Below are 57671 nucleotides of genomic sequence, written 5' to 3'. Positions count from 1 at the left end.
ACGCCGGGGCGCGCCCTCGGCATCGACTCGATGCCTGGAGGAGGCGAAGCTAAACGATCTAAGGATCGTCAGATAAATAACGAAATGGAATCAGCTTAGGCGGGGTGCTGGAGGATTACAGACACCATCCGCTTCCATCCCAGGGAAGACCACGGCCTGGAACCAGGCCGCGGAAGGCGGCAATCAGCCTTTGCGCTGATTGAGGAAGCGGAAGCAGCCGGCCAGCAGATCGTCAAAGCGCCAGGGCTTGGGGAGATAGTAGATATCCGGGGCGCGCTCGGGCTGGAGTTCTTCGAAATAACCCGAAGAGACGATGATGGGCAGACCCGGCAGCTGCTGCTTGACGCGGCGCGCCAGCTCCAGGCCGTCGATAGCGCCCGGCATGCGGACGTCGGTGATCAGCAGATCCGGCGTCGGACGCGCATTCGACAGGTATTCCCAGGCTTGGTCCGCGGTACCGAAGGTATGCACCTGAAAGCCTTCGCCTTCGAGCACCTCTTCCATCAGCCCGAGCAACATGTTCTCGTCTTCGACAACCACTACCACTGGCTTCATAAATCCGTCTCGATCTCCGCAGGTCCGCCATCTGACTGGACGTATCTCGTTGGGGCGCGAATTCTACTCCTATCCTGCGTTCGCTGCGCAGTCTCCTCTGAGCTTAGACGCGAGGTGCGACATCCTGCCCCACTGATCGACCGAAAAGTCTGCCGTGAGTCAGAAGAGTTTTTCTTCAGGGGTGGTATTAAAGAGCAACGCGTTTTGTCAAACCCTCGGGGAACCGTGGCGGAGCACCTCAGTCGGAAAACAGGTATCTCGAAAGGCTTCCCGCGATTCCGACGCGTCAGCTTTTCAGGATCCCGGGGAGCCGTCTGCCTGAGGAAATGCGCATGACGGCCATCGACTGGACAGGTTGGCTCAACGCCCCCTGGATCACCACGCTGATCGCGGCAGGGGTCGCCCTGCTGATCAGCACCATCCTCCTGATGCTGGCGTTCGCGGCCATTCGCCGGCTGGCCAACCCCTTCCTGTTGGCGCGCAACCTGGTGAAATACGCCGAGAAGCCGGCGCGGCTGGCGGTACCCCTGGTGGTGCTGCAAGGTGTCTGGAATTCCGCACCCGATGCCCTGCCGCTGTTGCGCGCGGTACAGCACATCACCGGTCTGCTGAGTATCGCTGCCTTCACCTGGCTGGGTCTCAGGGCGGTCAAGGCCGTTGGAGCGACCATCGCCCTGCGCAATCCCGTGGATGTGGTGGACAACCTGCGAGCGCGGCGTATCCAGACGCAGAATCGGGTACTGGTACGCAGCCTCAGCTTCATCGTGCTGCTGGTAGGTATCGCCCTGATGCTGATGACCTTCCCCGCGGTTCGCCAGGTGGGTGCCAGTCTACTCGCCTCCGCCGGTGTCGCCGGCCTGGTTGCGGGTATCGCCGCGCGCCCGGTACTCGGCAATCTCATCGCCGGTCTGCAAATCGCCGTGACGCAGCCGATCCGACTGGACGACGTGGTCATCGTCGAGGGGGAATGGGGCCGAGTGGAAGAGATCACCGGCACCTACGTGGTGGTACGCATCTGGGACGACCGTCGCCTGGTCGTTCCTCTGCAATACTTCATCGAGACACCCTTCCAGAACTGGACGCGCTCTTCCTCCAGCCTGATCGGATCGGTTTTCATATGGGTTGACTATTCCCTGCCCCTGGCACCGATCCGCACCGAATTGGAACGCGCCTGTGCCGAGGTGCCCCATTTGTGGGACGAGCGTGTCTGCGTGCTGCAGGTGACCGATGCCGCCCACGATTCCATCCAGATCAGGGTGCTGGTGAGCTCGGGCGATTCATCCAGGAACTGGGACCTGCGCTGCTTCGTGCGGGAACGGCTGATCACCTACATCAATCGTGAATTTCCCCTTTGCCTGCCCAAGCTGCGAACCGAACTGGGACGTCGCGATGCGCTTCCCACACCACGATCCGACGAAAGGCACGAGCCGGCGGTACGCCAGCCAGAAGTCTGATTTATCGGCCAATTGCCTCGATCTGGCGGCCATTAAGCGGTTCACCAGCGGTCTAGTCCTTAGCATACCAAGCATGAGCGCCCGCTTTCGGGCATGCATCTGGCAATACGAAGCAGGACCGCAACATTCGAGCGGGAAACTTGTGACGTTGTCCGAGAGTCAGTGCGAGAGCAATCTGGAAATCCGCGAAGCAGTTCTCGCCTAGATCCAGACATCTCAGAAGAGGTGACCGGCAAAAAGGCTGTAGCAGCTCGGCTGTAGGCGTTTTTGAACCAGGAGCACCGAGCTTCAGGAAGAAGCAATCAGGTAAACCTCAGTCTCGAACTTGCTGCATTGGGAGCGCACCATGGCAAATGCCGTCGTGGGGAAATTTGGGGCTCTGGAGCCCGTTGAAACTGCCACTCGTTCCACCAGATCCAGCTCTCCTCGCAAGCGCACGGATGAGCCTCAGCTGACGCTGAGCTCCGTTGTCGAAAGCCGCAAACGCATTCTTTTCGTGACCCCGGAAATTTCCGACTTCGTCAAGGCCGGTGGCCTGGGCGAGGTTTCCGGCGCGCTGCCCCGCGCACTCGCCGCCTCCCATGACGTCCGGGTGCTGATCCCCGGCTATCGTCAGGTGATGGCCGCCATCAAGGACCGCGTCCAGATGGTCGGCCGCATCGCCGCCCGTGCTGCGATGCCGGCCTGCGAGATCGGCCGCGTCAACCTGGAAGATGGCCTGGTCGTCTATGTGCTGATCTGCCCCGAGCTCTATGAGCGTCCGGGCAATCCCTACGGCGACCTGAACGGCGCCGATTGGACCGACAACCATATCCGCTTCGGTCGTCTGGCCAGTGCGGCCGCCGATTTCGCCCTGGGCGACGCCTCCATTCGCTGGGTTCCGGACCTGCTGCACCTCAACGACTGGCAAACCGGCCTCGCCGCCGGCTACCTACGCTGGAAGGGTGCTAGCACCCCTTGCCTGACCACCATCCACAACCTGGCCTACCAGGGTCTGTTCCCTGCCTCGGTCATGGCCGATCTGGACATTCCCGCCCACGCCTTCCAGATGGAAGGCCTCGAGTTCTGGGGCAAGGTCTCCTTTCTCAAGGCGGGCCTGGTCTATGCCGACCATATCACCACGGTCAGCCACACCTATGCGCACGAGATCACCACGCCCGAGTTCGGGTGCGGCCTGGAAGGGTTGTTGCAGGTCAAGGCACGGGCAGGCAAGCTGACCGGCCTTCTCAACGGCATCGACGATGGCTGGAGCGCCTGCAGTGATCCGCACCTGTGCCAGCAGTTCACCGAATCCGACTGGGACGGCAAGGCGGTCAACGCTACGCGCATTCGCGAGGAATTCGGCCTGGAACCATCCAATGGTCCGCTGTTCGCGGTGGTCTCGCGCCTGGTTCAGCAGAAAGGCATCGACTTGACCATCCAGGCCGCCGATCACATCGTTGCCCGCGGCGGTCAGCTGATGATCATCGGCTGTGGCGAGCCGCACATCGAGCGTCAGGTGCGGGCCCTGGCCTTGCGCTACCCCGGTCGCGTCAGCGCCCACATCGGCTTCTGCGAAACCGAAGCGCGGCGCATGTACGCCGGTAGCGATTTCCTGCTGATGCCTTCGCGCTTCGAGCCTTGCGGCCTGAGCCAGATGTACGCCCAGCGTTTCGCCTCCCTGCCGATCGCCACCCGCACCGGGGGTCTGGCCGACAGCATCGAGGACGGCACCACCGGCTTCCTGTTCGCCCCGCTGTCGCTGGAAAACTACCTTGGCGCCATCGACCGCGCCCTGGGTGTGTTCGAACGTCAGGACCTGCTGCTGGCCATGCGTCACCGGGCCATGCAGGGCCCGTTCTTCTGGTCCGAATGTGCCAAGCCCTATGCCTCGCTGTACCTCGATCTGCTTCAGGCCACCGCTCACCAGGAGCGTCAGGTCGGCGCCTGAGGCGCAACCTGACTACCAAGCGCTTTTCCTTCGCCAAAAGGCCGACGAAAAGCGCTTTCCCCGCCTAACTTTGAGTAACTCTCACCGGTCATAACAGCAACTGCGGCCAACTGGGCCGCAGCGTCTATTCTGCCGTCCGGTTTCGGGAGTTCTCTATCCATGACTGATATTTCGCGCGAAGCAGCCGCGGTAACCGGGGGCTATGCATGGCAGACCCGTGCCGGTGCCACCCTGGTGAGCAAGGAACGCACCCTCTTCCACTTCTGGGCGCCCAGCGCCGACGCCGTGTCGGTCGTCCTGGAAGGTGGCATGACCATCCCCATGGAAGCCGAGCAAGACGGCTGGTTCGCGGTGGAGGCCCAATGCGGTCCCGGCACCCGTTATCGCTACCAGATCAAGGACCTGCTGGTCCCCGACCCGGCCTCCCGCGCCCAGGCCGGCGATGTGCACGAGCCGAGCATCGTCATCGACCCGACCACCTACCACTGGCAGACCGTCGAGTGGCAGGGCCGTCCCTGGCACGAGAGCGTCATCTACGAATTGCACGTCGGCACCCTGGGTGGCTTCGCAGGCGTCGAGAAGCTGGTGCCGCGGCTAGCGGCGCTGGGCATCACCGCCATCGAGCTGATGCCGCTGTCGGAATTTCCCGGCGACCGCAACTGGGGTTATGACGGCGTCCTGCCCTACGCGGTAGAGGCCTCCTATGGCACCCCGGACGACCTCAAGTCGCTGATCGACACCGCCCACAGCCATGGCGTCATGGTCTACCTGGACGTGGTCTACAACCACTTCGGGCCGGACGGCAACTACCTGCACGCCTATGCCGAGCGCTTCTTCCGCGAAGACATCCATACCCCCTGGGGCGCCGCCATCGATTTCCGCCAGGACGCCGTGCGCCGCTACTTCATCGACAACGCCTTGATGTGGTTGATGGAGTACCGCTTCGATGGCCTGAGATTCGATGCCGTCCACGCCATCAACGACAAGGGCTTCCTCGAAGAGATGGCGGAGGAGATTCGCAGCACCGTCGAGCCGGGTCGCCACATCCACCTGATGCTGGAGAACGAAGACAACACGGCCACGCTGCTGGGTGGCAAGCACTACAACGCGCAGTGGGCGGACGATTGGCACAACGTCATCCACCCCATGCTGACCGATGAAAACGAAGGCTACTATCAGGACTTCACCGAGGACGCCACAGCCAAGCTGGTGCGCTGCCTGGGCGAAGGCTTCATCTACCAGGGCGAGCAGACCCGCCATGGCAAGGCCCGTGGTGAACCGAGCAAGGACCTGCCGGCCTCGGCGTTCGTCATCTTCCTGCAGAACCACGATCAGGTCGGCAACCGTGCCTTCGGTGAGCGTCTGACCCGTCTCGCACCCGCGCCGGCGCTGAAGGCCGCCACCGCCCTGCTGCTGCTCAGCCCGATGATTCCGTTACTGTTCATCGGCGAGGAATGGGGCAGCCGCCAACCCTTCCTGTTCTTCACCAGCCACAACGACGAGCTGGCCGAACTGGTCCGCGACGGCCGTCGCAACGAATTCAAGGACTTCGATTTCTTCACCAGCGAAGAGCATCGCCAGCAGATCCCCGATCCGAACGCCGTCAAGACCTTCGAAGACTCCAAGCCCAATTTCGGCGAAGCCGATCAGCCCGACCACGCTGCTTGGCTGGGGCTGTACCGCGAGCTGCTGGAGATCCGCCGTCGCGAACTCTTCCCACGCCTGGAAGGCGCTCGTCCCGCAGGCGCCGAAGCCCTGGCCGATCGCGCCGTACGAGCGCGCTGGACTCTCGCCGACGGCAGCCGCCTGACCATCGAACTCAACCTGAGCGACAAGGCCGTGCCGGTGGACGAGGCCCCGCGGGGCGAGTTGCTCCACAGCAGCGATGCCACCGCGACGCCTAGCCGCCGGGACGGCACGCTGGCCGCTCATTCGGCACTGGTCTGGCTGGAGAAGAAGGCATGAGTGGGGATCGTCTGGAACAACTGGCGAAGGCCGCTGGCATCGCCATCGAATGGACCGCCTACGACGGCAAGCGCCAACGGGTGAGCCCCGAGGCCTTGCGCAATCTGCTCAAGGCCATCGAGTTGCCGGCGGACAGTGACGCCGAGATCGACACCAGCCTGCGCAAGCTAGCCGAGGTGGGCGACAAGCACCATCTGCCGCCGCTCCTCACCGCGGTGGTCGACCAGCCGGTTGGTGCGCCGGACCAGTTCAAGCGCGGCGTCCGTTACCAGGTACAGCTGGAAGGCGGCAAGCGTCTGGAGGGTCAGGTCGACGACCAGGGACAGCTGGCGCCAATCAGCGCAGCCGGTTATCACCAGGCCGAGGTCGATGGCGAAGCCCTGACCCTGGCCGTCGCGCCGGAACGCTGCTTCACCATCGCCGACGCCACGGGCGACGAGAAGGCCCGCCTCTGGGGTCTGGCCGTGCAGCTCTACAGCCTCAGACGTGAAGGGGGCAGCGGCGCCGGTGATCTGCAGAGCCTGGTGCACTTCGCCAAGGCCGCAGGCAGCAAGGGTGCCGACGCCCTGGCCATCAGCCCGCTGCACGCCATGTTCAGCGCCGACGGCACTCGCTACAGCCCCTACTCCCCGTCGAGTCGGGTGTTCTTCAACGTACTCTATGCGGCGCCGGAGCTGGTCCTGGGCGCCGAGCCCGTCCGCCGGGCCATGCAGCGCGCGGGCCTGCAGGCGGAAGCCGAGCGCCTGGAGCAGCTGGAGCTGATCGATTGGCCCGCCTTGGCCAGGCTGCGCCTGCGCCTGCTGCGCACCCTGCACCTGGACTTCCGCACCGCCGGCGGTGAGCTGCGCGAGCGTTTCGAGGCCTTCCGCCGCGACGGTGGCGACGCGCTGGAAAACCATTGCCGCTTCGAAGCCCTGCATGCCTCCTTCACCCAGGGCGATGCCTCGCCCAGTTGGCAACATTGGCCCCAGCAATACCGCGATCCCAAGAATGCGGCCGTGGCCGAATTCGCCGAACGCCATGCCCAGGACGTGGAGTTCTACGCCTTCACCCAGTGGCTGGCCAGCGAAGGGCTGTCCGCGGCCCAGGCGCAGTGCCGCGAAGCGGGCATGAAGATCGGCCTGATCGCCGACATCGCCGTGGGTGCCGATGGCGGCGGTAGCCAGGCCTGGAGTCGCCAGGAAGAGCTGCTGGCCTCGGTCACCGTGGGCTGCCCGCCGGATCTGCTGAATCAGAAAGGCCAGGGCTGGGGCATTTCCGCCTTTTCGCCTACCGGCATGGTCAAGCATGGCTTCCGCGCCTTCATCGAGATGCTCCGGGCCAATTTCGCCCATGCCGGTGGCGTGCGTATCGACCACGTGATGGGGCTGCAACGCCTCTGGCTGGTGCCCGAGGGCGCTTCGCCGGCCGACGGTGCCTATCTCTCCTACCCCATCGACGACCTGCTGCGACTGGTGGCGCTGGAATCCTGGCGTCATCGCTGCGTGGTCATGGGTGAAGACCTGGGCACCGTACCCGAGGGCTTTCGCGAGCGGCTGGCCGAGCGCGCCATCATGGGCATGCAGGTGCTGTTGTTCGAGCGCGACGGCGAGGCCTTCAAGCCTGCCGCGCAGTGGTCGGACACGGCCATGGGCATGCCCACCACCCACGACCTGCCGACCCTCACCGGCTGGTGGCAGGGCCGCGATGCCTACTGGCAGGAAGAACTCGGGCTGCTGCCCGACGGCACCTCACGCCAGGACCGTCTCGACGAGCGTGCCAAGGATCGTCAGCAGCTGGCCAAGGTGCTCAAGCTGGACGACACCCGGGAAAGCAATGTCGAGGCCGCCGTCGAGGCTGCCATCGCCTTCATCGGCCGCACCCCGGCGCCGCTGATCATCCTGCCGGTGGAAGACGCCCTGGGCCAGCTGGAGCAGGCCAACCTGCCCGGCACCACCAAGGAACACCCCAATTGGCTGCGCCGCTGGGACGACCCGGCAGAACGCCTGCTGAACGCTGCTACCCCTGAACGACGCCTACGCGTGCTGAGCACTGCTCGTAGCAATCCGGAGAACACTCGATGAGTCGCTTGCGCGCTACCGTACGCCTGCAGTTCCACAAGGACTTCACCTTCGACGATGCCCTGCCCCTGGTTGAGTACTACGCCAAGCTGGGCATCAGCCATGTCTATGCATCCCCCATCACCACCGCCCGCGCCGGCTCCGTGCACGGCTACGACGTGGTCGACCCGACCCGGGTCAACCCGGAGCTGGGCGGTGAAGAGGCGCTGCGGCGCCTGGTCGCCCGTTTGCGCGAACACGGCATGGGCCTGATCGCCGACTTCGTGCCCAACCACACCAACGTGGGCGGTTCGGAGAATGCCTGGTGGTTGGATATCCTCGAGTGGGGTCGCCAGAGCCGCTACGCCGGCTTCTACGACATCAACTGGTACGGACCGGACCCGGACCTGCAGGGCCAGGTGCTGCTGCCCTTCCTCGGTGACGCCTATGGCAACGTGCTGCAGGCCGGCGAACTCAAGCTGGTGTTCGACACCGAGCAAGGCGCTTTCCGCGTGGAGTACTACGCCCACCACTTCCCCATCAATCCCGGCACCTACGGTCAGATCCTGCGCGAAAGCGATCTGCCCCAGCTGAGCCTTTTCGCCGATGCCTTCTCGGCGCGTGCCAAGGACCTGGAAGAAGCCCGCGGCGCCCAGCGTCAGCTGGCGGATGCCGCCAGGGATCCGGCCGTGGCGGCCGCGATCGAGAAGGCGGTGGCCGCCTTCGACGGTAGCCAGGCTGCCAACCAGGAACGCCTGCACGCCCTGCTGGAGAGCCAGCACTATCGGCTGGCCAGCTGGCGTACCGCCTCGGACGACATCAACTGGCGGCGCTTCTTCGACATCACCGAGCTAGGCGGCCTGCGCATGGAACGCCACGAGGTGTTCGAGGAAACCCATTCGCTGATCTTCCGCCTGATCGGCGAAGGCCTGCTCGACGGCCTGCGCCTGGATCACATCGACGGACTGGCCAATCCGCGCGCCTATTGCCGCAAGCTGCGCCGCCGCGTGGACGACCTCTGCGCCAGCCGTGCCGGCGGTGCACCGGAAGATGGCTTCCCCATCTACATCGAGAAGATCCTGGCCGAGGGCGAGCAGCTGCGCGAAGGCTGGGGCATCGATGGCACCACCGGCTACGAGTTCATGAACGAGGTCTCGGCGGTGCAGCATGCCGCCAGCGGTGAAGCGCCGCTGCGCCAGTTCTGGGCCGAGCAGACCGGTCGCACCGAGGACTTCCTGGAAGAGGTACGGGAAGCCCGGCGCCTGGTGCTCACCGGCGCGCTGTCCAGTGAATTCGAATCGGCCGTGCACACGCTACACCTGCTCGCCCAGCAGGACTGGCGAACCCGCGACACCAGCCAGGGTGCCATCCGCCGGGTGCTCCTTGAGCTGATCGTGCAGTTCAAGGTCTATCGTACCTATGCCGGCGCGGCTGGTTTCGCCGGTGCCGATGCCCAATGGTTCGATACCGCGCTGGAAGCGGCCCGCCCCCACGTCACGGAGGCGGAGCAGCCGCTGCTCGAACAACTACGCGCCTGGCTGGGCGGTGACGCCCCGCGTCACAAGCCGGTAGGTAGCGTGGCTCGCCGGGAACAGCGGCGCGCCATCACCAAGTTCCAGCAGCTCACCTCGCCGATCGCCGCCAAGGCGGTGGAAGACACGGCCTGCTACCGCTCCGCGCCGCTGCTATCGCGCAACGACGTGGGCTTCGATCCGCAGCATTTCGCCCAGCCGGTGAGTGCCTTCCACCAGGCGAGCGGTTGGCGTGCCGAACACTTCCCGCGCAACATGCTGACCACCGCGACCCACGACCACAAGCGTGGCGAAGACACCCGGGCGCGCCTGGCGGTGGTCTCGGAACGTCCCGACGCCTACATCGCCCAGGTCAGCCGCTGGATGGAACAGGCCGCCCCCCTGCGCGGCCAGTGGAACGATGCCCCGGCGCCGACGCCGGGCGATGAACTGATGCTCTACCAGACCCTTCTCGCCAGCTGGCCGCTGCATCTACAAGCCGATGACCAGCAGGGCCTGCAGGCCTATCTGGAGCGGCTGCTGCAGTGGCAGGAAAAGGCCCTGCGCGAAGAAAAACTGGAGTCCGACTGGTGGGCGCCGAATGGCGACTACGAGGCGACCTGCAAGGCCTTCCTGGAAGGTCTGCTCACCGACGATAAATACCGGGCGCTGCGCGGCGAGATCGTCACCGCGGTCCGCGAGCTGGCCCCGGCCGGTGCGCTGAACGGCCTGGTGCAGATGCTGCTGCGCAACACCGCGCCCGGCGTGCCCGACCTCTACCAGGGCGGTGAATTCTGGGACTTCAGCCTGGTGGAGCCGGACAACCGTCGCGCCGTGGACTACGTCCCGCGGCAGCAGGCCCTGGCCAAGCACGCCTCTGCCGATGCTGCCTTGGATGCCTGGCAGAACGGTGAGATCAAGCAACAGGTATTGGCTGCCGTACTGCAATTGCGCAAGCAGCAGCCGCAACTGTTCACCGGAGGTCGCTACCTACCTCTGACCGTAGTGGGCGCCCAGGCCGATCGGGTGCTGGCCTTCGCCCGTACCTGGGAGCAACAGGCGGTGATCGTCATCGTGCCGGTGCACGCCGCCGAACTGTTGGAGAACAGCGGAAAGCTGCGCTTTTCTGCAGAGGCTTGGCAGGACACCCGGATAAAACTCCCCGAAACCTTGTCCATGTACCGTTTTGGGGAAACTTTTGCCCCGACATCTGTCCATGACCAGAAGAAAGAGCTTTCTGTCGGCGAGGTTCTGGCACGTTTTCCGCTTGGATTGCTCAGCACACAAGACATCACTCAAGGAGCCGCACCGCAATGACCCAAAAAGACGAACGCATCCAGCAGCTCGCCTATCAGATCTGGGAGTCCGAAGGACGGCCGGCCCACGAACACGATCGCCACTGGGAGATGGCGACTCGACTGTACGAAGCCGAACAGGAAGGCGTGGCCAAGAAGACCGCGGCCAAGAAGCCTCGTGCGACCAAGGATGCTGCAGCGATCGCGGACAAGCCCGTCGTCAGCAAGACCCGCACCACCGGCAAGACCAAGAGTGGCAGCGAGAAGGCCGCTACCGAAGCCTCAGCTGCCGGCGAGTCCGTGACCGAGAAGGTGGAATCGGCTGCCAAGAAGGTCGCCTCCAAGGTCAAGCAGGCGGTCAAGCCCAGTGCAGGCAAGACCGGCGCGAGCGAGGCCAAGGCTGACGCCACCGTCGAGGCTACCGGCGTAGGTGTGGCACCGGCCACGCCCAAGAAGCCGCGCGCTTCCCGTGCCAAGGCGGCCACGGCCAAGCCTGCCGCCACCGAGTGATGTGATGTTCCGGCCTGGCCGTTCGGCCAGGCCTTCCCCTGCCGCCTCGTTGCGGTGTTCGCGTTACCGCTGTTTTCCTGATTTTTCCAGAAAAAACAACGCTTTGTCGGTTCGCCATCAGGGCCCGGAACTGCGCTGCGTCGGGCCTTTCATATACAGGTAGCCGGATCTGTATAGATTCAGCCACCGGCAGGTATTGAGAGCCGAGTCAGAGCTACTTCCTTCCTAGCTATCCCCGAGAGCGTCGAAATGACATCAACCGATTCCAACAAGCCCTTAACCGAAGCGACCGCGTTCATCAGCAAGTCCAAGTCTCGTGTTCGTGAAGGCCTGCCCTATCCCCTGGGCGCTACCTGGGACGGCTCCGGCGTGAACTTCGCCATCTTTTCCGCCAACGCCACGAAGGTAGAACTCTGTCTCTTCGACGACGAAGGCAAGGAAGAAATCGAACGCATCGAACTGCCGGAATTCACCAACGAGATCTGGCACGGCTACCTGCCCGATGCCCGTCCCGGCACCCTCTACGGTTACCGGGTACACGGCCCCTATGAGCCGCAGAATGGCCATCGCTTCAACCACAACAAGCTGCTGATCGATCCCTACGCCAAGCAGATCGTCGGCGAGCTGGAGTGGAACGACGCCCTGTTCGGCTACACCATCGGCCACGCCGACGGCGACCTGTCCTTCGACGAACGTGACAGCGCCCCCTTCATGCCGCGCTGCCGGGTCATCGACCCCGCCTTCACCTGGGGTAACACCACCCATCCGCGTGTCCCACGTGACCGCACCGTGTTCTACGAGACCCATGTACGCGGTTACACCATGCAGCACCCGGCAGTGCCCGAGAACGCCCGGGGCACCTTCTCCGGTCTGCAGGAAAGCGAAGTCATCGATTACATCAAGTCGCTCGGCGTAACGTCCGTCGAGCTGATGCCGATCCACTACTTCCTCGATGACAACCATTTGCTGGAAAAGGGCCTGAGAAACTTCTGGGGCTACAACACCCTGGCCTTCTTCGCCCCACACTCGCGCTACATGGCCAGCCAGTCCATCGGCGAATTCAAGGTGATGGTCGCGCGCATGCACAATGCCGGCCTCGAGGTCATCCTCGACGTGGTCTACAACCACACCGCCGAAGGCAATGAGATGGGCCCGACCCTCTCGCTGAAGGGCATCGACAACGCCAACTACTACCGCCTGATGCCCGATGATGCGCGTTACTACATCAACGACACCGGTACCGGCAACACCCTGAACATGAGCCACCCCTGCGTGCTGCAGATGGTCACCGACTCGCTGCGCTACTGGGCGACCGAGATGGGCGTGGACGGCTTCCGCTTCGACCTGGCCACCATCCTGGGTCGCGAGCCGGACGGCTTCGACGAAGGTGGCGGCTTCCTGCATGCCTGCCGTCAGGATCCGATCCTGGCCGAGACCAAGCTCATCGCCGAACCCTGGGACTGCGGCCCCGGCGGCTATCAGGTCGGCAACTTCCCACCCGGCTGGATGGAGTGGAACGACACCTTCCGCGACACCGCGCGTGCCTTCTGGAAGGGTGACGAAGACAAGATCGGCGATTTCGCGAAGATCCTGCTGGGCTCCGGCGACAAGTTCAACCGCCGCGGTCGCAAGCCCTACTCGTCGGTGAACTTCGTGACCGCCCACGATGGCTTCACCCTGGCCGATACCGTGTCGTACAACGACAAGCACAACGAGGCCAATGGCGAAGGCAACAACGACGGCCACTCCCATAACCTGTCGTGGAACTGCGGTGTCGAAGGCGAGACCGATGATCCGGAGATCATCGAACTGCGCTATCGGCAGATGCGCAACCTGCTGGCTACCCTCTTCCTTTCCCAGGGCACGCCTATGCTGCTGGCCGGGGACGAGTTCGCGCGTACCCAGGGCGGCAACAACAACGGCTACTGCCAGGACAGCGAGATCGGCTGGGTCAACTGGGAAATCAGCGAAAAGAGCGCCGAGCTGCAGGAGTACGTGCGCAACCTGATCGACCTGCGTCGGCGCTATCCGCTGCTGCGTCGTAGCCGCTTCTTCACCGGCGCCTACAACGAGGAACTGGGCGTCAAGGACGTCACCTGGCTGCAGCCCGGCGGCACCGAGATGGGCGACGAGCAGTGGCAGGACGGCAGCAACAAGTGCATGGGCATCCTGCTCGATGGCCGTGCCCAGCCGACCGGCATCCGTCGCAAGGGCGCGGATACCTCGCTGCTGATTCTGGTCAATGCTCATTATGACGTGGTGGATTTCACCCTGCCGGAAGTCCCCATGGGCGAGCACTGGTCCCTGCAGCTGGATACCAATCAGCCTGACCTGGATGCCGGCGACGTCTTCAATTTCGGGGATACCTATCAGGTCACCGGACGCTCGGTATTGCTGTTCGAGCTGACCCAGACCAAGCGGAGGAAGCGCCAGGCATGACGAACGCGCAACAGGGTTTTTCGTTCAAGGTCCTGACCATCAACACGCACAAGGGCTTCACGTCCTTCAACCGCAAGTTCATCTTGCCGGAATTGCGCGAGGCGGTGCGGACGGTGTCAGCGGACATTGTCTTCTTACAGGAGGTATTGGGTACCCACGAAAAGCACCCGTTGCGCTTCGAGAACTGGCCGGCAGCGCCGCAGTACGAGTTCCTGGCCGATTCGATGTGGACCGACTTCGCCTACGGGCGCAATGCGGTCTACCCGGACGGCCATCACGGTAATGCGGTGCTGTCGAAGTTTCCCATCGTCAGTTACGACAACTTCGACATTTCCATCGCCGGTCCGGAAAAGCGCGGGATGCTGCATTGCGTCCTGCGTATCCCGGATCAGGCCGTGGATCTGCACGTCATCTGCGTGCATCTGGGCCTGCGCGAGAAACATCGGCAGATGCAGATGCAGCTGATCTGCGAGCACATCAACTCCCTGCCCAGCGACGCCCCCGTCGTGGTGGCAGGGGACTTCAACGACTGGCGCCAGAAGGCCAATGACATCCTTGGCCAGGGCGCGGGACTCGAAGAGGTGTTCATGAAGACCGCGGGGCGCCTGCCCAAGACCTTCCCGGCCAAGCGACCGCTGCTCTGCCTGGATCGCATCTACACGCGCAACGTCAGCGTCGGGCGCCCACAGGTGCTGGGCAATCAGCCGTGGTCGCACCTGTCCGACCATGCTCCCCTGGCTGCGGACTTCCACCTATGAATTTCGAATGGCGGGACGGAAACCGCATCGCCTTGCTGGAAAACGGCGAGGACTTCTTTCCACGGGTCTTCGAGGCCATCCGCGCCGCCGAGCGCGAGGTCATCATCGAGACCTTCATCCTCTTCTACGACAAGGTCGGCAAGGCATTGCAGGAAGAACTGGTCGCGGCGGCCAAGCGGGGTGTCCAGGTGGACATCACCGTGGACGCCTACGGCTCACCCGATCTGCCACGCGACTTCATCGATGAAATGGTGCATGCCGGCGTGCGCTTTCGCTATTACGATCCGCGCCCCCTGGTCATGGGCATGCGGACCAATCTCTTCCGCCGCCTGCATCGCAAGATCGTGGTGGTGGACGCCCGCCTGGGCTTCATCGGCGGCATCAACTATTCCGCCGAGCACCTGGGCGACTTCGGGCCCGAAGCCAAGCAGGACTACGCCGTCGAGGTCGAAGGCCCCATCGTCGACGACATCCACCGCTTCGCCCGCGACGCCATCAACTCCCCGGAGGAAACCCACCGCTGGTGGGGCAAGCGTTCGCAGAAGCCGGCCGACAACCGCAATCCCGGCAATGCCCAGGCGCTGCTGGTATTCCGCGACAACGACGAGCATCGCGCCGACATCGAAAAGCACTACCTGGAGATGCTGCGTAACGCCAAGCGCGAGGTGGTGATCGCCAACGCCTACTTCTTCCCCGGCTATCGGCTGCTCAGGGAGATGCGCAACGCGGCGCAACGCGGCGTGCGCGTGGTGCTGATCGTGCAAGGCGAGCCGGACATGGCCATCGTCAAGGTGGGCGCCCAGATGCTCTACAACTACCTGGTCAAGGCCGGGGTAGAGATCTACGAATATTGCCTGCGGCCCCTGCACGGCAAGGTGGCGACCATGGACGAGCACTGGTCCACCGTGGGTTCGAGCAATCTCGACCCCTTGAGTCTCTCGCTGAACCTCGAATGCAACCTGATCTTCCATGACCACGCCTTCAACCGTGAATTGCGCGGCCGCCTGGAAACCCTGATCCAGAATCACTGCGAGCACGTCGACAGCAGCAAGGTACCCAAGCGCACCTACTGGCACCTGGCCAAGACGATGCTGGTCTTTCACTTCCTGCGCCACTTTCCCGCCTGGGTCGGCTGGCTGCCCGGTCATACCCCCAAGATCGAATTGGTGAGTCCGCCAGTGCAGCCCGAACTCGAAACCCAGGATCGGGTCGATTCCTCGATTTCAAGGTATCCCCAACGATGAGTAGCCACAGCGACGCCCTGGATCACGCCCACGACGAGGACGACCAGCAGGCCGCCGACAAACCGCAGAACGGTCGCTGGGTGCTGGCGAAGAAGCTCCTCACCTGGGTCTTTCTGATCGCGGTGGTGGTGCTGCTGGTGATCTATGCCCGCAAGGTCGACTGGGGCGAGGTCTGGAAGGTCTTCACCGGCTACAGGTGGACGACGCTGGCCATGGCCGGCGGCCTGGTGGTGCTGTCGTACATCATGTACGGCTGCTATGACCTTATCGGGCGTGCCTATTGCGGGCACAAGCTGGTCAAGCGCCAGGTGTTCCTGGTGTCCTTCATCTGCTACGCCTTCACCCTGACCCTGAGCACCTGGGTCGGCGGTATCGGCATGAGATACCGTCTCTATTCACGACTGGGACTTTCCAGCGGCACCATCACCCGGATCTTTTCCCTGAGCATCGCCACCAACTGGCTGGGGTACGTGCTGCTCGCGGGCGGCATCTTCGTCAGCGGCGTAGTGGACATGCCGCCCAACTGGTTCGTCGGCGACACCACGCTGCGACTGATCGGCTTCGGGCTGCTGGCCTTCATCGTCTTCTACCTGGGCGTCTGTACCTTCGCCAAGCAGCGCGAATGGACGGTACGCAAGCAGCGTCTCGCCCTGCCCTCGCTGCGCATGGCCTGCCTGCAGCTGCTGGTGTCCTCGATCAACTGGATGGCCATGGCGGCCATCGTCTACCTGTTCCTCGGCCGCCAGGTGGACTATCTGCACGTGCTGGGCGTGTTGCTGCTCTCCAGCATCGCCATGGTCATCGTGCATATCCCGGCTGGGGTCGGGGTGCTGGAGACGGTGTTCATCGCCCTGCTGGCCAATGACGGCCTCTCCCAGGGCAAGATCATCGCCGCCCTGCTCGGCTACCGGACGCTGTATTTCATCCTGCCACTGCTGATCGCGGCCGTGCTCTACTTCGCTCTGGAAAGCCGGGCCAAGAAGCTCAAGGTCAGCAACGACCGGCGCGAAGAGCGCAAGCAGCAGGAAAAGCACGCGACCTGAAGCGGCCTCAACGGTTGCTGGGCTGGTGCATGGAAATCAGCCGGTAGAACAGCACACGCCCGCCTTCGGTGGCGGGCCCTTCGCCATCGCGCAAGCGGGCACCGGCCTTGAAATACAGGTGATGGCTGCTCCAGGCGCTGTCGAGTTGCAGACCCAGGTCACCGTTACGCGAACCGGCGCCATGGGCGCGTACGGTCAGCACGCCACTGCGGGCCAGCTTGATGTCATAGCTGAAGCGGCTGTTGAGAGGCAGGCGCTCCAGCAGGATGACGTCCTTGGGGCTATCGGCGGGACTTTCCCGCAACCGGGCGACGAGTTGCCCCTGCTCCACCTGTCCCTTGCCACTGGCTACGCTTTCCACCCGATACACCAGCTGCAACAGCGCCTGGGGCGCTACCGGCACGGCTGTCTGGTCTTCGATCTGGCTGATGATGACCTCGGGCCGCGAGGGCACCTGCTGCACAACGGCTTCAGCTTGCAGCAGGGCATCCCCTTCGCGGTACTTCCAGGCATAGGCACTGCCGTCCGGGCGCGTTTCGCGCAGCTCGGTGGCGGGATAGGCGTTGAAGGGTTGCGGGGTGCCGGTCACCGGGACCCAGAACACCAGCGATCCCCCCTCACCGCGCGCGAGATAGGGGCTGCGAAAGGCGCTGCTGTTGAGTTCGGCGGTCTGTACCTGGGCCACGGGCATAGGTACGGGAACCGTCAGATTCCATTCGGCGAGATCGATCATGGTGCTCTCGGTTGCCAGATGCCTGACAAGCATCGCCCAGAACGGGGATGCCTGTCAGCGGAACGCGCCCCGTATGGGGCGCTCCCGGATCAGCCCTGCGGCTTGAACACCAGCAAACCGAGGGGGGGCAACTGCAGATTCAGCGAAGCCGGCTGACCATGGGCGCCGATCTCTTCGGCCGTTACCCCGCCGCCGTTGCCCAGGTTGGAACCACCATAGCGCTCGGCATCGCTGTTGAAGATCTCCTGCCAATGGCCCAGCGAAGGCACGCCCACCCGGTAGTCGTGCCGCGGTACCGGCGTGAAGTTGCCGATCACCAGCAATGGTTGCTGCTGGGCATCCTTGCGCAACCAGGCGAAGACGCTGTTGCCATTGTCGTCCCCGACCACCCAGTCGAAACCTTCGGGCAGGTGATCGCGTTCGTGCAGTGCCGGTTCCTGGCGATAGAGCCGGTTGAGGTCGGCCAGCAACTGCTGCACACCGCGATGGGTGCCGTGTTCCAACAGGAACCAGTCCAGTTCGCGGTCATGACTCCATTCGCGCCACTGGCCGAACTCGCAGCCCATGAACAGCAGCTTCTTGCCTGGATGGGTCCACATGAAGCTCAGGTAGGTGCGCAGGTTGGCGAACTTCTGCCAGACGTCACCCGGCATCTTCTCGATCATCGAGCCCTTGCCATGCACCACTTCGTCGTGGGAGATCGGCAGCATGAAGCGCTCGGACCAGGCATACACCAGGCCGAAGGTCATCTGGTGGTGATGGTACTGGCGATAGACCGGGTCCTCTTCCACGTAATGGAGGGTGTCGTTCATCCAGCCCATGTTCCACTTGAAGTCGAAACCCAGGCCGCCCTCGCTGACCGGCGCACTGACGCCCGGCCAGGAGGTGGATTCCTCGGCGATCACCAGGGCACCCGGTGCCTCCTCGTGGACCACCTCGTTGAGATGGCGCAGGAAGGCGATGGTTTCTAGGTTCTCGCGGCCACCATGGATGTTGGGGATCCACTCACCGTGCTTGCGCGAATAGTCGCGGTAGAGCATGGAGGCCACGGCATCCACCCGCAGGCCGTCGATGTGGAAGTGCTTGAGCCAGTGCATGGCCGAGGCCAGCATGAAGCCGTGCACTTCGTGACGCCCCAGGTTGTAGATGTAGGTGTTCCAGTCCTGGTGGAAGCCTTCGAAGGGATGCTCGTATTCGTACAGCGCGGTGCCGTCGAAGCGGGCCAGGCCGTGTTCGTCGGTGGGGAAATGCGCCGGCACCCAGTCGAGAATGACGCCGATATCGGCCTGGTGGCAGGCGTCGACGAAGGCGGCGAAATCCGCCGGCGTGCCGAAACGCGAGGTGGGCGCGAATTGGCCCAGGGGCTGGTAGCCCCAGGATCCGCTGAAGGGATGCTCCATGATGGGCAGCAGCTCGATATGGGTGAAGCCCATCTCGCGGACGTAGGGAATCAGGCGCTCGGCCAACTCGCGCCAGTTGTACTGGCGCCCCTCGTCACCGCCTTCGCGGCGCCAGGACCCGGCGTGCAGTTCGTACACCGCGATGGGTGCTTCCACGCCCTGCAGCTCGCGGCGGCGGGTCATCCAATCCTGGTCGTGCCAGGTGAAGGGCTTGTTGTCGGCCACCACCGAAGCGGTGCGCGGCGGCAATTCCGCGGCCAGGGCGATGGGATCGGCCTTGAGCGGCAGCACGCCGTGCTGGCCGAGGATCTCGTACTTGTAGGAGGTGCCGACCGGCAGGCGCGGGACGAACAGCTCCCAGACCCCGCTGTTGGCCCGCAGACGCATGGGCAGACGGCGACCGTCCCAGCTGTTGAAGTCGCCGACCACCGAAACGCGGCGGGCATTGGGAGCCCAGACCGCGAAGCGCACGCCTTCCACGCCGTCGACCTGGCAGCGCTGGGCGCCAAAGGTCTCGCCGAGGTTACGGTGGCGGCCTTCGTTGAACAGATAGAGGTCGGTTTCCCCCAGCAGCAGGCCGAAGGAATAGGGATCCTCGGTCTCCTGCACGCCGCTGGGCCAGCGGATGACCAGCTTGTAGGGCGCGGCGTAATCGAGCCGCGCGACGAATAGCCCAGGCACCCGCCCGGGCTGCATCTGGGCCAGCGGCCGACCGCTGACGCGATCGACCAGCGCCACGCCCAGGGCGTTGGGCAGGAAGGCGCGAACGATCACGCCTTCGCCATCGGGATGGGGGCCGAGCACGGCGAAGGGGTTGCCGTGCTCGCCACGGGCCAGGGACTCGGCTTCGGCAGCCGAGAGCCGGGCGTCGTCCAGCGGAGCGACAGGAGCGGTATTGTGATCGGTCATGCGCGGGCTCCGGACAAGAGGGTCTCAACGATGGCGGCGACGCCACGTAGCGGGATATTGATCCAAGTGGGTCGGTTGGCAGCCTCGTAGCCTATCTCATAGACCGCCTTCTCCAGGCTGTAGAGATCCAGCGCCGCCTGCTCACCGCGCTCGCTCCACTGGTGGCCGACGCCGGCCGCCGCAGTGCGGTAGCCTTCCAGGAAGGCCGCGTAGGAGGCATTGCGATAGGTCTCCGCCGCCTTGGCACGCAGTTGCAGGTGCTCTTCCGAGGTATCCGCGCCGGCGTTGCTCGACTGGGTGACCATGGCCGCCGCGTAGTCGAAGGAGCGCAGCACCCCGGCGACGTCCTTGTGCGGACCGTACTTGCCGCGTCGCTCTTCCAGCGACCGCGCCGGCTCGCCTTCGAAGTCGATGAGGATGGCATCGTCCTGGGCTACCAGCACCTGACCCAGGTGCAGGTCGCCGTGGACGCGGATGCGCAGACCACCTTCGACATCGGCCGCCAGGGCCTCGATGCGCTTGGCCAGGGCTTTGCGCTTGCCGATCAGGCCCTGCAGCAGCTCCTTGCCAGCGGCGTCGAGCTGATCGCCCATCCCCTGCAGGGTATCCAGGGCGTTGTCCACCTGGAGGCGAACGCGATGCGCCAGGTCCTTGGCCGCCTGGGCGTCCACGGTCTCGGGGGCGAAGGCCGCGTCCTCGGTGGGCTGTGCCAGCACGAGATGCATCTCGCCCAAACGTTTGCCCAGCACACCCGCGAAGGCAGTCAGATCGCCCATGGCGGTGAACTCGTTCTCCACGTCGGAGATGCCGCCGCTGAGCAGATCGCGGGTGACGCGATCCAGTCCGTCCAGGCTCCAGGTCCAGGCATCGCCCTGGTTATGAATGTGCTGCTGGACCAACATCAACACGTGCGGCGTACCATCCGCCGCGATGCGCTGGGCCACGGCATGGGTCGCGGCGATGTTGGCGAAGCCGGCCTGGGCCAGATAGCGCCCCATCTCCACTTCCGGATGGATGCCCGGCGCCACCTTGCGGATCAGCTTGAGCATCAGGTGGTCACCGACGATCAGCGAGCTGTTGGACTGCTCGACGCCCAGGTGCTTGATCTCGATGTCCGGATCCAGCGCGAAGTCCTCGGGCTGATCGTAGACCTCGAAGCTCAACTCGCCGGAAGGCGAAGCAATCCTGGCGCCCTTGCGGAAGGCATCGAACACGCCATGCACGAAGCTGGTCAGGGCGAAGGCATCGGTCACCAGGCCCACGCGCCGCACGTGGCGGATGCGCGAAAGGGCCAGCTGGGTCGCCAGCGGGCTGCAATGCTGGTCCTCTTCGGCGAGGAAGCCCAGGGGCAGTGCATAGCGCTCTTCGCCCTTGGCATTGGTCACCACCACTTCGCTGAACATCACCGGCAGCTTGGGCGTGTTGATCTGGGCCGCATAGTCCAGGCGCACGCTGGTGATGGCTTCGTCCTTGGAGCCGAACCAGCGACGCTTGGGCAGATAGACCGGCAACACCTCTTCGAAGATGCGGCGCGGCTCGCCGTCCAGCAACTCCTGCAGATTGCGCTTGATGACCACCGTCTGGTAGTCGGGCATCGGCGCCGGCGGCTCGGTGTGCCAGGCAGGCATCTGCTCGTTGCCGGCCAGGTAGAACCAGTAGAAGCCATAGGGCGGCAGGGTCAGCATATAGGGGAGCTGGCCGATGGGCGGGAAGGCGCTGCCACCGATCATTTCCACCGGTACCTGACCGGCGAAGCTGGACAGATCCAGTTCCACCGCCTGGGCGGCACGGGAGACGTTCGCCACGCAGAGAATGGTCTCGTGCTCGCCCTGGGCATTGGTGAAGTCGCGCAAGTAGGCCAGGATGCGTCTGTTGGTGGGCGACAGCATCTTCAGGGTGCCGCGACCGAAGGCCTTCTGCTGCTTGCGCACGGCCAGCATGCGCCGCGTCCAGTTGAGCAGCGAATGGGGATCGCGGGACTGGGCCTCGACGTTGATCGCCTGGTAGCCGTAGAGCGGATCCATGATCGACGGCAGCACCAGGCTGGCTGGGTCGGCGCGGGAGAAGCCACCGTTGCGGTCGACCGACCACTGCATCGGGGTGCGCACGCCATCGCGGTCGCCCAGGTGGATGTTGTCACCCATGCCGATTTCGTCGCCGTAATACATCGTCGGCGTACCGGGCATCGACAGCAGCAGGCTGTTGAGCAGCTCGATACGACGGCGGTCGCGCTCCAGCAGGGGCGCCAGGCGGCGACGGATGCCGAGGTTGATGCGCGCGCGGCGATCCGAGGCATAGTAGTTCCAGAGATAGTCCCGCTCGCGGTCGGTCACCATCTCCAGGGTCAGTTCGTCGTGGTTGCGCAGGAAGATCGACCACTGGCAATTGGCCGGGATCTCCGGGGTCTGGCGCAGGATGTCGGTGATGGGGAAGCGGTCTTCCTGGGCGATGGCCATATACATGCGCGGCATCAGCGGGAAGTGGAAGGCCATGTGGCATTCGTCGCCATCGCCGAAGTACAGCTGGGTGTCTTCCGGCCACTGGTTGGCCTCGGCCAGCAGCATGCGGTCGGGATAGTTGGCGTCGATCTCGGCACGGATCTGCTTGAGGACCACGTGGGTCTCGGGCAGGTTCTCGTTGTTGGTGCCGTCGCGCTCCACCAAGTAGGGAATGGCATCCAGGCGCAGGCCGTCGACGCCCATGTCCAGCCAGTACCTCATGATGGAGATGACCGCCTTCATCACCTGCGGATTGTCGAAGTTCAGATCCGGCTGGTGAGAGTAGAAGCGGTGCCAGAAATACTGACCGGCGACCGGGTCCCAGGTCCAGTTGGACTTCTCGGTGTCGAGGAAGATGATGCGGGTGCCATCGTACTTCTGGTCGTCATCGGACCAGACATAGAAGTTGCGCGCCGCCGACCCCTTCTTGGCGCGCCGGGCGCGCTGGAACCAGGGATGCTGGTCGGAGGTGTGGTTGATGACCAGTTCGGTGATCACCCGCAGGCCACGGGCGTGCGCCTCGGCGATGAAGCGCTTGGCATCGGCCATGGTGCCGTAGTCGGGGTGGATACCGCGGTATTCGGCGATGTCGTAGCCGTCGTCGCGCCGCGGCGAGGGATAGAACGGCAGCAGCCAGATGGTGTTGACGCCCAGGCTGGCGATGTAGTCGAGCTTCTCGATCAGGCCGGGGAAGTCGCCGATGCCATCGTTGTTAGAGTCGAAGAACGACTTCACATGCACCTGATAGATGACCGCATCCTTGTACCAGAGCGGATCGTCGATGAAGGCAGCGGGTTTGCGGGAACGAGCTTTATTGGGTTTTGCCATGTCGTCAGGTCCTTAACAGGGCGTCTGAATCGAATGCGTGTACCGGTCGTCCTTGCCGCCCGGCAGTGATGACGGCCGGGTCAGGTCAGTGCGGATCTGTCCGAACTGCCTGGCCCACACCGCCCGAGGTATCGCTAGTGGCCCGCCTGGATGCGCCAGATGCCGAAGGGCATCGACGGCTCCAGGCGCGTCCACTGGGTCTTGCCGTGCCAGGCCCAGCGGTGCCCGGTCATGAGGTCCTCGCCGTAGGTGGTGGCGTGATCGTCGAGACCCAGCTCCCACAGCGGCAATTCGAAATGGCCTTCCTGGGCGTTGAAGGGATCCAGGTTGATCGCGATCAGGATGAAGTTGCCCAGGTCGTCGGTGCGCTTGCCGAAATAGAGGATCTGGTCGTTCCAGCAGGTGTAGATCTTCAGTCCCAGGTGGGTCTGCAGCGCCGGGTTCTGCCGGCGGATGCGGTTGAGCTGGGCGATCTCACCCATGATGTTGCCGGGCGCATAGAAGTCGCGCGGCCGCAGCTCGTATTTCTCCGAATCCAGGTACTCCTCCTTGCCCGGCGTGAGTGGCGCGCCCTCGCAGAGTTCGAAGCCGGCGTACATGCCCCATAGACCCGAGCCCATGGTGGCCAGGGCCGCGCGGATCAGGAAGCCGGGCCGGCCGCTGGTCTGCAGGAAGCCCGGGTTGATGTCCGGCGTGTTGACGAAGAAGTTCGGCCGGTAGCAGTCACGCAGCGGGGCTTCGTTGAGCTGGGTGAAGTATTCGGTCAACTCGGCCTTGGTGTTGCGCCAGGTGAAGTAGGTGTAGCTCTGGCTGTACCCGACCTTGCCCAGGCGCGCCATCATGGCCGGCTTGGTGAAGGCTTCGGCGAGGAACATGACATCGGCGTCGCGACCGCGGATGTCCGCGATCAGCCACTCCCAGAACGGCAGCGGCTTGGTATGGGGGTTGTCGACGCGGAAGATCTTCACGCCCTGCTCCACCCAGTGCCAGACCACGTCTCGCAGCGCCAGCCACAGATCCGGCACGGCATCCTTGGCATAGAAATCGACGTTGACGATGTCCTGGTACTTCTTCGGCGGATTCTCCGCGTAGCGCATCGAGCCATCCGGCCGCCAGGAGAACCAGCCCGGGTGCTCCTTGAGCCACGGATGGTCAGGCGAGCACTGGATGGCGAAGTCCAGGGCGATCTCCAGGCCGTGATCGGCGGCGGCGGCCACCAGGGCGCGAAAATCTTCCAGGGTACCCAGCTCGGGATGCACGGCATCGTGGCCGCCATCGGGGCCGCCGATGGCATAGGGACTGCCCGGCTGATCCACGCCTGCCCCCAGGGTGTTGTTCTTGCCCTTGCGGTGGGCCAGGCCGATCGGATGGATCGGCGGGAAGTACAGGACATCGAAGCCCATGTCACGGACGCGCGGCAATTCGCCGATCACGTTGCGGAAGGTCCCATGGCGCTGGGGATCGTCGGTGATGGAACGCGGAAAGAGTTCGTACCAGCTGGCGAATTCGGCACGCAGGCGCTCGATGTCCAGCGGGTATTCGACGCTGTGGGTCAGATGCACATAGGCATCCACCGGCGCCATGGCCTGGCTCGCGTCGCCCGATAGCAGCGCGGCGACCTTGTCGCCTTCGCTGTCGGCCTGGTCCAGACGCTGCAGCAGCGCCTCCAGCGGACCACGCTGCTCGCCCTCAGCACGAGACAGCGCCTGCTCGAGATGGATACGGCCTTCCTGCAATTCCAAGTCCAGCCCGACACCCGCGGCGTACTTCTTCTCGATTTCGTAGCGATAGGTGCCCCAGACATCCCACCAGGCCTGGACCACGAATTCATAGCGGCCCACAGCAGGCGGCGTGAAGTGCCCACGCCAGAGGTCGTTGGTTTCGAGCGTCAGCGGAGCCTGTTGCCAGCTCTCTTCGCCCTCCTGCCGCCAGAGCACGCTGGCAGCCAGCTTGTCGTGCCCATCGGCGAAGATCTTGGCGGTCACCTCGACGACCCGCCCGGCGATGCCCTTGGCGGCGAACTGGCCATTGTCCACGGCCGGCGTGACCGACTCTATGGCGATGCGGGGGGTCTGGGCAGCGGTAGCGGGATCGAGGGACAGCGTGGAAAAAGAACCGGGGAGATCGGTGTTCGACATCGAGCCTGACTCCATCTAGGGACGCGTGAAAGGTCGCAAAGCGCCGGCGCTGCGACCTTGGTCATGAACCCGCTACTGCTTGGCTTGCCGCCAAAGAGGCCCGGCTGGCCGAACCCTTGAAGGGATTCGGTAACCCGCAGCGACACCCATGAGGACGCCACTCCAGACAGCCGTGGCTCTACTGCAACCGGAAGCACTCACACGGGTGTGTCTGAAAGAGTCTGAACGCTGGCGACGCGCAAAAGTTCAGCCAAACCGCAATGAGTGACAGACACAGTAAAAAGGATAAAATCCTTATATATCATTCAGTTAAGAGATATACATAAGGCGATTTATGACTTGGCAAACAACGCCTCGGTGTTCGTTGAACACCACCGAGGCGCACTTCGGAATGGCGATCACCTCAAGCTGACATCGAGAACTTGCTTGATGAAAAACCTATAACCTCATGATTTTAAAGGAAAGGCGTATAGGGGAGATCACGCTTGTGGGCGCTGCGCCGGTAGGTATTGAGAATGATCTCCAGGGTTGCCGGGCTTACCGCCTTGCCTTCCAGGAAATCGTCGATCTCGGCATAGGTGATGCCAAAGGCATCTTCATCGGCCTTGCCGGGCGACAGGGATTCCAGATCGGCGGTCGGTACCTTGTGTACTAGGTCATCCGGTGCGCCCAGCCACTCGGCTACCGCCCGTACCCGTCGCTTGTTGAGACCATGCAGGGGTGTGAGGTCACAGGCGCCGTCGCCGAACTTGGTATAGAAGCCCATCAGGGCTTCCGCCGCATGATCGGTGCCTATCACCAGCCCCCGGCGTGCGCCGGCTACCGCGTACTGGGCGATCATGCGCTGGCGCGCCTTGATGTTGCCCAGCGTGAAGTCCTCATGCAGTTCGTCATCGAAGGCCACCCGGGCTTCGCGGACCGAGGCGAGCATGGCATCGCTGGCTGGCTTGATGTTGACGGTATGGGTCTCGTCGGGCTGGATGAATTGCAGGGCGCGCTGGGCATCCGCTTCGTCACGCTGGACGCCATAGGGCAGGCGCATGGCGATGAACCTCAGGCGGGCATTGCCGCTCTCCTCGCGCGCCCGCTCCACCGCCAGTTGGGCGAGTCGGCCAGCGGTGGAGGAATCCACGCCGCCACTGATGCCCAGCACGTAGCTTTCCTGCCGGCTGTCGAGCAGGTAGTCCTTGAGGAATTGGATACGACGCTCCGCTTCCGTGGCCGGATCGAAATGCTCGGGGACTTGCAGGGCCTGGATGATGTCGCGCTGAAGGGCTTCGGTCATCGGGCGTTCTCCTCTGATTCGCGTTCGAGACGTTGATGATAGGGCACCACGGCGCCGAGACTGTGCCGGGCCGCCGCAAGTTGGACGGCTTCGCGATCGCCGGGGAAGTGCTGGGTTTCAGAATAGAGCACGATGTCGTCACCGACCCGGTAGCCCCAGGCGAAACAGACGGTCCCTTGCGGAATGCCATCCGCCCCGCCTGGCCCGGCCAGCCCGGTATTGGCGATGGCCACCTGGGCCGGACTGTCACGCAAGGCGCCGGCGGCCATCTCCCGCGCCACCTCCTCACTAGTGAGGTTGTGCCGCTCGATGGTTTCCGGCTTGACGCCCAGCAGGCGTTGCTTGGCCTCGGGCGAATAGACGACGTAACCGGATTCGATGCAGCTGCCGCTGCCGGGTACCTCCGACAGCAACCCCACCACCTTGCCGGCCGTGCAGGATTCGGCCGTGGTGAGCTGCAGCTCGCGCGTCTTGAGATAGTCCAGCATGGACTCGATGGTGTTCATGAATGCGTGTCCCCAAAAGCGGTTCTCCTCCGTTGGAAGGACGGCCAAACGGGGAAGTTCTTGGGCCATTTGCCGGGTATCTTCCAAGTCGGCAGGGGTGTCGATGTCGCGATGGATACCGGCATCCGCGATCTCCCGCTCTAGCACCGAACCCTCGCGCAGCAGCCGTTTCGCTCCCTCGTCACCTTCGAGTTCGCCTAGCGCAGCGGCAAAATTCCGACCAAAGAGCACGGGATGGCCACGCCTGCCCTGGTAGGTTGGGACGACGATACGCTCGGGGTGATGCAGGTCCAGCAGTTGGCGGGCCGTGGCGTGCTGCACGAAGGGCATGTCGCCCAGGGCTACCAACCAGCCGGACGCACCGGGTGTCGCACGCACCGCGGCGGCGAGGCTGTCGCCCATGCCGGTAGTGGGCAGGCTCAGCACCACCAGGCCTTCCTGATGCGCCAGCTCGGCACGCCAGGGGGCACTGTCCGAGACCACGGCCAGGCACGGCAGACCCGAGCCTCGCCAAAGCCGAAAGGTCGCCTGCAATACCGTCAGCTCGGACGGTCCGGGCAGGGTGGCCTGCAGCTTGTCGCCTCCGCCTGCGGCGCGGAAACGGTTTCCGGCACCCGCCGCGAGAATCAGCACCTGAATGCCTGGCATCCCTAGGCGACCTGCTCCACCGCCACCAGGGCGCGCTTCTTCTGGGTCAGGGCGATGCCGTTCTTGACAGCGACCACCTCCGCCAACAGCGATAGGGCGATTTCCGGCGGCGTATGACTGCCGATGTGCAGGCCGATGGGGCCGTGCAGGCGATTGATCGCCGCCAGCGGCACGTCCAGTTGCAGCAGCCGCTCCCGCCGTCGGTCGTTGTTGCGCAGCGAACCCAGGGCGCCGACATAGAAGGCGTCGGATTGCAGCGCCGTCAGCAGCGCCAGGTCATCCAGCCGGGGGTCGTGGGTCAGGGCCACCACCGCCGTGCGCTCGTCCGGGCGGATCGCCAGCACGGCATCATCCGGCATGCCGGCGATGAAACGCGCCTGGCGTGTCTCCCAGCCCTGGCGGAATTCCTCGCGTGGATCGCAGACCAGCACCTCGAAGTCGAGCATGGCGGCCATGTCGGCGACATAGAGCGACAGCTGGCCGGCCCCGATCAGCAGCAGCCGCCAGCGCGGTCCGTGCACCAGGCGCAGGCAATTCGCGTCCAGGGCGACCGGCTCATCGCGGGTGGCGTTGGAGATCCGTACCTCGCCACTGGCCAGGTCCAGTTCGCGCAGGGCCAGTTCGTGGCCGTCGCAGCGCTGCAGCAGCTGCTCCACCCAGTGCCAGTCGACAACCCGCTCCTGGACCAGGCGCAGGGTGCCACCGCAGGGCAGTCCGAAGCGCGCGGCTTCGTCACCGGAGACGCCGTAGGTGATGATCTCCGGGCGCTCGCCGGCGAACTGGCCGGCGTGCAGCCGGGCGATCAGGTCGTCCTCGATGCAGCCGCCGGATACGGAGCCGCAGACCTGGCCGTCGTCGCGCAAGGCCAGCATGGCACCCGGCGGCCGCGGTGAGCTGCCCCAGGTCTGGACCACGGTGAACAGGCTGACGCCCTGGCCTGCCCGTCGCCAGGCCAGGGTCATGCGCAACACTTCTTGATCGACACTGTCCACGCCTTGCCACCTCTCTACCTTGCACCTGCGACGGCAAAATCGCCGTTCCGGTGGTAGAACCCAACAGCGGAGCGGGGTTCCCCGGGGCGGAACCCGGTGGATCGCCGGCCTATCCATAGGGGATACCCCAAAAGGAGAACGCCCATGCCCCGCTCGATCTGGAAAGGCGCCGTCAGCTTCGGCCTGGTGCACATCCCCGTTTCGGTCGTCTCGGCGACCCGGCAATCGGGCATCGACTTCGACTGGCTGGACGAGCGCAGCCTCGATCCGGTGGGCTACAAGCGCATCAACAAGACCACCGGCAAGGAGGTGCCCAGTGAACACATCGTCAAGGGCATCGAGCACGGCAAGGGCAAGTACGTGGTGCTCAGCGAAGACGAGATCCACAACGCCCTGCCCGAGGCCACCCGCACCATCGACATCCTCACCTTCGTCGAGGCGCGGGAGATCTCCATCCTGCACTTCGAAAAGCCCTACTACCTGGCGCCGGACAAGAACGGCGAAAAGGTCTATGCCCTGCTCCGCGACACCCTGAGCGCCGCCGGCAAGGTGGGCGTGGCCAACCTGGTGATGCACTCCAAGCAGCACCTGGCGGTGATCATGCCGCTGGGCGACGCTCTGGTGCTGAACACCCTGCGCTGGGCCGACGAGGTGCGGTCCGCGGAAGACGTCGGGCTCGAAGGTCTGGACGCCAAGGTCAGCAAGAAGGAAGTGGACATGGCCCAGCGCCTGGTGGACGACATGACCGAGCAATGGGACCCGGAGCAGTACCACGACACCTTCAAGGACAACGTCATGGCGCTGGTGGAACGCAAGCTCAAGGACGGCAAGCTCGAAGCCGTCGCCGAGGAGCCCGACACCGAGGACAGCGGCGCCGACGTCATCGACCTCACCGAATTGTTGCGCCGCAGCCTCGGTGGTAAGAAGGACAAGGAGGCGCCCAAACCCAAGGGTTCCGGCCGGGCGACCAGTCGACGTAGCCCTGCCGCCAGCCGCACCCGCAAGGCCAAGTGAGGAGCGCCGCCATGGCCAGCTCGACCAGCGAATACAACCGCAAGCGCAACTTCGATATCACCGCCGAGCCGCGTGACGAGGGCAGCTCCCGCCGGCGCAAGGCCAAGGACGCCCTGAGTTTCGTCATCCAGAAGCACGACGCGCGCCGCCTGCATTATGACTTCCGTCTGGAGCTGGATGGCACCTTGAAGAGCTGGGCGGTGCCCAAGGGCCCCAGCCTCGATCCCGGCGAAAAGCGCCTGGCGGTGCAGGTGGAGGATCACCCCCTCGCCTACGGCGGCTTCGAGGGCAGCATTCCCGAAGGCCAGTACGGCGCGGGCGATGTCATCGTCTGGGATCGCGGCGAATGGCAGGCCGATGGCGATGCGGCCGAGGGCTATGCCGCCGGCAAGCTCAAGTTCGAACTGAGGGGCGAGAAGCTGCGCGGCCACTGGACCCTGGTACGCACCCGGCTGCAGGGCCACAGCGACAAGCCCCAGTGGTTGCTGATCAAGGAACGCGACGACCAGGCGCGCGACACCGCCGACTACGAGGTGACGGTCGCCGAGCCCGACAGCGTGCTGAGCGACAAGACCCTGCCTCGGTTGGCGCAGTCCAAGGCCAAAACCCCCGCCAAACCCGAGGCAACCCAGCCGCCGGCACACCAGGCCACCGCCAGGGCGCGCGAGGCCGAGCTGCCCGAGACCCTGGAAGCCCAGTTGGCGACCCTGGTCGACAGTCCACCGGCCGGCGACTGGCTGTACGAGGTGAAATACGACGGCTATCGGCTGCTCGCCCATATCGAGGGCGGTGTGGTGCGCCTCTTCACTCGCAGTGGCAACGACTGGACCGAGCGCCTGCCGGAGCAGGCCAAGGCCCTGGCCGCGCTCGGCCTGGAGAGCGCCTGGCTGGACGGCGAGATCGTGGTCAATGATGCCCAGGGCGTCTCCAGCTTCCAGGCGCTGCAGAATGCCTTCGAGACCGGCAAGGACACCCGCATCGTCTATTACCTGTTCGATCTGCCCTATCTCAATGGCGCGGACCTGCGCGAGGTGCCGGTCGAGCAGCGCCGCGAGTTGCTCGGCAAGCTGCTGGAGGAAAGCAACGACAGCGAGCTGCTGCGCTTCTCCGCCGCCTTCGAGGTACCGGCCGAGCGCATTCTGGCCAGTGCCTGCGAACTCGGTCTCGAAGGGGTGATCGGCAAGCGCCTGGGCAGTCCCTACCGCTCGCGGCGCAACAAGGATTGGATCAAGCTCAAGTGTGCCCACCGCCAGGAATTCATCATCGTCGGCTATACCCCGCCCAAGGGCGGTCGCCGGCACCTCGGTGCGCTGCTGGTGGCGCTGCACGATGACCAGGGCCGGCTGCACTATGCCGGCAAGGTCGGTACCGGCTTCACCGCGGCCCTGCTCAAGCAGCTGCACGCCAGATTCCAGCCGCTGATCGTCGATCAGCCGCCGGTGGTGGATCCACCCACGGGCACCGCCTATCGCGAGGTGACCTGGCTGCGGCCCGAGCAGCTATGCGAGATCGCGTACGCCGAGCTGACCCAGGACCGCATCGTCCGCCAGGGCGTCTTCCATGGCCTGCGTGACGACAAGCCGGCCGAGGGCATCGGCCTCGAACAGGCCGCACCGGCGCGCGAGGCCGAGGCGCCGCGCTCTTCCGCCTCGCGTCGCCCAGCTCCGGGCAGGCAGCGGGACGCCACCGTGGCCGGGGTACGCATCAGCCATCCCGAGCGGGTCATCGACGAGGCCAGCAGCGCACGCAAGCTCGACATCGCGGGCTATTATGCGGCCGTCGCCGACTGGATCCTGCCGCACCTGGCCGACCGACCCGTGGCCCTGGTCCGCACGCCCGCAGGCATCGCTGGCGAGCAGATCTTCCAGAAGCACAAGCAGACCCTGGCGATCCCCCACATCCGCGAACTCGACCCGGCGCTGGATCCCGGCCACGCACCGCTGATGGTCATCGATAGCCGCGAGGCCCTCATCGGCGCAGCGCAGATGGGTACGGTGGAGCTCCATACCTGGAATGCCACCGCTGCCCGCATCGACCGCCCCGACCGCTTCATCCTCGATCTCGACCCCGATCCCGCCCTGCCCTGGTCGCGCATGGTGGAAGCGACGGAGCTGGTGCTGACTCTGCTCGATGAGCTGGAACTGCAGGCCTTCGTCAAGACCAGTGGTGGCCGCGGCCTGCACCTGGTGGTGCCGCTGGATCGGCGTCAGGACTGGGATACCGTCAAGGCCTTCGCCCAGGCGGCGGCCCAGCACCTGGCCAATACCCTGCCCAAGCTCTTCGCTGCCAAGATGGGCGCGCGGAATCGCCAGGGGCGGATCTTCGTCGACTACCTGCGCAATCGCCATGGCGCCACCACGGTCAGTGCCTTTTCCCTGCGCGCCCGTCCCCACCTCGGCGTTTCGGTGCCCATCGCCCGCGAGGAGCTGTCGACCCTGGAGGCCAGCGACCAATGGCGCTTCGACTCCCTGCTGCAACGCCTCGAAGCGCTCAAGGACGATCCTTGGGCCGGGTATGCCAAGGTGCGCCAGGGCCTCACGGCGGCGCGGCGCAAACGGCTGGGCGTTGAGTAGCGACGCGCCTGCCGTCGGCCAACGTACCGCCTAAGCGAAACCCCTCAGCGCTGCCCGTGGTCTGCACTAACGAGTGCTGTCGTGGACAGCGCCGTCGCCAGCCACGGGATGGAGCCGATGTCGATCGATCTGGATAACCTTCAGGACACCCTGGACGAGTGGGCCTATGACGAGGTCACTCCCGCACTGCTGCAACACCGACTCCAGATGCTCAACCAGCGCGGCCTTGATCGCCTGCCGCTGCCAGGCCAGGGGCAGACCCTGGAGCGCTGGCGCGCCCTGGCCAAGGTAGCCAATCACGACCTGGGCCTGGTCAAGCTGTACGAAGGCCACACCGATGCCCTCGCCATCCTCAGCGAACTGGATGGTTTCGTGCCGCCGCCCGCGAGCCTCTGGGGTGTCTGGGCCGCCGAGCCGCCGGATGCCCGTCTGCTGGTGCGCTATGGCGCCGACAGCATGGTCACCCTGCACGGCCGCAAGTCGTGGTGCTCCGGTGCCGCCCTGGTCAGTCACGCCCTGGTCACCGCCTGGATGGACGACCATCCGATGCTGGTGGCGGTGGAAATGAATCAACCCGGCGTCGAGGTCACCCAGGACGGCTGGCGGGCCATCGGCATGCAGCATACGGGCAGCGTCGACGTGCTGTTCGATGGTGCCGCCGGCGTACTGGTCGGAGCCCCTGGGCGTTATCTGCACCGCCCCGGCTTCTGGCACGGTGGCGGAGGCATCGCCGCCTGCTGGTATGGGTCGGCCACCGCCCTGGCCGACACCCTGCGCGCCTACTGCAAACGCCATCGCGAACCCCATGCCCTGGCTCACCTGGGCCACGTGGATGCCGCGTTGCTCGGCGCCGCGACCGCGCTGCGTCAGGCGGCACATTGGATAGACCAGGAGCCTGCAGCGGACGCCCGCTATCCGATCTGCCAGCTAAGGGCCCTGGTCGAACAGTGCGCCGAAATCGTCGTCCGCCATACCGGCCGGGCCTTCGGTGCCGCGCCGCTATGCCGCGACGCCTATTGCGCCCGCCATATGGCGGACCTGCCCGTCTACCTGCGCCAGAGTCATGCCGAGCGTGATCTGGCGGTGCTGGGTGACCTCAATCTGCTGGAGGGTACCCCTTGGCAACTGTAGGCGATCGTCAGATAAAAGGGGCCGGCACCACGCCCGAAGCCTGGCTGCAGTGGTCCGGCTTTGGCGAGATGCCGGCCATCGAGGCCGCGCAACTGGTCCCGCCCGGGCATCGCGCGGTAATCGTGGCGCCTCATCCGGACGACGAGATCCTCGGCTGCGGCGGCCTGCTCTGCCAGCTGGGCGAACTGGGTCGCCGCCTGGCACTGGTCGCTGTCACCGATGGCGATGGTAGTCACCCGCAATCCACACTCTGGCCAGTCAGCCGCCTGCGTAATACTCGCCCGCTGGAAACCCGCGAAGCCCTGCGTCGGCTGCGCCTGGAGCGCGCCACCGTGACCCGCCTGGCGATCCCGGATGGTCAGGTCAGCGAGCAGGAAGGCACTCTGCAACAGCGGCTGGTGGAGTTCATCACCCCCGAAGACGTGGTCTTCGCCACCTGGCGACTGGATGGCCATCCCGATCACGAAGCGACCGGCCGCGCGGCGGTGGAAGCCTGCCGGCTGCGCGGGGCTCGCTGCATCGAGGTACCGGTCTGGACCTGGCACTGGGCCGCCCCCGGTGATCCGCGCGTGCCCTGGGAACGGGCGCGCCGCCTGGATCTGGAGGAAGACGTCCTGGCGCTGAAAAAACGTGCGGTCAGCGCTTTTGGCAGTCAACTGACCGAGGACGCCAGCACGGGACAGGGGCCGATCCTGCCGCCTGCGGTGGTCGCCCGTCTCACCCGTGCCTGGGAGGTCTATCTGACGTGACCGTCTCCATGAGCTATTTCGACTCGCTCTACGCCAATAGCGAAGATCCCTGGGACTACCGCCATCGCTGGTACGAGGCGCGTAAGCGCGATCTTACCTTGGCCGTGCTGCCGCACCGCCGTTATACCCAGGGCTATGAGCCAGGCTGCTCCACCGGTGAACTGTCCCGTCGCCTGGCCGAACGCTGCGAACGCCTGTTGGTCAGCGACGGCAATGCCTCGGCGGTCGCCACCGCCAGGGAGCGCCTGGCCGATCAGCCCCATGTCGAGGTCCGCCACCTGCTGTTGCCGGACGCCTGGCCCGCGGCCGCCTTCGATCTCATCGTCATCAGCGAGATCGGCTATTACCTTGGTGAGCGCGGCCTGGATGCCCTGCTGGATCGCGCCCACAGCGCCCTGTTGCCCGGCGGGGTGCTGCTCGGGTGCCACTGGCGCCACCCCATCGACGGCTGCGCCCTGACCGGCGACCAGGTCCACGCACGCATGGCCGCTCTGCCCGGCCTGCATCGCCTGAGCCATCTCGAAGAAGCCGATTTCGTCCTCACCCTCTGGTCTTCCGACCCCACCTCCGTCGCCCGCCGGGAGCAGCTTCTATGATAGGTGCCGTGATACCCGCTCATAACGAAGAGCAACACGTCGAACGCTGTCTGCAATCCGTCCTGCGCGCCGCGCGGCATCCGGCGTTACTGGGTGAAGCCGTCGAGATCGTCATCGTGCTGGACAGTTGCACCGACGGCACCGCCGACATCGTTAGCCGTCTGCCGGTGACCGCGCTGGAGGTCTGGGCCTGCAACGTCGGCCTGACCCGCGCGACCGGCGCGGCCCACCTGATCCAACGGGGCGCACGCTGGCTGGCCTGCACCGATGCCGACTCGGAAGTGGCGCCGGACTGGTTCGCCGCCCAGCTCGCCTACGGCGCCGATGCCGTCTGTGGTGTGGTCGAGGTGGACGACTGGGCCCCGCATTCCCCCGGCCTGAGGGCGCGCTATGAAGCGGCCTATCATGATCGTGAAGGCCATCAGCACATCCACGGTGCCAACTTCGGCATCTCGGCGGCCGCCTATCTGCGCGCTGGCGGCTTTCCGCCCATGACCGCGGACGAGGACGTCACCCTGGTCACCGCGCTCAAGACCCAGGGCGCGCGCATCGCCTGGAGCAACAGCGTGCGGGTGCGCACCAGCTCGCGCCTGGACTGCCGGGCCCGCGGCGGTTTTGGCGACTACCTGAGCCTGCTCGGCGCCACGGCCTGAAGGCTAGCGCGGTGTTTCAGAAGTTATCTGCACAATCGTGGCGGCGCTTTTTGCTTCCGGACGGCGTTGCCCCTCCTCGCCAGAGTCCTGCTATGACTCGTCGCGGCGCCTGGCCTGGAATCAAAAATCACTCGCCAACTCTTGTACGAACCCCTGAAACACCACACTAGACGCCCAGGGCGAAAGCCCCGGGCGTCGTGCCGAATTGGCGGCGAAAGGCCGCGATGAAGGCCGACGGCGAGTTGTAGCCGCAATCCAGCGCCACCTCGGTCACCGCGGTGCCCTGCTCCAGGCGCTCGAGGGCACTGATCAGCCGCAACCGCTGGCGCCAGGTCCTGAAGGTCAGTTCGGTATCCCGCAAGAAGGCCCGGCTCAGGGTCTTTTCCGAAGCCCCCAGCACGCCCGACCACTGCGCCAGGGTACGGTCGTCCGACGGATTGGCCGCCAGGGCCTCGCACAGCAGTCGCAGGCGGCCATCCTGGGGCGCCGGCAACGATAGTCCCACCTCGGGCGCCGCCTGCAACTGATCGAGCATCACCGACACCAGCCTTCCCTCGGCCCCGTCCTCCTCATATTCCCGGACGAAGCCACTGAAGGTCTTGATCAGCTCACGGATCAAGGGACTCACCGCTACCACGCGACAGCGCTCGCCTACATAGGGCGCTGCCTCGGCGCTCACATAGAGACTGCGCATCTCCGCCTGCGGCGAGGACCGAACCTGATGCTCGACATCGGCGGCGATCCATACCGCCCGCTGCGGTGGCGCGACGTAGCTGCCCTCGGCGGTGGTCACCGTGAGCACCCCCTTGATGGCATAGGACAGCTGCCCCCAAGGATGCCGGTGCCAGGGCGTCCAGGCCGGTTGCGCCAGGGACTCGACGCGAGCATAGAGCCGCCGTGGCAGGTGGGCGAGCATGGGAACGGGACGTTCGATTGCAGACTGTCCGTTTGACGACATCATTGGGGCTTTTCGCGTTAGTCGGCTAGGTCAGGAGACGATAGCCTTGGGGCCATCCACAGACAACCCGAGAGAGACCATGGCTCGTCCCCGCCTGATGCCCGACAACTTCACCCTGCTGCTGGTCGCCACGGTGATCCTGGCCAGCGTGCTGCCCTGCCAGGGCCTCGCCGCCCAGATCGCCAACGTGGTGACCAACATCGCCATCGGCGTGCTGTTCTTCCTGCACGGCGCCAAGCTGTCGCGCCAGGCGCTGGTGGCCGGCATCACCCACTGGCGACTGCACCTGCTGGTGTTCGCCTTCACCTTCATCAGCTTTCCGCTACTCGGCTGGGCGCTGCAGCCACTGCTGGCGCCCCTGGTGACACCGGAGCTCTATCTCGGCGTGCTGTTCATGTGCGCCCTGCCCGCCACGGTGCAGTCGTCCATCGCCTTCGTCTCCATGGCCCGCGGCAACGTCTCGGCCGCGGTCTGCAGTGCGTCGCTGTCCAGTCTGCTCGGCATCTTCCTCACCCCGCTGCTGGTGCGGCTGCTGCTCGACGCCCACGGCGGCTCGGACGGCCAGAGTACGCTCGATGCCATCGTCAAGATCTGCGTCCAGCTGTTGCTGCCCTTCGTCGCGGGCCAGCTGCTGCGCCCGGTGATTGGCCACTGGGTCGATCGCCACAAGGGCAAGCTCAAGTTCGTCGACCAGGGGTCCATCCTGCTGGTGGTCTACACCGCCTTCAGCGCCGCGGTGATCGAAGGCCTGTGGCGCGAGACGCCGATCCTGTCGCTGGTGGGCCTGGTGTTCATCTGCGCCACCCTGCTGACCCTGGTGCTGCTGGCCACGCGCTACAGCGCGCGGCTGCTGGGCATGAGCAAGGAGGACGAGATCACTGTGGTCTTCTGCGGCTCCAAGAAGAGCCTGGCCACGGGAGTGCCCATGGCCAAGGTGCTGTTCGCCGGCAGCACCATGGGGCCGGTGCTGCTGCCGATCATGCTGTTCCACCAGATCCAGCTGATGGTCTGCGCAGTGCTGGCCCAGCGCTACGCCAAGCGTGAAGCGGTAGCGCCGACCACGCCCGCGGTGGCGCCGCTGCCCAAGTGATGCGCGCGGTGGCGAGGCGCCCGATCAGCGCGCCTCGTCCTCGCGAACCGGCTTGCGCATGGTGACCCACTCTTCCGCGGCAGTGGGATGAATGCCCAGGGTGTCGTCGAAGCAGGCCTTGGTCGCTCCCGCCTTGAGGGCAATGGCCAGGCATTGGATCTGCTCGCCGGCATCCGGTCCCACCATGTGGCAGCCCAGCACCTGGTCGCTGTCGGCATCCACCACCAGCTTCATCAGGGTGCGTTCCTGGACATCGGTCAGGCTGAGCTTGGTCGGCCGGAAGCTGCTCTGGAAGATCTTCAGCCGATGGCCACGCGCGCGCGCCTCTTCCTCGCTCAGGCCGATGCTGGCCAGGTTGGGCAGGCTGAAGACCGCACTGGCGATCAGGTCGTAGTTCAACGGGCGATAGCTGTCCGGACTGAACAGGTGCCGCGCCAGGGTCATGCCCTCGGCCAGCGCCACCGGGGTCAATTGCACGCGGCCGATGACGTCGCCGATGGCGTAGATCGACGGCTCGGCGGTCTGGAAGGTCTCGCCGACTTCGATGAAGCCCCGCGCATCCAGGGCGACCCCGGTGTTTTCCAGGCCCAGCTCATCCAGCATCGGCCGGCGGCCGGTGGCATAGAAGACGCAATCGACTTCCAGCACCCGGTCATCCTTGAGCGTCACCTGCAGGCTGCCATCGGCGGCCTTGTCGATCCGCGCCACGTCCGCATTGAATTGCAGGTCATGGCCACGCTTGAGCATTTCGTCGCGCAGGTGCTCGCGCACGCCCTGGTCGAAGCCGCGCAGGAACAGCTCGCGGCGATACAGCAGGGTGGTGCGGGCACCCAGGCCCTGGAAGATCGAGGCGAATTCCACGGCGATGTAGCCGCCACCCACGACCACCACCCGCTTGGGCAGCTCCGGCAGGTAGAAGGCCTCGTTGGAGGTGATGGCATGCTCGCGCCCGGGGAAGTCCGGCACGTCCGGCCAGCCACCGGTGGCGATGAGGATGCGTTCGCAGCGATAGCGCTGGCCTTCCACCTCGACGGTATGGGGATCGAGGATACGGGCGTGGGCTTCCAGCAGGGTCACCCCGCTGTTGACCAGCAAGGCCCGGTAGATGCCGTTCAGCCGGCGGATCTCGTGGTCCTTGCTGGCGACCAGGGTATTCCAGTCGAAGGCCGGGACCTCGGCGTCCCAGCCATAGCCCCGGGCCTGGCGGAATTCGTCACGAAAGGAGGCGCCGTAGATGAAGTATTTCTTGGGCATGCAGCCCACGTTGACGCAGGTGCCGCCGAGGTAGCGGCTTTCCGCGACCGCCACCCGGGCCCCGAAGTCGGCGGCGAAACGCGCCGCGCGCACTCCGCCCGAACCGGCGCCTATCACGAAGAGGTCGAAATCATAGGTCGTCATGGAGCTCTCTCTCTGCAGCTGCTGGCGCCAGCATAACGCAAGGCCACCCCGGGCAGCGGCGCGGACGGCCAACCGCCAGAAACGACAAGGCCACCCGCAGGTGGCCTGGTCCAGTGCACAGGGCGTCTTACAGCGCCTTGTACAGGTTCTCGAAGCAGAAGTTGGTGGCTTCGACGAAGCCTTCCGCGCTGCCGCAGTCGAAACGCTGACCCTTGAATTTGTAGGCCAGTACGCAACCGTCCTGGGCCTGCTTCATCAGGGCGTCGGTGATCTGGATCTCGCCACCCTTGCCCGGCTCGGTCTGCTCGATCAGGTCGAAGATGTCCGGGGTCAGGATGTAGCGGCCGATGATCGCCAGGTTGGAAGGGGCATCTTCCGGCTTGGGCTTCTCGACCATGTTGTTCACGCGGTAGATGTCGTCACGGATCATCTCGCCGGCGATCACACCGTACTTGTTGGTCTCGTTGGCCGGGACTTCCTGGATGGCCACGATCGAGCAGCGGAACTGGTTGTACAGCTTGACCATCTGCTTGAGGACGCTGTCGCCGTCCAGGTTCAGGCAGAGGTCGTCCGCCAGTACCACGGCGAAGGGCTCGTCACCGATCAGCGGGCGGCCGGTCAGGATGGCGTGGCCCAGGCCCTTCATTTCCACCTGGCGGGTGTAGGAGAAGGTGCAGTTGTCGATCAGCTTGCGAATGCCGACCAGGTACTTTTCCTTGTCGGTGTTCTTGATCTGGCTTTCCAGCTCGTAGCTGATGTCGAAATGGTCTTCCAGCGAACGCTTGCCACGGCCGGTGACGATCCCGATCTGATGCAGGCCCGCCTCCAGAGCTTCCTCCACGGCGTACTGCACCAGAGGCTTGTTCACGATGGGCAGCATTTCCTTGGGCATGGCCTTGGTCGCGGGGAGAAAACGAGTGCCATAGCCGGCTGCCGGAAACAGACATTTGGTGATCATGGGAGTCCTTTGATCTGTACGTGAAGGCAAAACGAACGGCGGTCTATCCAGCCGCTTGTCGCATACAATGCCCGAAGCGCGCGATGCTGGAAATAGCCAGGCATGGGCGCTCAGTGGACGTGCGGATACGACTCCAGGATTGGCTTCCGGTTCTGCGCAAAGCCGCAAAGAACTGCTATCGTCCAAAGTTTGCAACCAGCGTCACGACTCCGCGGATAGATCTCGACATGAAGAAATGGATGCTCCCGTTGCTGTGTGTTTCCCTTGCCGGCTGCTCCCTGGGCGGTCACCACGAGGCAGCGGAAACGCGGCCGCTCAGCGCGGAACAGACCACCCTGCTACGCCAGAACGACCTGTTGCAGGCCAAACTCCTGGTATTGGGTGGCAGCGAGGAACAGCTCAAGCTCGCCGACGCCCTGCTCCTGCGTAACGGCGGGACCAGTGCCGATGGCGAGGTGGAATTCTATCGCGCGGTGATCGCCATCAAGCAGGGCCCGCAGACCGACGATGTTCTGGACTTGTTGAACGCCGCTGCCGACCGTCACTATCCGCTGGCCTATGCCCTGCTCTATCGCCTGTACACCGACCCCTTCCTGGTTCCGGAAGCGGATCCGATCCAGGCGCAGACCTACAAGAGCGCCTATGGCGAGCTGGCCGTGGCCAGGAGTGGCTATCCGTCCTTCGACAAGGCCGTGGAAGTCACCCGTCAGCTGGCGCCCTGAATCCACCCCTCTAGCCGGCCGCTTTTGCGGCCGTTCACAGTCTGGCACTGGCGAATGAGCAGCCGTTGACCTTTCCTTCATGCGAATGATGTCAGTTGGCCGCACGACGGTAGCATCGAGCCCCTACCGTCCGCCGCCCAGAGCCATTCCCATGACCTCGCTTGGCAAGCTGTCACCCGATATCGTTGCCGTCCGCACCGTGACGCAGCGGCTCGTCCTGCTGCTGATCGGGTTCTTCGCGCTGGCCATCCTGGTGACGCGGTTGCCGACCTTCATCAACGCCGCCAGTGGCGAGACCTGGCAGATCCGCGGTGGCCAGATTCCGCTGATGCAGTATCCCGCCATGCCGGAGCGCAGCCTGGTCGCCAACCGCCAACTGATCGTCATGCTCGAGCCGGGTGATCGCATCCTGGTCCTGGACAGCGCCCCCTTTCGCCCCTGGAAGAAGGTCATGCTGATCGGCGAAGACGGCCGCATCGGCTGGATTCGCGTCACCCCGGCCCTGGGCGCGATCCGCCTGGAATGACGCCAGCCCCGGACCGCGACGACAGCAGCCGCAGGACCCGGGTGTCATGCCAGCGATACCAGCGTTCATGGCCCAGCCGTTGCGCCTCGCGATGCTCCGGATGGGCGCCCCAGGCCGTCACGGACGCCTGGTCGACCCAGTAGGACAGCGTGATGCCCAGGCCATCGGCGCCGCGTACCGACTCAACCCCCAGAAAGCCCGGTTGTGCCTGCGCCAGCTCCAGCATGCGTACGGCCATCCGCTCGTAATCGGGATCCTCGTCCGCGCGCTGCGAGATGAAGGCGATCACCACGCAATCGGGCGGCAGGTCCGGCCGGCTCATGGACGCTGGCTCCGCGCGGCGACCACGGCCTCCAGCCAGGCCCGTACCGCGGTGGGAACCTGCCCGGTCAGAGCCTCGCGTTCCGGCTGGTAGAGGGTACCGAAATGACAGGGTTGGGTTTCCAGCTCGAAGGCCACGGGCAACCCTTCTTCGTCCCAGGCCAGTACTCGCCAGCCGGCGGCGAGCAAGTCCGGCAGGTACTCGGGATTCACGCCGAAGCGACAGTGATAGGCGGCTTGCGCCCGCAGGCTGTCCTCTCCCCTTACCAGGCGAGAACCGGGCTCCAGACGGAGCTCATTGTGATACTCGATGCGGGCACAGCTCAGGGGCGCCAGCAGCGCCCGCGACGTCAGCGGATCTTCCTCGGCGTGGGCCGCGTCCGTCCATCCCAGCACGGCATGAGCGTACTCCAGCAGGGCGTACTGCAGACCACCACAGGTACCGAGAAAGGGGATCCGCTGTTCGCGGGCTGTGCGAATGCTCGCCAGCACTCCCTCTCGATTGCGATAGGGACTCCCGGGCACGCACCAGAGGCCGTCGCAGTCGACAAGGCCGCTATCGGCCGCCACGGTCGACAGCCAGCGTGATCGCAACCTGACGCCCAGGGCCCGGGCTGTGAGTGCCAGGGCCCGGGGTATGGCCTGGTGGGCAACGATGGAAGCATCCTGGTCACCTAGGAGTACGATTTCGTATGCCGTCATGACGGACACCTGCAGGCGTGGAAGGCCCGACCGACTCTAAGCCCTCGCGGCCAAGGTTTTAATAGGCGTCGCGGACAGCAGGCCGTGCAGCCCTGCCCTGTTGGTCACAGCCCCCTTTTGCCAGGCGCAAAAAAAGCGCCCGGTACAGCCGCTGTACCGGGCGCCGGATACCAGATGATCAGGGCGCCGGATTGGGCTGGTCGACGTGGATGGCTTCGATGGCGGCCAGGGTTTCCTGGTCCAGCACCAGTTCGCTGCTCGCCAGGTTGCTTTCCAGCTGTGCAAGCGAGGTGGCGCCGATGATGTTGCTGGTCACGAACGGCCGACTGGTGACGAAGGCCAGGGCCATCTGTGCCGGATCCAGGCCGCGCTCCCGGGCCAGTTCGACATAGGCCTGGGCGGCCCGCTGCGTCTGCGGATTGCTGTAGCGCTGGAAACGTTCGAACAGCGTCAGCCGCGCGCCCTCCGGACGAGCACCGTGCAGGTACTTGCCCGCCAGCATGCCGAAGGCCAGCGGCGAGTAGGCCAGCAAGCCCACCCGCTCGCGGATGGCCTGCTCGGCCAGACCTACCTCGAAGCTGCGATTGAGCAGGTTGTAGGGATTCTGGATCGAGACCACCCGCGGCCAGCCACGGGTCTCGCTGAGGTGCAGGAATTGCTGCACGCCCCAGGGCGTTTCGTTGGACAGCCCTACATGGCGGACCTTGCCCGCACGGACCAGGCCGTCGAGCGCCTCGAGGGTCTCTTCCAGCGGCGTGAAGGCTGCCTCGCTGTGCACGTAGCCCAGCTGACCGAAGTAATTGGTGCGGCGATCCGGCCAGTGCAGTTGGTAGAGATCCAGGTAGTCGGTGTCGAGCCGCTTGAGACTGGCCTCCAGCGCCGCGGTGAGATTGGCCCTGGTAAAGGCCAGCCCGCCATTGCGGATATAGTCCATGTCGCGCCCCGGACCGGCCGCCTTGCTGGCCAGTACCCAGTCGGCGCGATCGCCATGCTGGCGGAAGTAGTTGCCGATGATGGTCTCGGTACGGGTGTAGGTCTCGGCGCGCGGCGGCACCGGATACATCTCCGCCGTGTCGATGAAGTTGACCCCGGCGGCCTTGGCGGCGCGCAGCTGCTCGAAGGCCTCGGCCTCGGTGTTCTGCTCACCCCAGGTCATGGTGCCCAGCGCGATGGCGCTAACCTTGAGATCGGTACGACCCAGCGATCGAAAGTGCATCAGGAAGCTCTCTGTCGGTGCGGAAGTCGTACAAGTTAGCAGGAGGCTGCCCGGTCTGCCCATCGGTCCGATGAGGCTGTCGATCCAGTCCCGACCGCCGCCCCCTCGCCAGACGCCCCGCGTATCCGTAGAATGTCGCCCCGCCTCAGCGCCCTGGGTTCCCTCACCCCAGGTAACCAAAAAAGGACTGTCCATGTCTGCGTTGCTTGCCACCCCGCAGCGTGCCCTCGTGGCCGCGCTCGTCGCTTTCCACATCCTCATCATCATCGCCAGCAACTACCTGGTGCAGTTGCCGCTGCAGCTGTTCGGCTGGCACACCACCTGGGGCGCCTTCAGCTTCCCCTTCATCTTCCTGGCCACCGATCTCACCGTGCGGGTGATGGGCAAGGCGGCGGCGCGTCAGGTCATCGCCCGGGTGATGCTTCCGGCCCTGGTGGTCTCCTATGGGGTTTCCGTGCTCTTCCAGGACGGCAGCTTCCAGGGCTGGACGGCGCTGGCCGCCCTCAATGTCTTCGTCCTGCGCATCTCCCTGGCGAGCTTCTGCGCCTATGTGCTCGGTCAACTGCTCGACATCCAGGTGTTCGACCGCCTGCGGCGCTCGCGCCACTGGTGGCTGGCGCCCACGGTCTCGACCCTGTTCGGCAACGCCCTGGATACCCTGGCGTTCTTTTCCATCGCCTTCTGGCGCAGCGACAATCCCTTCATGGCCAGCCACTGGCCGGAGATCGCCTTGGTCGACTACGGCGTCAAGCTGACGGTCAGCCTAGTACTCTTCGTCCCGCTATACGGCGTGCTGCTGCGCTCCCTGGTACCCCAGGCCTGGGCGCGGCGCCCGGACCTCGCCTGAGCGCAGGATTGCTGCCAGGCGCGGCTTGGCCCTAGAGTGAGGCTCCCTTCACTGCCCCGGGTTCCGCCATGCTCGCCACCGCCCTCGCCCGCTTTCCGCGCCTGACGCTGCAATCCTCGGCGACCCCGCTGGAGGCCCTGTCGCGGCTGTCGGCAGAACTGGGCCGACCGGTCCACTGCAAGCGCGACGACACCACCAGCCTGGCCCTGGGCGGCAACAAGGTGCGCAAGCTGGAGTACCTGGTCGCCGCCGCGCTGGCCGCCGGCGCCGACACCCTGGTGACCGCCGGCGCCATCCAGTCCAATCACGTCCGCCAGACCGCCGCTGTCGCTGCGCAACAGGGGTTGGCCTGCGTCGCCCTGCTGGAAAATCCCATCGCCACCACGGCTCCCGGCTATCTGCACGGCGGCAATCGTCTCCTGCTCGAACTCTTCGGCGCCGAGATCAGAGCCGTCGCGGCGCTCGATGATCCAGTCAGCCAGCTGGAAGCCGAAGCCGAGCGGCTGCGCCAGCAAGGGCGCAAACCCTGGGTGATCCCCATCGGCGGCTCCAGCGCCCTCGGCGCCCTCGGCTATGTCCGCGCCGGCCTGGAGCTCGACGCTCAGCTGCACGAACTGGAGCTCGAGCCTGCTGCCGTCATCCTCGCGTCCGGCAGTGCCGGTACCCAGACGGGTCTGGACCTGGCCTTCCACCATCTGCGGCCAGAGTTGCCGGTGATCGGCGTCACCGTCTCCCGCACCCAGGCCGAACAGCAGCCCAAGGTCGCCCTGCTGCGGCAACAGCTGGCCGAGTTGTTGGGCGTTGCCCTACCTCAGCATCCACCGCACCTGCGTGACGGCTATTTCGGCCCCCGCTATGGCGAACCCAATCCCGGCACCCTGGCGGCCATCCGCCGGCTGGGCCGGTTGGAAGGTCTGGTGCTCGACCCGGTCTACACCGGCAAAGCCATGGCCGGCCTGCTGGATCTGGTGGCCAACGGGGCCCTCCCGCCTGGTCCCCTGGTATTCCTGCACACCGGCGGAGCCCCAGGCACCTTCGCCTATGGCGATTGGCTAGCTGAAGACGCTGGTCAATTCGTGTGACGATGGCATAACGTCAGCAGTTTTCAGACTAGGGATGTCAGAACGGACACCCTCATAGTGGCGCACCCTCATAACCTCAAGGATCTCCTCCATGCGCAAACCCCTCCCCCAGCGTCTGTTCCGTAGCGCCGCCCTGCTGCTCGCCCTGGGCCTGGCCCACCAGGCCACCGCCCAGGCCGAAGACCTCCTGCAGACCGTCAAGCAACGCGGCGAGCTGGTCGTCGGCCTGGAAGGCACCTATCCGCCCTTCAGCTTCCAGAACGAGCAGGGTCAGCTGACCGGTTTCGAAGTGGACTTCGCCAAGGCGCTGGCCAAGGAACTGGGCGTCGATGCCAAGATCCAGCCCGGCAAGTGGGATGGCCTGCTGGCCGCGCTGGAATCCCGTCGCCTGGACGTGGTGATCAACCAGGTCACCATCAGCGAGGAGCGCAAGAAGAAATACGATTTCTCCACCCCCTACACCGTCTCCGGCATCCAGGCGCTGGTGCGCAAGGATGACGTCGACAGCATCAAGACCGCCGCCGACCTCGCCGGCAAGAAGGTCGGCGTCGGCCTGGGTACCAACTACGAGCAGTGGCTGCGCCAGAACGTACCCAAGGCAGACGTGCGCACCTACGAAGACGATCCGACCAAGTACCAGGACCTGCGCGTAGGCCGCATCGACGCCATCCTAGTCGACCGTCTGGCTGCCCTGGAATTGCTGTCCAAGACCAAGGACCGCCTGGCCCTGGCCGGTGAGCCCTTCAGCCGCCAGGAATCCGGCATCGCCGAGCGCAAGGGCGATCCGGAATTCCATGCCGCGGTCGACCAGGCCATCGCCAAGCTGCGCGCCGATGGCACCCTGGCCAAGATCTCCGAGAAGTGGTTCAAGGCCGACGTCACCCAATGAGCGACACGCTACAGCTCCTGCTCGATTCGCTGCCCTTCCTGCTGAAGGGCGCGATCTGGACCGTGGTTCTGAGCCTCGGCGGCATGTTCTTCGGCCTGTTGCTGGGCTTCGGCCTGGCCCTGCTGCGCCGCTCGCGGAGTCTGCCGCTACGTAGCCTGGCGCGGCTGTACATCTCGTTCTTCCGGGGTACGCCGCTGCTGGTGCAGCTGTTCGTCATCTACTACGGCTTGCCCGAACTCGGGCTGCAACTCGATCCGCTGCCGGCCGCCCTGATCGGCTTTTCGCTGAACATGGCCTCCTACACAGCGGAAATCATCCGCTCGGCCATCGGTGCCATCGACCGTGGTCAGTGGGAGGCGGCCGCCAGCATCGGCATGACGCCGCTGCAGACCCTGAGGCGAGCCATCCTGCCCCAGGCGCTGCGCATCGCCCTGCCACCGCTGGGCAACAGCTTCATCTCGCTGGTCAAGGACACCTCGCTGGCAGCCACCATCCAGGTACCGGAGCTGTTCCGCCAGGCGCAGCTGATCACCGCCCGCACCTTCGAGATCTTCAGCCTCTACCTGGCCGCGGCGCTGCTCTACTGGGTCCTGGCCAGCCTGCTGTCCACCCTGCAGAACCGTCTGGAACGGCACTACGGGCGCCACATCAACGAACGAGGTCAGTCATGATCGAGGTGCAAGGGCTGTCCAAGTCCTTTCAACAGCAGACTGTGCTCCAGGCCATCGACCTACAGGTGGCCCAGGGCGAGGTGGTCGCCATCATCGGCCCCAGCGGCTCGGGCAAGACCACCCTGCTGCGCTGCCTCAATCTGCTGGAGACCCCGGACGCCGGCAGTATCCGCCTGGATGATCTGCGCATTGAGGCAAGCCGGCCGCTCAAGGCCCAGCAAGGCACCATTCGCCAGTTGCGCCAGCGCATGGGCTTCGTCTTTCAGAACTTCAATCTGTTTCCTCATCGCACCGCGCTGGAGAACGTGATCGAGGGGCCCATCGTCGTCCAGGGTGAAGCGCGCGACACGGCCAGTACCCGCGGTCGCGAGCTGCTGGCCAAGGTCGGGCTGGCCGACAAGGCCGATACCTATCCAGGGCAGCTGTCGGGTGGCCAGCAGCAGCGGGTCGCCATCGCCCGGGCACTGGCCATGCGCCCCCAGGCCATCCTCTTCGACGAACCCACCTCGGCCCTGGATCCCGAGCGGGTCGGCGAGGTGCTGGAGACCATTCGCGGGCTGGCCCAGGAAGGTCGTACCCTGCTCATCGTCACTCACGAGATGGCCTTCGCCCGCGACGTCGCCCACCGGGTGCTGTTCATGGACGGCGGCCGCATCGTCGAACAGGGGCCGGCGGCCGAGTTGTTCAATCGGCCGCGCGAAGAACGCACCCGGCGTTTTCTCGCCAAGTTCGTCCGTGACAGCGCCGCCGACTACTCCTGAGCCAGACCGGCGCAACCCTGCAGGCTGGCCTGACTGACGTTGCTGTTGGCCGGCACGCCGTGGGTGAGCCAGACGTTGCCGCCAATGGTCGAGCCCTGGCCGATGGTAATGCGCCCGAGAATGGTCGCTCCGGCATAGATCACCACATCGTCTTCGACGATCGGATGCCGCGGGTGGCCCTTCTTGAGGTTGCCCTGGGCATCGGCCGGGAAGCGCTTGGCGCCCAGGGTCACCGCCTGGTAGATGCGCACCCGGTCGCCGATGATGCAGGTCTCGCCGATCACCACACCGGTGCCATGGTCGATGAAGAAGCCTTCGCCGATCTGGGCACCCGGGTGGATGTCGATCCCGGTCGCCGAGTGCGCCCGCTCGCTGACCATCCGCGCCAGCAACGGCAGGCCGCTGCGATAGAAGTGATGGGCGATGCGGTGATGGATCATGGCGTAGATGCCCGGGTAGCAGAGCAGCACCTCGTCCACGCTGCGCGCGGCGGGATCGCCCTGGTAGGCGGCGATCACATCGGTGTCCAGCAGGCGCCGCAGGTCCGGTAGCGCCAGGGCGAAGGCCTGCACCAGCCGACGGGCCTCGTCGGCACGATTGACGCCGTTCTCGCCACGCTGCTTGGCGAAATAGTCCAGTTCCAGCTTCGCCTGGATCACCAGGGCATTGAGCGCCCGCTCCAGCTCGAAACCGACATAGAAGTCCTCGCTTTCCTGGCGCAGCTGATCAGGTCCCAGACGCAGCGGAAAGAGCGCACCGCTGAGAGATTCGATCACGCTGGCCATGACGCTGCGCGACGGCAACTCGCGACCGCTGAACTCGCGGAAACGTCCATGGGTCTCGCGCCATTGGCTGCGCGCCTCATGCAGTTCACCGACGATGCGCCCGAGTTGCCAGTCGTTGCCGCCCGTGGATTGCCCGTTAAGTTCGCTCATAAGTCATCTATCCAGTTACCAGGCTGACGAGGATAAAGTATCCGCCGATCCCTGACAGCCCACGTCGCGCCAGGCGCGGTAAGCTGTCGTCCTTTGCCCATCAAGGAGCGCCACCCATGATCGCCTCCCCGCTGGTCACCGCTGCCTGGCTGCAGGAGCGACTCGGCCGTCCGGATCTGCTGATCCTCGATGCCAGTCTCTACCTGCCCAACGAACCCCAGATCGCCGACGAGACCTATCGGCAGCAGCACATCCCCGGCGCCCTGCGCTTCGACATCGAACACTTCTCCGACCCGGACACCGCCCTGCCGCACATGGTCCCCAGCGCGGGACGCTTCGCCCGCCTGGCTGGCGAACTGGGCGTCACCCCGGAGACGACCCTGGTCGTCTACGACCAGAAAGGCCTTTTCTCCGCCGCCCGGGCCTGGTGGCTGTTCCGCCTGTTCGGCCATGACCAGGTGCTGGTGCTGGATGGCGGCCTGCCGCTCTGGCGTGAACAGGGCCTGCCGCTGGAGGCCGGTGAAAACCCGCCCAGCCCGCAGCCACCCTACCCCGTCATCTTCAACAACCGCCTGCTCTGCGGCCTGGGCGATGTGCAGACCGCGCTCAGCGTGGGCCAGACCCAGGTGCTCGACGCGCGCGGCGCCAAGCGCTTCACCGGCGAGATCGCCGAGCCGCGCCCGGGCGTGGCCTCCGGTCATATGCCCGGCAGCCAGAACCTGCCCTACGACAGCCTGCTGGCCGAAGACGGTACCCTGCTGCCACCCCAGGAACTGCGCCAACGCTTCCAGGCCCTGGGCATCGACGGCCTGCATCCGGTGATCACCAGCTGCGGCAGTGGGGTCACCGCCACGGTGCTGCTGCTCGCCCTCAGTGTCGCCGGCTTCCCGGATGGCCGACTCTATGACGGTTCCTGGAGCGAATGGGGTCAGCATCCCGCCACGGTCAAGGCCCTGGGCGCTGCCTGAGGTTTGGCTAAGGTACTGATTTCCCTCATAACCTGTAGTATCCGATAGAGGCGCCTAATCGCCAGCATCGCCTTTAACAATGAGGTGAATCGTCAAAATGCGATTAGTATGCGTCCTATCGATTTCAACCCTGACTTAAACCCATCAAGGAGTCATCAATGTCCCTGATCAACACCGAAGTGAAGCCTTTCACCGCGACCGCCTACCACAACGGCAAATTCGTCCAGGTGACCGAGGCCGATCTGAAGGGCAAGTGGTCCGCCATCGTGTTCTACCCGGCCGACTTCACCTTCGTGTGCCCCACCGAGCTGGAAGACCTTGCTGACCTGTACCCCGAGTTCCAGAAGCTGGGCGTGGAGATCTACGGTGTGTCCTGCGACACCCACTTCGCTCACAAGGCCTGGCACGACACCTCGGAAGCCATCAAGAAGGTCAACTACCCGCTGGTAGGCGATCCCACCGCGCGCCTGGCACGCAACTTCGAAGTGCTGATCGAAGAGGAAGGCCTGGCCCTGCGTGGCACCTTCCTGATCAACCCGGAAGGTCAGATCAAGCTGTGCGAAATCCACGATAACGGCATCGGCCGTGACGCCAGCGAACTGCTGCGCAAGGTCCGCGCTGCCCAGTACGTCGCTAACCACCCGGGCGAAGTCTGCCCCGCCAAGTGGAAAGAAGGCGAAGCGACCCTGACCCCCTCGCTGGACCTGGTCGGCAAGATCTAACACCCGCCTGATCTAGCCCGAGCGCCCGGGCGCCTTGCCCGCGCGCTCTTTTTTTGCCCATTTTTTACGGAAGCCACGTCGCCATGTTGGACGCCAATCTGAAAGCCCAGCTCAAGACCTACCTCGAACGCGTCACGCGCCCCATCGAGATCGTCGCGTCCCTCGACGATGGCGCGAAGTCCCGTGAAATGCACAGCCTGCTGCAGGATATCGCCAGCCTGTCCGATCAGGTCAGCCTCAGCACCGACGGCACCGATGCGCGTCGTCCCTCCTTCGCCCTGCTGACCCCCGGTCAGAACATCGACCTGCGCTTCGCCGGTCTGCCCATGGGCCACGAATTCACCTCCCTGGTGCTGGCCCTGCTGCAGGTGGGCGGCCATCCATCCAAGGCCAGCCAGGACGTCATCGAGCAGGTCAAGGCGCTCGACGGCGACTACCAGTTCGAAACCTATTTCTCCCTCTCCTGCCAGAACTGCCCGGACGTGGTGCAGGCCCTGAACCTCATGGCGGTGCTCAATCCCCGGGTCAAGCACGTGGCCGTCGACGGCGCCCTGTTCCAGGACGAAGTCGAGCGCCGCCAGATCATGGCCGTGCCCAGCGTCTACCTGAACGGCGAACCCTTCGGCCAGGGCCGCATGGGCCTGGAAGAGATCGTCGCCAAGCTCGACACCGGCGCCGCCGCCCGCTCCGCCGACAAGCTCAACGCCAAGGACGCCTTCGACGTCCTGGTCATCGGGGGTGGCCCGGCCGGCGCTGCCGCTGCGGTCTATGCCGCACGCAAGGGCATCCGTACCGGCGTCGCCGCCGAGCGTTTCGGCGGCCAGGTGCTGGACACCCTGGCCATCGAGAACTTCATCTCCATCAAGGAGACCGAAGGGCCGAAGCTGGCCATGGCACTCGAAGAGCACGTCAAGCAGTACGAAGTCGACATCATGAACCTGCAGCGCGCCGAGCAGCTGATTCCGGCCCACGAAGCCGGCGGCCTGCATGAAGTACGCTTCACCGATGGCGGCTCGCTCAAGGCCAAGACGCTGATCCTGGCCACTGGCGCCCGCTGGCGCGAGATGAACGTCCCGGGTGAGCGGGAATACCGCAACCGCGGCGTGGCCTACTGCCCACACTGCGATGGCCCCCTCTTCAAGGGCAAGCGCGTCGCCGTGATCGGTGGCGGCAACTCGGGTGTCGAGGCGGCCATCGACCTCGCCGGCATCGTCGCCCAGGTCACCCTGATCGAGTACGACGGCCAGCTGCGCGCCGACGCCGTGTTACAGCGCAAGCTGTTCAGCCTGCCCAACGTGACCGTCATCACCAGCGCCCTCACCAGCGAAGTCAAGGGTGACGGCCAGAAGGTCAACGGCCTGGTCTACAAGGATCGCAACTCCAGCGAATTCCACCACATCGACCTGGAAGGCGTCTTCGTACAGATCGGCCTGGTGCCCAATACCGATTGGCTCAAGGGTACCGTCGAGCTGTCGCCGCGCGGCGAGATCGAAGTGGACGCCCGTTGCCAGACCTCCCTGCCCGGCGTCTTCGCCGCAGGCGATGTCACCACCGTGCCCTACAAGCAGATCGTCATCGCCCTGGGCGAAGGCGCCAAGGCCTCCTTGGCGGCCTTCGATCACCTGATCCGCACCAGCGCCTGATCGATCTCACGCTCCTGTGCAGCCCGGCACCTGCCGGGCTTTTTTTCGTCCGCCGTTTTCCTCGTCCACCTTGGCATGTTTCTCGCTGCGACCTAACCAGGCGTCATAAAGATGGGCACGAACGGTCTAGGAGTTCTTCCCGCACTTTCGTTAGGATCTTAGGGCCGGGTTCCTGAACCTGGCAGCTCCAGCGGTTGAGGACCAGGCGGCACATGCATAGACAGATTTCTTCCAGCATCCACGATTCCTATCCCCCTAAGCTCGCGCCCGCCACGCCGCTCACCCATCCCGAGCTCGTGGCCTCCCTGGAAGCCACCCTGGCCCAGCGCCAACCCGGCCCGGTCTGGCTGTTCGCCTACGGCTCGCTGATATGGCGCCCCGAGTGCCCCGCCGTCGCCGTGCGCCGGGCGCGAGTGCACGGCTACCACCGCGGCCTCTATCTCTGGTCCCAGCTGCATCGCGGCACCCCCGAGCAACCCGGCCTGGTACTGGGCCTGGATCGCGGCGGCTCCTGCTCGGGCTTTGCCTACCAGCTGCCGGAGGAGCAGCTGGACGACCACCTGCTGGCCCTCTGGAAGCGCGAGATGCCGGATGGGTCCTACCGCCCACGCTGGCTGCAATGCCATCTGGAAGACGGCAGCAAGGTGCAGGCACTCGGCTTCGTGCTTAAACGCAACCTACCCTGCTACGCCGGCAGCCTGCCCGACGACATCCTCAACCGTGTCCTGACCGAGGCCTGCGGCCATTTCGGCACCACCTTGGAATACGTCGAGCGCACCATCACGGCGCTCAGGGCCCACGCCATGCCCGATCGCAACCTAGAAGCCTTGTTGCAGCGCTATCGCAACGCACCGCTGCTGGAGGCCATGCAGGGATGAAGCAACGTCAGATCAACCCGAACAAGCTGCTGCTCAGCAAATGGACGGCCGTCCAGCCGCGCGAGCGGCAAAAGCACTTCATCGTCACCCGGGTCCATACCCCGGAAGTCGAGACCAATCCCATCTCGCAGATAGATCTCCAAGCCGTTCTCACTCGTCGTACCTAGACGCTGGACTGGCACGAGTTGCAGGATGCAGAATGCTGGTTGCAAGGCTGGCAATGAAAATCCGAAAGCAGGGCCGGAATTTTGCGACTAGCATCGCGATATGACGGCACTTTTCTGCAAAGGTGAAACCCTGTAGCAGCCAATGCTGTCACAGTGCCACTTTTGAACAGGAAGCTTTTCCGGATGACCCTCTATGTCGAACTCGCCAGCGCCTTCAACTCCCTCAAAGGCGGATTCGAGCCGTTGCGCTGCGTGATCTCCACGCGTGATCAGCGCGCCTACGATGTCGAGGTCTTTTCCCGCAGCGGTCAGTCGGTACTCAATCGCCCCATCGCACGCACCGAATTGCTCGACGCTGCCATGCTCGAAGCCTTCATCCTCGACAGCCGCTCACGCATCGAGCGCGATGCGGATGAAACACCCTACTGGACGATTCCCTCGTAAACGAAAAAGGCCACTCAAACACGAGTGGCCTTTTCATTTGGATGGTGCCCGAGGCCGGAATCGAACCGGCACGACGGTTAAGTCGAGGGATTTTAAGTCCCTTGTGTCTACCAGTTTCACCACTCGGGCAGAACCGAACCCTCAGACAACCGGATTCGTAGAACCTGATCCAGTATTCACACATCCCTGGATGATGAAAAGCCCCGTAGACCTGTGATCTACGGGGCTCTCAATAGTGGAGGCCGAGGTCGGAATCGAACCGGCGTACACGGATTTGCAATCCGCTGCATGACCACTCTGCCACCCGGCCTCAAACCTGAATGCCTTGCGACACTCATGTTAAACATGGAGCGGGAAACGAGACTCGAACTCGCGACCCCGACCTTGGCAAGGTCGTGCTCTACCAACTGAGCTATTCCCGCTTGGTGACGGGCGCTATTCTATCTGAGCAACCCTTCATGTCAAGCCATTGATTCAAAAAACTTATTTCTTTTTCTCGGCGCTCATCAGGTGCGGCCAGGCCGCCATCAGGTAGGTGCACATGGACCACAGCGTCAGCGCCGCCGCGACAATGAGCAAGGCATAGCCGCTAATGACCCAGAAGGTCATCTGCGGCGGATTGGCCAGCAGGATGACCAGCGCCAGCATCTGCGCCGCCGTCTTCCACTTGCCCAGATTGGAGACCGCGACCTGGGCACGGGCACCCAGTTCGGCCATCCACTCCCGCAGCGCCGATACGACGATCTCGCGCCCGACGATGATGACGGCGGGCAGCGTCAACCAGGCGTTGGCGTGCTCCTGCACCAGCAACACCAGGGCCACGGCGACGATGAGCTTGTCCGCTACCGGATCCAGAAAGGCACCAAAGGGCGTGCTCTGCCCCAGGCGCCGCGCCAGATAACCATCCAGCCAGTCGGTCGCGCAGGCGATCGCGAAAACGGTGCTGGCGGTCCAGTAGCTCCAGTGGACCGGCAGGTAGAACAGGATGACGAACAGAGGAATGAGCAAGACGCGCAGTACGGTAAGCAGATTTGGAATATTCATTGGCGCGGCTGTTGGTGAACGTGAGGTGATTCTACTCGCTGTGCAAGGCGGCATAAATCTGCTCGGCCAGCTTTTTGCTAATGCTGGGCGCTTTGGCAATTTCCTCGATGCTGGCGCGCTGCAATTCGCGGAGCCCACCAAAGTGCTTCAGGAGCTCCTGCCGGCGCTTGGGCCCAATGCCGGCGACCTCTTCCAGGGAGGAGGTCCTCCGCGCCTTGCCGCGACGCGCGCGATGCCCGGTGATCGCGAAACGGTGCGCTTCATCGCGGATCTGCTGGATGAGGTGCAGCGCGGGCGAATGAGCCGGCAGGGTGAATTCATTGGAAGGATCGTCCAGATAGAGAACCTCGAGGCCAGGCTTGCGGGTAACCCCCTTGGCGACGCCCAGCAGGACCAGATCCGGTACGGCTAGCTCCCTGAGCACCTCACGGGCCATCGCCAACTGGCCCTTGCCGCCATCCACCAGCAGAATGTCAGGCAGTTTACCCTCGCCCGCCTTGAGCCGGCTGAAGCGGCGGGTCAAGGCCTGATGCATGGCTGCATAGTCATCGCCGGCGGTTACACCCTCGATGTTGTAGCGACGATAGTCCGACTTAAGCGGTCCTTCAGGTCCGAACACCACGCAGGACGCCACGGTCGCCTCGCCACTGGAATGACTGATATCGAAACACTCCAGCCGCTGCGGCGGTTCGGGCAGATCCAGCGCCTGGACCAGGGCGTCGAAACGCACGCCCATATGCTGCCGATTGGCCAGGCGCGTATTCAACGCCTGCTCCGCATTGGTAACCGCCAGCTGCTGCCAGCGTGCTCGGGTACCCCGGACGCGGTGGGCGATGACCAACTGACGCTTGTGGACCTCGGCAAAGGCATCGATCAGGGTAGCGAAGTCCTCATGGACGGAATTGACGATGATCTCGTCCGGCAGATCGCGCTCCAGGTAGGCAAGATAGTACTGCTCCAGGAAGGCGGCCAGCACCTCACTGGAATCCTCCTCGATGCCCACCTCCGGGAAGAAATTCTTGCTGCCCAGCACTCGACCACCGCGCACACTGACCAAGTGGACACAGGCACCGCCCGGATTGACGAGTGCCGCTATGACGTCGACATCGCCGGTACCACCTTCGATACTTTGCTGGTCCTGGACACGCCTGACCAAGGCGACCTGATCGCGCAGTTCGGCGGCGCGCTCGAACTGCAGATTGACCGAGGCGCTCTCCATCTTGGCTTGCAGCTCTTCGGCCAGGGCATTGCTGCGGCCTTCGAGAAACATGGCCGAGTGGCGAACGTCCTCGCCATATTCCTGTTCACTCACCAGCGCAACACAGGGTCCTTTGCATCTCTTGATCTGGTATTGCAGGCATGGTCGCGTGCGATTGCGGAAGTAGTTGTCATCGCACTGGCGTACCTGGAAGGCTTTCTGCAGCAGATTGAGACTTTCACGGATGGCACCCGCACTGGGATAGGGCCCGAAATAACGCCCCTTCCCTCTCTTCTCACCACGATGAATGGTCAGCCGGGGATACTTATCCTCAGTGGAGAGATAGACATAAGGGTAGGACTTGTCATCCCGCAACAGGATGTTGTATGGCGGACGCCACTGCTTGATGAGGTTTTGTTCCAGCAGGAGCGCTTCGGTCTCGTTGCCGGTGATGGTGGTCTCGATCTGAGCGATCTTGGACACCATGGAAGCCGTCTTGGGCGCCAAGCCGGTCTTCCTGAAGTAACTTGAAAGGCGGTTCTTGAGGTTCTTGGCTTTACCTACATAGAGGAGCTTGCCGCCCTCATCGAACATCCGGTAGACACCCGGACGTCCACTGCAACCGGATAAAAAGGCCGCAGCATCGAAAGATTGACTCATATCAACTCGTTGCATCTACCATGCCGTGGCGAACAGCCAACATGGCCAGTTCGACATCACTGGTAATCGATAATTTCTCGAAGATCCGATAGCGATAGGTGTTGACGGTCTTGGGGGACAAACAAAGCTTGTCGGAAATGACCTGGACTTTCTGGCAGCCCGCAATCATCAGCGCGATCTGAATCTCACGCTCGGATAGCTGATCGAAGGGTGACGCTTCCGCCTTGGATTGGAAGGGTTTCAAGGCAAGCTGCTGGGCGATCTGCGCACTGATGTAACGCCGACCGGCAAAGGCCTGCTTGATGGCGGTGATCATCTCTTCGATGTCAGCACCCTTCGTCAAATATCCTGCAGCGCCCGCCTGGAGCAGACGTGTCGGGAACGGATCTTCCTCACAGGCCGTGACGACAACCACCTTCAGGTCAGGCCGACTGCGCAGGAGCTTGCGCGTGGCTTCCAGCCCACCAATACCGGGCATCCGCACGTCCATCAAGACGACATCCGGCTCGAGTTCACGGGCCAGCATCAGTGCATTTTCGCCACTGTCTGCCTGGCCGACGACTTGGATTCCTGTTACATCCGCCAGCATCCGCACGATGCCGGTACGAACAAGATCATGGTCGTCGACAACTAGCACCTTGATCAAAATCGAATCCCCTTCGCTTGCGCTTTCATCGCTTGCGTCACCTGAACACCTGTCCGCGGATCCTAACGTTCAAGGGATAGGATCCTAGGCCACGCCAGAAATTTGGTTGGTCATGCAAAGAAAAAAGGGGTACGACGCTTCGCACCCCTTGCCTACCGGCCTTAGGCCATTGGGCATTGTATACCGAAAAGGTTAGGGAAAATGTACCAGATCAGAATCATCCCCGGTCAGGTTACCGGTGGCTCTGCTGATTTTCTGGCAGCCTGCTGCGGGCGATCTCGGCCAGCGTAGCTGTGCCGACCCGCTGTATCAGCAGTACACGCTCGACGGCTGCCTAGGTAATCGGAGCTTGCCCTGATGGCCATTTTTTCCAGGCCTATCATGCCTGCAGCGGGCCGCCATCGTGGGCTTCACTGCGCTCAGCGCCAACCTACGACCTTAACCTCACGGGCGATTACGCATCTTCAGCTCAAACACAACAGCCCGGCGCAGCCGGGCTGTTCTGGCTGTTCTGCTCTTGCAGACTCAAAGCAGCACTTGACCTCTCAAGCCTCCGCCATGCCGCCTTTAATCCCCTCCCCGGGCAGAGGCTAGGGTGGGGGCAACCCCGGGCACGTGAGTTACTTTCGTCCGCTGATCTGGCTATTCGCCCAAGCGCCCTGGCCCTCGGCCAAACTTTTCCCGCCCCAAAGACAACACCCCCGCCAGAGTGAACTGAGCGGGGGTGCTGGGTGTTAGGCGCTTGACGATGACCTACTCTCACATGGGGAAACCCCACACTACCATCGGCGATGCATCGTTTCACTTCTGAGTTCGGGAAGGGATCAGG

48 protein-coding genes, 3 tRNA genes, 1 rRNA gene and 1 pseudogene are annotated in these 57671 nt (G+C 64.5%); 30 read left to right on the top strand and 23 right to left on the bottom strand.

The window, feature by feature from the left end:
- Positions 1–183 precede the first annotated feature (183 nt).
- Positions 184–555 carry a response regulator gene (locus RCF34_RS00265; protein WP_308706346.1) on the bottom strand — a complete coding sequence of 124 codons (372 nt, stop codon included), beginning with the start codon at positions 553–555 and terminating at the stop codon, positions 184–186.
- Between the two features lie 332 nt (positions 556–887).
- Between RCF34_RS00265 and RCF34_RS00260 the strand changes: the two genes are divergently transcribed.
- The 10 genes from RCF34_RS00260 (at position 888) to RCF34_RS00215 (ending at position 16743) form a co-directional block, all read left to right on the top strand.
- Positions 888–2009 carry a mechanosensitive ion channel domain-containing protein gene (locus RCF34_RS00260; protein ID WP_308706345.1) on the top strand — a complete coding sequence of 374 codons (1122 nt, stop codon included), beginning with the start codon at positions 888–890 and terminating at the stop codon, positions 2007–2009.
- A 346-nt stretch (positions 2010–2355) separates the two neighbouring features.
- Positions 2356–3939 carry a glycogen synthase GlgA gene (glgA, locus tag RCF34_RS00255; RefSeq protein ID WP_308706344.1) on the top strand — a complete coding sequence of 528 codons (1584 nt, stop codon included), beginning with the start codon at positions 2356–2358 and terminating at the stop codon, positions 3937–3939.
- Between the two features lie 159 nt (positions 3940–4098).
- A complete protein-coding gene (gene treZ, locus RCF34_RS00250) occupies positions 4099–5904 on the top strand; it encodes a malto-oligosyltrehalose trehalohydrolase (RefSeq protein WP_308706343.1) in 1806 nt (601 codons plus the stop codon).
- The gene (gene malQ / locus RCF34_RS00245) at positions 5901–7967 is read left to right on the top strand and encodes a 4-alpha-glucanotransferase (RefSeq protein ID WP_308706342.1); all 2067 of its coding nucleotides are present in this window, start codon (positions 5901–5903) and stop codon (positions 7965–7967) included. The genes treZ and malQ overlap by 4 nt, the downstream gene beginning before the upstream one ends.
- Entirely contained in the window at positions 7964–10771 is a 2808-nt protein-coding gene (gene treY, locus RCF34_RS00240; RefSeq protein ID WP_308706341.1) for a malto-oligosyltrehalose synthase, read from the top strand. Before malQ ends, treY begins: the two co-directional genes overlap by 4 nt.
- Entirely contained in the window at positions 10768–11259 is a 492-nt protein-coding gene (locus RCF34_RS00235; protein WP_308706340.1) for a DUF2934 domain-containing protein, read from the top strand. The genes treY and RCF34_RS00235 overlap by 4 nt, the downstream gene beginning before the upstream one ends.
- Positions 11260–11508: 249 nt before the next feature.
- Positions 11509–13698 (top strand): glycogen debranching protein GlgX, encoded by a 2190-nt coding sequence (gene glgX / locus RCF34_RS00230; protein WP_308706339.1) that lies wholly within the window; start codon positions 11509–11511, stop codon positions 13696–13698.
- Positions 13695–14456, top strand: coding sequence for an endonuclease/exonuclease/phosphatase family protein (locus RCF34_RS00225; RefSeq protein ID WP_133861799.1), 762 nt, complete (start codon positions 13695–13697; stop codon positions 14454–14456). Before glgX ends, RCF34_RS00225 begins: the two co-directional genes overlap by 4 nt.
- Entirely contained in the window at positions 14453–15700 is a 1248-nt protein-coding gene (gene clsB / locus RCF34_RS00220; RefSeq protein WP_183630126.1) for a cardiolipin synthase ClsB, read from the top strand. Before RCF34_RS00225 ends, clsB begins: the two co-directional genes overlap by 4 nt.
- Positions 15697–16743, top strand: a complete 1047-nt coding sequence (locus tag RCF34_RS00215; RefSeq protein ID WP_308706338.1) for a YbhN family protein — start codon at positions 15697–15699, stop codon at positions 16741–16743. Before clsB ends, RCF34_RS00215 begins: the two co-directional genes overlap by 4 nt.
- A 7-nt stretch (positions 16744–16750) precedes the next feature.
- Here RCF34_RS00215 and RCF34_RS00210 read toward each other — a convergent pair whose 3' ends face one another.
- The 8 genes and pseudogenes from RCF34_RS00210 to RCF34_RS00175 all read right to left on the bottom strand — a co-directional run bounded on the left by RCF34_RS00210 (position 16751) and on the right by RCF34_RS00175 (position 28680).
- Entirely contained in the window at positions 16751–17476 is a 726-nt protein-coding gene (locus tag RCF34_RS00210) for a polysaccharide lyase family 7 protein (protein WP_308706337.1), read from the bottom strand.
- Between the two features lie 89 nt (positions 17477–17565).
- The gene (gene glgB, locus RCF34_RS00205) at positions 17566–19785 is read right to left on the bottom strand and encodes a 1,4-alpha-glucan branching protein GlgB (RefSeq protein WP_308706336.1); all 2220 of its coding nucleotides are present in this window, start codon (positions 19783–19785) and stop codon (positions 17566–17568) included.
- Positions 19782–23111 carry a maltose alpha-D-glucosyltransferase gene (treS, locus tag RCF34_RS00200; protein ID WP_308706335.1) on the bottom strand — a complete coding sequence of 1110 codons (3330 nt, stop codon included), beginning with the start codon at positions 23109–23111 and terminating at the stop codon, positions 19782–19784. The genes glgB and treS overlap by 4 nt, the downstream gene beginning before the upstream one ends.
- A gap of 134 nt (positions 23112–23245) precedes the next feature.
- Positions 23246–25249 carry an alpha-1,4-glucan--maltose-1-phosphate maltosyltransferase gene (locus RCF34_RS00195; protein WP_308706334.1) on the bottom strand — a complete coding sequence of 668 codons (2004 nt, stop codon included), beginning with the start codon at positions 25247–25249 and terminating at the stop codon, positions 23246–23248.
- 454 nt (positions 25250–25703) lie between these two features.
- On the bottom strand, positions 25704–26534 hold the full coding sequence (gene nadE, locus RCF34_RS00190; protein ID WP_308706333.1) for an ammonia-dependent NAD(+) synthetase: 831 nt from the start codon (positions 26532–26534) through the stop codon (positions 25704–25706).
- Positions 26531–27040, bottom strand: coding sequence for a CinA family protein (locus RCF34_RS00185; protein WP_308707495.1), 510 nt, complete (start codon positions 27038–27040; stop codon positions 26531–26533). The genes nadE and RCF34_RS00185 overlap by 4 nt, the downstream gene beginning before the upstream one ends.
- Before the next feature lie 165 nt (positions 27041–27205).
- A pseudogene (locus RCF34_RS00180) lies at positions 27206–27688 on the bottom strand (NTP transferase domain-containing protein); the annotation flags it as partial.
- A 2-nt stretch (positions 27689–27690) separates the two neighbouring features.
- On the bottom strand, positions 27691–28680 hold the full coding sequence (locus RCF34_RS00175) for an XdhC family protein (protein WP_308706332.1): 990 nt from the start codon (positions 28678–28680) through the stop codon (positions 27691–27693).
- Between the two features lie 144 nt (positions 28681–28824).
- Here RCF34_RS00175 and RCF34_RS00170 point away from each other — a divergent pair, with 144 nt between their 5' ends.
- The 6 genes from RCF34_RS00170 to RCF34_RS00145 all read left to right on the top strand — a co-directional run bounded on the left by RCF34_RS00170 (position 28825) and on the right by RCF34_RS00145 (position 35396).
- A complete protein-coding gene (locus tag RCF34_RS00170; RefSeq protein ID WP_308706331.1) occupies positions 28825–29694 on the top strand; it encodes a Ku protein in 870 nt (289 codons plus the stop codon).
- Between the two features lie 11 nt (positions 29695–29705).
- Entirely contained in the window at positions 29706–32267 is a 2562-nt protein-coding gene (gene ligD / locus RCF34_RS00165) for a DNA ligase D (RefSeq protein ID WP_308706330.1), read from the top strand.
- A 117-nt stretch (positions 32268–32384) separates the two neighbouring features.
- Positions 32385–33398: an acyl-CoA dehydrogenase gene (locus RCF34_RS00160; RefSeq protein ID WP_374941150.1), complete on the top strand. Its 1014-nt coding sequence runs from the start codon at positions 32385–32387 to the stop codon at positions 33396–33398.
- The gene (locus RCF34_RS00155; RefSeq protein WP_308706328.1) at positions 33386–34147 is read left to right on the top strand and encodes a PIG-L family deacetylase; all 762 of its coding nucleotides are present in this window, start codon (positions 33386–33388) and stop codon (positions 34145–34147) included. The genes RCF34_RS00160 and RCF34_RS00155 overlap by 13 nt, the downstream gene beginning before the upstream one ends.
- 8 nt (positions 34148–34155) lie before the next feature.
- Positions 34156–34743, top strand: a complete 588-nt coding sequence (locus RCF34_RS00150) for a class I SAM-dependent methyltransferase (RefSeq protein WP_308706327.1) — start codon at positions 34156–34158, stop codon at positions 34741–34743.
- Positions 34740–35396 (top strand): glycosyltransferase, encoded by a 657-nt coding sequence (locus RCF34_RS00145; RefSeq protein ID WP_308706326.1) that lies wholly within the window; start codon positions 34740–34742, stop codon positions 35394–35396. The genes RCF34_RS00150 and RCF34_RS00145 overlap by 4 nt, the downstream gene beginning before the upstream one ends.
- Before the next feature lie 166 nt (positions 35397–35562).
- On the opposite strand, the gene RCF34_RS00140 is transcribed toward RCF34_RS00145, so the two are convergent.
- Complete coding sequence (locus RCF34_RS00140) at positions 35563–36354, bottom strand: helix-turn-helix domain-containing protein (RefSeq protein WP_374941149.1); 792 nt, start codon at positions 36352–36354, stop codon at positions 35563–35565.
- 79 nt (positions 36355–36433) lie between these two features.
- Here RCF34_RS00140 and RCF34_RS00135 point away from each other — a divergent pair, with 79 nt between their 5' ends.
- Positions 36434–37444, top strand: a complete 1011-nt coding sequence (locus RCF34_RS00135; protein ID WP_308706324.1) for a bile acid:sodium symporter family protein — start codon at positions 36434–36436, stop codon at positions 37442–37444.
- A 24-nt stretch (positions 37445–37468) separates the two neighbouring features.
- On the opposite strand, the gene gorA is transcribed toward RCF34_RS00135, so the two are convergent.
- Entirely contained in the window at positions 37469–38842 is a 1374-nt protein-coding gene (gene gorA / locus RCF34_RS00130; RefSeq protein WP_308706323.1) for a glutathione-disulfide reductase, read from the bottom strand.
- 127 nt (positions 38843–38969) lie between these two features.
- Entirely contained in the window at positions 38970–39800 is an 831-nt protein-coding gene (gene galU, locus RCF34_RS00125; RefSeq protein WP_059314756.1) for a UTP--glucose-1-phosphate uridylyltransferase GalU, read from the bottom strand.
- 239 nt (positions 39801–40039) lie between these two features.
- Between galU and RCF34_RS00120 the strand changes: the two genes are divergently transcribed.
- Positions 40040–40522, top strand: coding sequence for a hypothetical protein (locus RCF34_RS00120; protein ID WP_308706322.1), 483 nt, complete (start codon positions 40040–40042; stop codon positions 40520–40522).
- A gap of 151 nt (positions 40523–40673) precedes the next feature.
- Entirely contained in the window at positions 40674–41048 is a 375-nt protein-coding gene (locus RCF34_RS00115) for a hypothetical protein (RefSeq protein ID WP_308706321.1), read from the top strand.
- Here RCF34_RS00115 and RCF34_RS00110 read toward each other — a convergent pair.
- From RCF34_RS00110 to RCF34_RS00100, 3 genes are all read right to left on the bottom strand, one after another.
- Complete coding sequence (locus RCF34_RS00110; RefSeq protein ID WP_308706320.1) at positions 41014–41370, bottom strand: antibiotic biosynthesis monooxygenase; 357 nt, start codon at positions 41368–41370, stop codon at positions 41014–41016. The two genes, RCF34_RS00115 and RCF34_RS00110, sit on opposite strands and share 35 nt — an antisense overlap.
- Positions 41367–42071, bottom strand: coding sequence for a hypothetical protein (locus tag RCF34_RS00105; protein ID WP_308706319.1), 705 nt, complete (start codon positions 42069–42071; stop codon positions 41367–41369). Before RCF34_RS00105 ends, RCF34_RS00110 begins: the two co-directional genes overlap by 4 nt.
- A gap of 178 nt (positions 42072–42249) precedes the next feature.
- On the bottom strand, positions 42250–43287 hold the full coding sequence (locus RCF34_RS00100; RefSeq protein WP_308706318.1) for an NADP(H)-dependent aldo-keto reductase: 1038 nt from the start codon (positions 43285–43287) through the stop codon (positions 42250–42252).
- Between the two features lie 193 nt (positions 43288–43480).
- Here RCF34_RS00100 and RCF34_RS00095 point away from each other — a divergent pair, with 193 nt between their 5' ends.
- The 5 genes from RCF34_RS00095 to tcyN all read left to right on the top strand — a co-directional run bounded on the left by RCF34_RS00095 (position 43481) and on the right by tcyN (position 47537).
- Positions 43481–44134: a 7-cyano-7-deazaguanine/7-aminomethyl-7-deazaguanine transporter gene (locus RCF34_RS00095; protein ID WP_308706317.1), complete on the top strand. Its 654-nt coding sequence runs from the start codon at positions 43481–43483 to the stop codon at positions 44132–44134.
- 68 nt (positions 44135–44202) lie between these two features.
- On the top strand, positions 44203–45216 hold the full coding sequence (locus RCF34_RS00090; protein WP_308706316.1) for a D-cysteine desulfhydrase: 1014 nt from the start codon (positions 44203–44205) through the stop codon (positions 45214–45216).
- A 91-nt stretch (positions 45217–45307) separates the two neighbouring features.
- Positions 45308–46105 (top strand): cystine ABC transporter substrate-binding protein, encoded by a 798-nt coding sequence (tcyJ, locus tag RCF34_RS00085; RefSeq protein ID WP_308706315.1) that lies wholly within the window; start codon positions 45308–45310, stop codon positions 46103–46105.
- Entirely contained in the window at positions 46102–46776 is a 675-nt protein-coding gene (gene tcyL, locus RCF34_RS00080) for a cystine ABC transporter permease (RefSeq protein ID WP_308706314.1), read from the top strand. Before tcyJ ends, tcyL begins: the two co-directional genes overlap by 4 nt.
- Positions 46773–47537, top strand: coding sequence for an L-cystine ABC transporter ATP-binding protein TcyN (gene tcyN / locus RCF34_RS00075; RefSeq protein WP_308706313.1), 765 nt, complete (start codon positions 46773–46775; stop codon positions 47535–47537). The genes tcyL and tcyN overlap by 4 nt, the downstream gene beginning before the upstream one ends.
- On the opposite strand, the gene epsC is transcribed toward tcyN, so the two are convergent.
- Positions 47528–48472, bottom strand: a complete 945-nt coding sequence (epsC, locus tag RCF34_RS00070; RefSeq protein ID WP_308706312.1) for a serine O-acetyltransferase EpsC — start codon at positions 48470–48472, stop codon at positions 47528–47530. The two genes, tcyN and epsC, sit on opposite strands and share 10 nt — an antisense overlap.
- Positions 48473–48588: 116 nt before the next feature.
- On the opposite strand from epsC, the gene sseA reads away from it, so the two are divergent.
- From sseA to RCF34_RS00040, 6 genes are all read left to right on the top strand, one after another.
- On the top strand, positions 48589–49440 hold the full coding sequence (sseA, locus tag RCF34_RS00065) for a 3-mercaptopyruvate sulfurtransferase (RefSeq protein ID WP_308706311.1): 852 nt from the start codon (positions 48589–48591) through the stop codon (positions 49438–49440).
- A gap of 158 nt (positions 49441–49598) precedes the next feature.
- Positions 49599–50162 (top strand): alkyl hydroperoxide reductase subunit C, encoded by a 564-nt coding sequence (ahpC, locus tag RCF34_RS00060; RefSeq protein WP_007161854.1) that lies wholly within the window; start codon positions 49599–49601, stop codon positions 50160–50162.
- Positions 50163–50245: 83 nt separating this feature from the next.
- A complete protein-coding gene (ahpF, locus tag RCF34_RS00055) occupies positions 50246–51805 on the top strand; it encodes an alkyl hydroperoxide reductase subunit F (protein WP_042134377.1) in 1560 nt (519 codons plus the stop codon).
- Between the two features lie 212 nt (positions 51806–52017).
- Positions 52018–52683: a gamma-glutamylcyclotransferase gene (locus RCF34_RS00050; protein WP_308706310.1), complete on the top strand. Its 666-nt coding sequence runs from the start codon at positions 52018–52020 to the stop codon at positions 52681–52683.
- A complete protein-coding gene (locus RCF34_RS00045) occupies positions 52680–52850 on the top strand; it encodes a TIGR02450 family Trp-rich protein (RefSeq protein ID WP_308706309.1) in 171 nt (56 codons plus the stop codon). Before RCF34_RS00050 ends, RCF34_RS00045 begins: the two co-directional genes overlap by 4 nt.
- Before the next feature lie 183 nt (positions 52851–53033).
- On the top strand, positions 53034–53294 hold the full coding sequence (locus tag RCF34_RS00040; protein ID WP_308706308.1) for a hypothetical protein: 261 nt from the start codon (positions 53034–53036) through the stop codon (positions 53292–53294).
- 42 nt (positions 53295–53336) lie between these two features.
- Here RCF34_RS00040 and RCF34_RS00035 read toward each other — a convergent pair.
- From RCF34_RS00035 to rrf, 7 genes are all read right to left on the bottom strand, one after another.
- Positions 53337–53423: transfer RNA gene (locus tag RCF34_RS00035), tRNA-Leu, on the bottom strand.
- A gap of 107 nt (positions 53424–53530) precedes the next feature.
- Positions 53531–53604: transfer RNA gene (locus RCF34_RS00030), tRNA-Cys, on the bottom strand.
- Positions 53605–53640: 36 nt separating this feature from the next.
- A tRNA-Gly gene (locus RCF34_RS00025) sits at positions 53641–53716 on the bottom strand.
- Positions 53717–53777: 61 nt separating this feature from the next.
- Entirely contained in the window at positions 53778–54338 is a 561-nt protein-coding gene (gene pgsA, locus RCF34_RS00020; RefSeq protein WP_308706307.1) for a CDP-diacylglycerol--glycerol-3-phosphate 3-phosphatidyltransferase, read from the bottom strand.
- Between the two features lie 31 nt (positions 54339–54369).
- Entirely contained in the window at positions 54370–56196 is a 1827-nt protein-coding gene (gene uvrC / locus RCF34_RS00015) for an excinuclease ABC subunit UvrC (protein ID WP_308706306.1), read from the bottom strand.
- Position 56197: 1 nt separating this feature from the next.
- Entirely contained in the window at positions 56198–56842 is a 645-nt protein-coding gene (uvrY, locus tag RCF34_RS00010; RefSeq protein WP_158895839.1) for a UvrY/SirA/GacA family response regulator transcription factor, read from the bottom strand.
- A 740-nt stretch (positions 56843–57582) separates the two neighbouring features.
- A 5S ribosomal RNA gene (gene rrf / locus RCF34_RS00005) occupies positions 57583–57671 on the bottom strand; the annotation flags it as partial.

It is taken from the genome of Pseudomonas sp. 102515, assembly GCF_031085165.1.
Classification (GTDB): domain Bacteria; phylum Pseudomonadota; class Gammaproteobacteria; order Pseudomonadales; family Pseudomonadaceae; genus Chryseomonas.
Note: the sequence above shows the minus strand (reverse complement) of the source record. Positions and strands in the feature narration are given on the sequence as shown.

Coding starts and splice junctions, on each gene's coding strand:
- glgB (WP_308706336.1), bottom strand. CDS start 19,785: ATGACCGATCACAATACCGCTCCTGTCGCTCCGCTGGACGACGCCCGG.
- malQ (WP_308706342.1), top strand. CDS start 5,901: ATGAGTGGGGATCGTCTGGAACAACTGGCGAAGGCCGCTGGCATCGCC.
- RCF34_RS00265 (WP_308706346.1), bottom strand. CDS start 555: ATGAAGCCAGTGGTAGTGGTTGTCGAAGACGAGAACATGTTGCTCGGG.
- treZ (WP_308706343.1), top strand. CDS start 4,099: ATGACTGATATTTCGCGCGAAGCAGCCGCGGTAACCGGGGGCTATGCA.
- uvrC (WP_308706306.1), bottom strand. CDS start 56,196: ATGAGTCAATCTTTCGATGCTGCGGCCTTTTTATCCGGTTGCAGTGGA.
- RCF34_RS00105 (WP_308706319.1), bottom strand. CDS start 42,071: ATGACGGCATACGAAATCGTACTCCTAGGTGACCAGGATGCTTCCATC.
- glgX (WP_308706339.1), top strand. CDS start 11,509: ATGACATCAACCGATTCCAACAAGCCCTTAACCGAAGCGACCGCGTTC.
- pgsA (WP_308706307.1), bottom strand. CDS start 54,338: ATGAATATTCCAAATCTGCTTACCGTACTGCGCGTCTTGCTCATTCCT.
- tcyL (WP_308706314.1), top strand. CDS start 46,102: ATGAGCGACACGCTACAGCTCCTGCTCGATTCGCTGCCCTTCCTGCTG.
- RCF34_RS00045 (WP_308706309.1), top strand. CDS start 52,680: ATGAAGCAACGTCAGATCAACCCGAACAAGCTGCTGCTCAGCAAATGG.
- sseA (WP_308706311.1), top strand. CDS start 48,589: ATGATCGCCTCCCCGCTGGTCACCGCTGCCTGGCTGCAGGAGCGACTC.
- RCF34_RS00235 (WP_308706340.1), top strand. CDS start 10,768: ATGACCCAAAAAGACGAACGCATCCAGCAGCTCGCCTATCAGATCTGG.
- RCF34_RS00100 (WP_308706318.1), bottom strand. CDS start 43,287: ATGCACTTTCGATCGCTGGGTCGTACCGATCTCAAGGTTAGCGCCATC.
- clsB (WP_183630126.1), top strand. CDS start 14,453: ATGAATTTCGAATGGCGGGACGGAAACCGCATCGCCTTGCTGGAAAAC.
- gorA (WP_308706323.1), bottom strand. CDS start 38,842: ATGACGACCTATGATTTCGACCTCTTCGTGATAGGCGCCGGTTCGGGC.
- ahpF (WP_042134377.1), top strand. CDS start 50,246: ATGTTGGACGCCAATCTGAAAGCCCAGCTCAAGACCTACCTCGAACGC.
- RCF34_RS00095 (WP_308706317.1), top strand. CDS start 43,481: ATGTCTGCGTTGCTTGCCACCCCGCAGCGTGCCCTCGTGGCCGCGCTC.
- RCF34_RS00115 (WP_308706321.1), top strand. CDS start 40,674: ATGACCTCGCTTGGCAAGCTGTCACCCGATATCGTTGCCGTCCGCACC.
- RCF34_RS00210 (WP_308706337.1), bottom strand. CDS start 17,476: ATGATCGATCTCGCCGAATGGAATCTGACGGTTCCCGTACCTATGCCC.
- RCF34_RS00145 (WP_308706326.1), top strand. CDS start 34,740: ATGATAGGTGCCGTGATACCCGCTCATAACGAAGAGCAACACGTCGAA.
- glgA (WP_308706344.1), top strand. CDS start 2,356: ATGGCAAATGCCGTCGTGGGGAAATTTGGGGCTCTGGAGCCCGTTGAA.
- RCF34_RS00140 (WP_374941149.1), bottom strand. CDS start 36,354: ATGTCGTCAAACGGACAGTCTGCAATCGAACGTCCCGTTCCCATGCTC.
- RCF34_RS00110 (WP_308706320.1), bottom strand. CDS start 41,370: ATGAGCCGGCCGGACCTGCCGCCCGATTGCGTGGTGATCGCCTTCATC.
- RCF34_RS00150 (WP_308706327.1), top strand. CDS start 34,156: ATGAGCTATTTCGACTCGCTCTACGCCAATAGCGAAGATCCCTGGGAC.
- treY (WP_308706341.1), top strand. CDS start 7,964: ATGAGTCGCTTGCGCGCTACCGTACGCCTGCAGTTCCACAAGGACTTC.
- RCF34_RS00185 (WP_308707495.1), bottom strand. CDS start 27,040: ATGAACACCATCGAGTCCATGCTGGACTATCTCAAGACGCGCGAGCTG.
- epsC (WP_308706312.1), bottom strand. CDS start 48,472: ATGAGCGAACTTAACGGGCAATCCACGGGCGGCAACGACTGGCAACTC.
- RCF34_RS00135 (WP_308706324.1), top strand. CDS start 36,434: ATGGCTCGTCCCCGCCTGATGCCCGACAACTTCACCCTGCTGCTGGTC.
- ligD (WP_308706330.1), top strand. CDS start 29,706: ATGGCCAGCTCGACCAGCGAATACAACCGCAAGCGCAACTTCGATATC.
- RCF34_RS00120 (WP_308706322.1), top strand. CDS start 40,040: ATGCTCCCGTTGCTGTGTGTTTCCCTTGCCGGCTGCTCCCTGGGCGGT.
- treS (WP_308706335.1), bottom strand. CDS start 23,111: ATGGCAAAACCCAATAAAGCTCGTTCCCGCAAACCCGCTGCCTTCATC.
- RCF34_RS00215 (WP_308706338.1), top strand. CDS start 15,697: ATGAGTAGCCACAGCGACGCCCTGGATCACGCCCACGACGAGGACGAC.
- RCF34_RS00040 (WP_308706308.1), top strand. CDS start 53,034: ATGACCCTCTATGTCGAACTCGCCAGCGCCTTCAACTCCCTCAAAGGC.
- RCF34_RS00170 (WP_308706331.1), top strand. CDS start 28,825: ATGCCCCGCTCGATCTGGAAAGGCGCCGTCAGCTTCGGCCTGGTGCAC.
- RCF34_RS00160 (WP_374941150.1), top strand. CDS start 32,385: ATGTCGATCGATCTGGATAACCTTCAGGACACCCTGGACGAGTGGGCC.
- galU (WP_059314756.1), bottom strand. CDS start 39,800: ATGATCACCAAATGTCTGTTTCCGGCAGCCGGCTATGGCACTCGTTTT.
- tcyN (WP_308706313.1), top strand. CDS start 46,773: ATGATCGAGGTGCAAGGGCTGTCCAAGTCCTTTCAACAGCAGACTGTG.
- RCF34_RS00195 (WP_308706334.1), bottom strand. CDS start 25,249: ATGTCGAACACCGATCTCCCCGGTTCTTTTTCCACGCTGTCCCTCGAT.
- nadE (WP_308706333.1), bottom strand. CDS start 26,534: ATGACCGAAGCCCTTCAGCGCGACATCATCCAGGCCCTGCAAGTCCCC.
- tcyJ (WP_308706315.1), top strand. CDS start 45,308: ATGCGCAAACCCCTCCCCCAGCGTCTGTTCCGTAGCGCCGCCCTGCTG.
- ahpC (WP_007161854.1), top strand. CDS start 49,599: ATGTCCCTGATCAACACCGAAGTGAAGCCTTTCACCGCGACCGCCTAC.
- RCF34_RS00225 (WP_133861799.1), top strand. CDS start 13,695: ATGACGAACGCGCAACAGGGTTTTTCGTTCAAGGTCCTGACCATCAAC.
- RCF34_RS00260 (WP_308706345.1), top strand. CDS start 888: ATGACGGCCATCGACTGGACAGGTTGGCTCAACGCCCCCTGGATCACC.
- RCF34_RS00090 (WP_308706316.1), top strand. CDS start 44,203: ATGCTCGCCACCGCCCTCGCCCGCTTTCCGCGCCTGACGCTGCAATCC.
- RCF34_RS00050 (WP_308706310.1), top strand. CDS start 52,018: ATGCATAGACAGATTTCTTCCAGCATCCACGATTCCTATCCCCCTAAG.